The organism is Amycolatopsis rifamycinica (assembly GCF_000695625.1).
Lineage (GTDB): Bacteria > Actinomycetota > Actinomycetes > Mycobacteriales > Pseudonocardiaceae > Amycolatopsis > Amycolatopsis rifamycinica.
Window position 1 is genome coordinate 1 of the sequence record NZ_JMQI01000077.1, and the last position, 57,502, is coordinate 57,502.

The following is a 57,502-nucleotide window of genomic DNA, read 5'->3' on the forward strand; positions in this document are numbered from 1 at the left end:
GAACGCGGCGAGCCGCTCCGGCACGCCGCCGGTCACGACGCGTCCAGGACCTGTTCGAGCTTCAGGCCGGCGCCCGCCTTGGCGATGTCGTCCTGGTGTTTGAGCACGACGCCGAGGCTTTCCCGGACGACCCGCTCGTCGAGGGAGTCCGCGCCGAGCGCGAGCAGGGTGCGCGCCCAGTCGATGGTCTCCGCGACCGACGGCAGCTTGCGCAGGTCCATCGCCCGCAGCGCGGCGATCACCCGGACGACGGAGTCGGCGAGGGCGGCGTCGATCCCGGGGACCTTGAGCCGGACGATGTCACGCTCGAGGTTCTCGTCCGGGAAGTCGATGTGCAGGAACAGGCACCGGCGGCGCAGCGCCTCGGACAGCTCGCGCGTGGCGTTGGACGTCAGCACCGCGAACGGCGCCCGCGTGGCGGTGATCGTGCCGAGCTCGGGCACGGTCACCTGGAAGTCACCGAGCACCTCCAGCAGCAGGCCCTCGACCTCCATGTCGGCCTTGTCGGTTTCGTCGATCAGCAGCACGGTCGGCTCGTCGGAGGAGATCGCCGTCAGCAGCGGGCGGCGCAGCAGGAACTCCTCGCCGAAGATGTCGGTGCGGGCCTGGTCCCACGTCTCGTCGCGGCCGGCGGTGATCCGCAGCAGCTGCTTCGCGTGGTTCCACTCGTACAGGGCGCGGGCCTCGTCGATGCCCTCGTAGCACTGCAGGCGCACCAGCCGCGAGCCGCTGACCTGGGCGACGGCCTTGGCGAGCTCGGTCTTGCCGACGCCGGCGGGGCCTTCCACCAGCAGCGGCTTGCCGAGCCGGTCGGCCAGGAACACGGTGGTCGCCACGGCCGTGGACGCCAGGTAGCCGGCTTCGGCCAGCCGGGCCGACACGTCGTCGACGGAGGTGAAGAATCCGGTGCCCACCACGTGCCTCCTAAGCGGTCGCTCACCCGGAGCGTACCCGAAGACCGGGCTAGCATCGGCCGCGTGACCTACGTTGCCGCTTCCGGCCGATACGACTCGATCCCCTACCGGCGCTGCGGGCGATCCGGGCTCAAACTGCCCGCGATCTCGCTCGGGCTCTGGCACAACTTCGGCCACGACCGGCCCCTGGAGACCCAGCGCGCCATCACCCGCCGCGCCTTCGACCTGGGCATCACCCACTTCGACCTGGCCAACAACTACGGCCCGCCCTACGGCTCGGCGGAGGAGAACTTCGGCCGGCTGCTGGCGGCCGACTTCAAGCCCTACCGTGACGAGCTGGTGATCTCCACCAAGGCCGGCTACGACATGTGGCCCGGCCCGTACGGCGAGTGGGGCTCGCGCAAGTACCTGCTGTCCTCCTTGGACCAGTCCCTCGGCCGGATGGGCCTGGACTACGTCGACATCTTCTACTCCCACCGCTTCGACCCCGAGACGCCGCTGGAGGAGACCGTCGGGGCCCTCGACGCCGCGGTCCGCGCGGGGAAGGCGCTGTACGTCGGGATCTCGTCCTACAGCTCGGAGCGGACGGCCGAGGCCGCGCGGCTGCTGCGGGAGCTCGGCACGCCGCTGCTGATCCACCAGCCGTCGTACTCGATGCTCAACCGCTGGATCGAGGAGGACGGCCTCCTCGACACGCTGGAGCAGGCCGGCGCCGGCTGCATCGCGTTCTCGCCGCTCGCGCAGGGCCTGCTGACCGACAAGTACCTGCACGGCGTCCCGTCGGACTCGCGGGCCGCGCAGGGCAAGTCGCTGGACCCGGACACCCTCGACGAGGACCGGCTGGCCCGGGTGCGCGCGCTCAACGACATCGCCGGGCGCCGCGGGCAGTCGCTGGCGCAGCTCGCGCTGGCCTGGGCGCTGCGCGATCACCGGGTGACGTCGGTGCTGATCGGCGCGAGCAGCGTGAAGCAGCTGGAGGACAACGTCGGCGCGCTGGGCAACCTCGAGTTCTCTTCCGAGGAGCTGACCGAGATCGACGGCCACGCCGTCGACGCGGACATCAACCTCTGGAAGCGTTCGTCGGACGCCTGAGGCTCCTCCGGCGGGGGCGCCCCCCGTTTTCCACGCTACCGGTGAGCACCGACATTTTCGGCGGGGGCGCTTGCCCCCGCCGTTTCTCGGCTCGATGTTTGACCAAAATTCGTATCTGGTCATACGATGACGGAGTGCCTCCTGCCGAAGACCGGGCCGAACGGGCCGAGCGCATCCTCGACGCCGCCGCCGAGCTGCTCCTGCGCGCCGGGTACCGGCGTACGACCGTCGAGGACGTCGCCGAGCGGGCGGATGTCGGCAAAGGCACCGTCTACCTGCACTGGAAGAACCGCGAGGAGCTGTTCCTCGCGGTCCTGCTCCGGGAATCCGTCCGCGCTCTCGAAGACCTCGTCGCGGCGATCGCGGCCGATCCCCTCGCCGTGCGGTTTTCGCGGCTGACGGAGATCCAGTACGCCAACGTCCTGCGCCGTCCGCTGCTGCGGGCCGGCTACGCCGACGACGCCGAGACGCTCGGCAAGCTGCTGCCGAAGCTGCACGGCAAGCTCGACCCGCGGCACGCGGAAGCCTTCGTCGAATACCTGGAGCTGCTGGCGGCGAACGACCTGCTGCGCACCGACCGGCCGGTCCGTGACCTCGTCGTCGCCTTCCAAGCCGTGCTGCACGGGTTCCTCGGCCGCACTCCCCCGCCGGAGCCGGCCCTGATCGCCGACGTCGTCGCGCACGCCTTCGAGCCGCTCGCCGTGTCGACGAGGCAGCTGCGCGCCGTGGCGCCGCGGGCGCTGGAGCTGTTCACCGAAGCCGTCGCGCTCGACCGCAAACAGCTCGAACGCGCGTACTGACCCTGGAGGACCCATGCGCACCGGAATCCTGATCGACGAACTCGGCGTCGGCTTCGACGCCATGACGGCTCAAGCGCGCGAAGCGGCGAAGCTCGGCTACGGCGCACTGTGGGTGGCGCAACGCGGCGGCTGGGACGCGCTCACGGCACTCCCGGCGCTCGGCGCGGCCGCCCCCGGCCTCGAATTGGGCACGTGCGTCGTCCCGACGTACTCGCGGCACCCGATCACCATGGCCGCGCAGGCGCTGACCGCCCAGGCGGCGGCCGGGGTGCCCGTCCACCTCGGCCTCGGGCTGAGCCACCGGTTCATCGTCGAGGGCGAGTTCGGGTATTCGTACGACCGCCCGATCCGCCACCTGCGCGAGTACCTCCAGGCGCTGCACCCGTTGCTGCGCGGCGAAAAGGCGGACGTCCACGGCGAGTCGCTGACGGCCGCGGGCGCGGTGAACGCGCCCGGCGCGCAGCGGCCGGCGGTGCTGATCGGCTCGGTGAGCCCGCAATCGACGCGGCTGGCGGGCGAACTGGCCGACGGCGTGATCACGACGTTCGCGGGCCCGCGCGCGATCGCCGAGGTCGTGGTCCCGGCGCTGGGAGCCGGGTCCCGGGTGGTCTCCGGCCAGCTGATCTGCGTGACGTCCGATGTGGACGAAGCCCGCCGCCGCCTCGAGGAGCGCTACGGCACGGCGGCGAACGTCCCGGCCTACCGCACGATCCTCGACCGGGGCGGCTACGAGCGGGTCTCGGACAGCGCGCTCGTCGGCGACGAGGAAACCGTGCGGCGCCAGGTGAAATCCCTTGAGGACGCGGGCGCGACCGAGCTGCTGGTGATGCCGTTCGGCTCGGCGGCGGAGCAGGCCCGCACCCGCGAGCTGCTGGCGACGTGAACCGCGGCCGGCGGCCGGCCCGGCTGCGCGAACCCACGGCCACGACTCACGGCCGCGAACCCACGGCTGCAAACCCAAGGCCGCAAACCCGAAGCACGAACCTACGGCTGCGACTCACGACCGCCAACCCACGGCCGCAACTCCAGCGCCACGGACCCACGGCCGCGAACCCAGAGCCGCAAACCACGGCCGCGAACCCAAAGCCACGGCCGCGACTCAAGCCCGCGGACTTACGGCCGCAACTCCAGAGCCACAAACCCACGGCCGCGGGGCGCCCCCCGTTTTCCACACTACCGGCGGGCACCGACATTTTCGGCGCCGCCTTGAGCCTCGGCGGACAGTTCCTGCCACTCGTCCCAGGTGGCGAGCCGCTCCGCGTAGGCCTGCTGGATCATCGGGTAGAAGCCCTGGCCGAAGAGCACCCGCAGGGGCGGGTTGGCCGCGTCGACGACCTTGAGCAGGGCCCGGGCGGCGGCCGCCGGGTCGCCGGCGGGCTGCCGGGCGGCGACCTCGGCGATCCGGCGGCGCAGTCCGTCGTAGACCGGGCTGGCCTCCGCGACGTGGCCGTTGGCGAGGGGATCCGGGTTCTTGCCCTCGCGGGTGGCGTAGCCGCCCGGCTCGATGATCGTGACCTTGATGCCGAAGCCCGCGACCTCCTTGGCCAGGGTCTCGCTCAGGGCTTCGATCGCCCACCGCGACGCGTGGTACGCCCCGCCGAGCGGCATCGCGATGAGCCCCGCGGCCGACGACAGCTGGATGAAGTGGCCGGCGCGCTGTTCGCGCAGGAAGGGCAGCGCGGCCTGGACGACCCACAGCGGGCCGAAGACGTTGGTTTCCAGCTGGGCGCGCAGCTCGGCCTCGGTGAGCTCTTCGATGGCGCCGATCTGCGCGTAGCCGGCGTTGTTCACGACGACGTCCAAGCGCCCGAAGTGCCCGGCGGCCCGCTTGACGGTCTCGAAGACCGCGGCCTTGTCGGTCACGTCCAGCTCCAGGGGCAGCACCGCGTCGCCGTAGGTGGCGATGAGCGAGCCGAAGCCCGCGGTGGACCGCGCGGTGGCGGCCACCCGGTCGCCACGGTCGAGGGCGGCCTCGACGAACCGGCGGCCCAAGCCGCGCGACGAACCCGTGACGAACCAGACCTTGCTCATGGTGTTTTCCCCGTTCTTCGTGTGGCATCCGATCGGCCACAGGACACCGGGGGCCGCGAGCCCGTGACAGCGGGCCCACGTGACGCCGGTCACCCGAGGAAGGGTCGCTACGGCCCCAGCCGGACCGATCGCTCCGCTCACCTCCGAGCGTCGTCCGAAGGCCGCGCTCAAGGGTGGTAATCGCAGGTCATGTATGTAACAGCTGTCAACCGACCGACGACTGATGGGAAACACGCACGGCCGAACAACAGCCCGTGGCGCCGAGCAACCTCCGGAGGACCATCGTGAGCGCCTTGGTGGCCGCCCTACCGTGGCTGGGCACGCTACTCGCCGGGTTTCTCGGTGCCGCCGCGAGTTTGTTCTCCAACTTCTTGCTCCGCAAGAACGAATCAAGACGGCGATCCGTCGAAAAGGAGATCGCCGCGACACTCGGCCTTCCACTGAACACCGAGCCGGCAGGAAAATCGGGAGGACGGGACGTCGCCCCGGGTTCGGTTGATGCACCGGACACGACCGGCGAAGAATCTGAATGCTCCGATCCGGACGTCCACCGCAGCCGAGGCGAAATCGACGTCGCCAGTTCGCGAGCAACTTCAGAGATCGCCGACGTCGTGCGGCAACAGTCCGACGGCCACGCCCTGCTGGTGGTCAAGTATTACGCCCAAGGCCTCACCCAGGCTTCCGTCAGTTTCGCGTTGAGCATGACCTTCTCGGTGATCGGATTCGGTTTGATCGCCATCGCCGTCGTTCAGGGCATCGTCCACCCTGACCACGCTCTTCCAGCGGGCATCACCGCGGTCGCCGGCATCGTGAACCAGGGCGTAGCGTCTCTCTTCTTCCGGCGCGCAGACAAGGGCCGGGAACTCATGATGCAACTCATCGACAAGCTGCGGAAAGACCGCGAAAGCGAGATGCGATTCGTGGCCGGATTGACTCAGATCGAGCAGGTCCAAGCCGAAGGCCTCAAAGACGCGTTGCGAGCATCCGCCGCACTCGCGTTCACCGACTCGCCGATGAGTCTCGAGCACCTCGCGAACCTAGTCAACTCCGGTGCTCTCACCAGAAGTCCCGGCAACATCGCACAAGGGGCCGGAGGCAAAGTGCCCGATACCGCCACCCGAACGGTCAACGGGCAGCAGCCCAGCGACGACCACCTGACCACCTCATAGCAGACACCTCACCGCAACCGAGATCGGCTTGGCTGGCCGTTCGCCGGACACCCCTTCGCGCCGGCGGGCGTCAGCGCGGTGCCGGCAGGTGGGTCGCCTCCGGGAAGAGGTTCAGCGCCCGCAGCGCCGCACCCAGCTCCGCGATGTCGGCGGGGTTCGTCAGGGAGCGGCCCAGTTCCTCCGTGATCCGCTTCAGGCGGTGGCGGATCGTGTTGGGGTGGCAGAACATCCGTTCCGACGTGAGCTTCGTCGACCCCTGGCAGTCGAACCACGCGCGCAGCGTCAGCAGCAGCACGTTGCGGTCGTCGCCCGGCAGGTCCAGGACCGGCTGGAGCACGTGGTGGGCCAGCTGCACCGACGCCTCCGGGGCGCTGGCCACCAGGCCGGCCAGGGGCGACTCGGTGAACTGCACCAGCCCCGGCGTCCCCGGCGTCATGCTCGACAACGCCACCCTCGCCAGGTGGAGCGCGCGGGCGGTGTTGCCGAGGCCGGTGAACACCGGGCTCATCCCCACCCGGCCCACCGGGTGCTCGCGGACCAGCTCGACGATCGCCGCGGGCGCGGCCGGGTCGCGCAGGGAGACCACGCCGACCTGCAGGTCCGGCGTCAGCCGCCACGCCGACGCGTGCTGCAGCGCCCGCAGCCGGGCCTCGATCTGCGGCAGCGGTTCCTGGCCCAGCCGCGGGGTTTCCGCCGCGACGACGACGAACGTGCCGTCGAGGGCCAGGTCGAGCACGCGGGCGATGTCCCACAGCGTGCCCTCGGTCGCCGCGCCGCCCGCGAACAGCGCCTCCACCAGCGCCGACCGCCGGTTCTGGTGCGCCACCATGACCTCCGCGGTCGTGTCGCGGTAGGCCGTCGTGAGGGCCTCGGCGAGGTCGTCGATCAGCGCCCAGATGGCCGTCGTCGCGGCGACCAGCGCGGCCAGGTCCTGCGCGACGGCGGTCAGCTCCACGAACCGGTGCCACACCTCGGTGAGCCCGATCCGGTAGGCCCGCAGCAGCTCGGGCAGCGGCGCACCCTGCAGGGCCCGCGCCCGGCCGGTCACGCGGGCCTGGGAGAGGTCGGGGACGTCCGAACCGCGCAGGGTCCGCATCACGTGCTCGAGGTTGGCGCGCACCGAGTTCCGGAGTTCGGCGTGCGAGACGAACCGCGCGTCGGCGTAGACGGGCATCTCGGCGAGGATCTGCCGCACGGTGCTGTCGATCAGCTCCGGCAGCCTCCGCTCGGCCTCGGCGGCCAGCGAGGCGACCAGGGACGCGCGCTCGCCGGACAGAAGCGCCTGGTAGTGCATGGTGGCCTCCGGTCCCGGCCTCCTCGTCGAGGTCCGAGACCGACATCTAACCCGAACGTGGCCACCACGTTCGGGTGAACTTGCTACAAGAACCGCGGATGCGGAGATTCCTATGTAGAACCTCCGCGTCCGCGGGCGGAGCTTTCACGGGGAAGCTCCGGATGGTCAGGCCAGCTTGGCGGCCGCGCTCTTGATCGCCTCCCGGATCCGGAAGTAGGTGCCGCAGCGGCACACGTTCTGGATGGCGTCGATGTCGGCGTCGGTCGGGTTCTTCGTCTTCTTCAGCAGCGCGACCGCCGCCATGATCTGGCCGGGCTGGCAGTAGCCGCACTGGGCGACGTCCTGCTCCAGCCAGGCCTCCTGGACCGGGTGCAGCTCGTCGCCGTCGGCCAGGCCCTCGATCGTGGTGACCTCGCGCCCGGCGCACTCCGAGACCGGCGTGACGCAGGGGTTGAACGCCTCGCCGTCGAGGTGGCTGGTGCAGGCCTTGCAGACGTTGATGCCGCAGCCGTACTTCGGCCCGCGGACCTTGAGCTTGTCGCGCAGCGCCCACAGCATCGGCAGGTCGGCGGGCGCGTCGACGGTGACGGTCTTCCCGTTCACCACGAAGGTGTAGTTCGGCAAGGTGACTCTCCTCAGCGCGGGAACGGGTCGAAGTCGACCGGGAAGGTGATCGGGAAGCTGCGGGGCTTGATCCCGGTCGCCCGGGCGTAGGCGTTGGCGATCGCGCCCACCGGCGCCGGCAGGCCGAGCTCGCCGGCGCCGCCGATGTCGTCGCCGGTCGCCGGCATCACGTGCACGGTGACCTCCGTGGGCGAGTTCTTCTGCCGCGCGTAGTGGAACTGCGAGTAGCTGCCCTCCAGCGGCAGGCCCTTGTCGATGTGCAGGCCCGCGGTGAGCGTCGTCGAGATCGCGTCGGTCAGGCCGCCGAGCATCTGCGCCTCGATCCCGCGCGGGTTCACCGGCTTGCCGACGTCGACCGCGATGGTCGCCTTCGTGACGCGCGGGTGCTTCGGATCGCGCGCGTCCATCTCCACCAGGCAGGCGGTGTAGGACTTGTACTCGCCGTGCACCGCGATGCCCTGCGCGAACCCGGCGGGCAGCTTCTTGCCCCACTCGCCGAGTTCGGCGACCTTGTCGAGCACCGCGCGCTGGCGGTCGGACTTGACGAACTCACGGCGGAACCGGTACGGGTCCTTGCCCAGCTTCGCCGCGATCTCGTCGACCATGATCTCTTCGGCACCGCGGGTGTTCGCCGAGTAGACCGACCGCCACGCCGAGGTGTGGAACTTCAGCGGCACCTCGTTGAGCAGCTGCGTGGTGACGCCGAAGTTGTACGGCGACTTCACCGTCAGCAGGAACACCGTCTGCGCGAAGCTGAGGTTGCCGCCGACGGGCAGCTTCGCCGCGAACGCGGTGAGGATCTCGCCGAGCCCGTGGCTCCAGTCGGTTTCGACGCTCGCGACACGGTGTTCGAAGGTCAGCACCTGGCCGAGGGCGAAGGTGGCCCGGATCCGGTGGTAGCTCGCCGCGCGCCCGCGGCCGTGGCGCATGTCGTCGATCCGGCTCCACATCAGCCGGACGGGCTTCTTCATCGCCTTCGAGATGTGCGCGGCTTCGAGGGCGGCGTCGAAGAACAGCCGCCGCCCGAAGGACCCGCCGCCCTGCTGGACGTGCACGGTGACCCGGTTCTCCGGCAGCCCCAGCTCCTGCGCGATGGTCTGCTTCGCCACGATCGGCGACTTCAGCCCGGCCCAGATGGTCGCGCTGTCCTCGCGGACGTCGGCGACGGCGGAGTTCGACTCCATCGGCGCGTGGCTGGCGAAGGCGAAGTCGAACTCGCCGTCGACGTACTGGGTCAGCAGCGGCGGCACCACGAACGGCAGCGCGGCGGCCCGCAGCTTCGTCTTGATCGTCTCGTCGTCCTCGCCGTCGACCGTGCCCGGGCCCCACGTGACGTCGAGGGCGTTCTTGCCGTCGAGCGCCTGGCCGAACGTCTCGGCCATCACCGCGACGCCGGTCTTCACGACGGCGATGTCGATGATCCCCGGCATGGCGCGGACGGCCGCCTCGTTGTTGACCTTCCGCACCATGCCGTTGATGGTCGGCGGCCGGCGCACCATCACCGGGTTCGCGCCGGGGACGTCGAGGTCGAGCGTGTAGACCTGCTTCCCGGTGACCATCGCGCGGGCGTCCTTGCGCGCGGTCGGCGTCCCGACGAGCGTGTGCGCCGACTCGGCTTTCGGCGCGATGGACCCGGTGGCCAGGCCGGTGCGCGACGCCGGCCCGGCGAGGACGCCGAAGGAGGCGCTGCGCCCGTCGGCTGCCCACACGGCACCGTCGCGAGTGGACAGTCGCGCCGCGTCGGTTCCCCACTGCGCCGCGGCCGCGGCGACCATCCGGGCGCGCGCGGTCGCCGCGGTGGCGCGGACCGGGTCGTACAGCGAGCGCATCGTGTTGGACCCGCCGGTGAGCTGGTTGAACAGCAGCTCGGTGCGGGCGTCGGAGAGCACGACGTCGACGCGGTCGAGCGGCAGGTCGAGCTCTTCGGCGACCAGCATCGCGGTCGCCGTCGTGATGCCCTGGCCGACCTCGGCGCGCGGCAGCTGCAGCCGCGCCCGGCCGTCGGCGGTCATCTCGAGCACGAGCATCCCGGCGGTCGGCACGCAGGACAGCGTCAGGACGTCGCCGAGGTCGAGGATCTCCGCCGGCTGCGGCAAGGTCGGCACGACGGCTTCGGCGCGGGCCGGCGCAACCGCGTCGGCGGTGAGCTTCGTGGCGACGGTGAGGGTCGGCGCGGCGACCAGGTAGGTCAGGAAGCGGCGGCGCCCGACCTGCCCGGGCTCGGCGGGTTCGGTGGTGGGACTGGCCATCGGGGATCCCTTGCTGGGTGGTGGCGGGGTGCGCGCCACGCTAAGGACCCCCGGCAGGTGCGTCAACGCGGAGTAGTCGAGATCGCCCATCTCTGTGACGAGATGACAGCGGAAGCCGCCGAATGTGTGCGCCGCCACAGCGCCGGATGGTCGAGCGGGCTGGTTCAGCCGGCCCCGCGGGCGCGCCGTGCCTGGAGCAGGTCCTCCCGGGCGCGGGCGACGCGGGAGCGCACCGTGCCGACCGGGCAGCCGCAGACGTCGGCCGCCTCGGCGTAGGACAGCCCGAGCACCTGGGTCAGCACGAGCACCTCGCGCCGGTCCGGTTCCAGCCCGTCGAGCAGCAGGCGCAGCTCGACGAGGTCTTCGAAACCGGCCGCGGGGTCGCGGGTGCGCTCGGCGGCGGCTTCCCAGTCGGTGTCGGCGATCTTGGGCCGCGCGCCGGCCGCCCGGATCTGGTCGACGACGACGCGGCGCGCGATGGACAGCAGCCACGTCCGCGAGGACGAGCGTCCCGCGAAGCGGCGAAGGCTGCCGAAGGCGCGAAGGTAGGTCTCCTGCGTCAGGTCGTCGGCGGCGGCGACGTCGGTGAGGTGGGCGAGGAAGCGCCAGACGTCGGCCTGCGTGGCCCGGACCCACGCTTCGAGCGCGCGCCGGTCGCCGCCGCCGGCGGAGAGGGCCAGGGCCGTGACGCGGTCGTCGTCCTCACGGTGGGTCATGATCCGGAACTTAGCAGTGACGAGGAACTTCCCGGATCCGCCGTCCGACTACTGGAACATGAGGTGCGAGGAATGCCGCGAAGCGCTCTCGGCGCGGTTGGACGGCGAAGCGGAGCCGGTCTCGCCCGACGAGCATCTGACGTCCTGCGCGGAGTGCCGGGCGTGGTTCGCCGGCGCGGAACGGCTGCGGCGCGCGATGCTGCTGCGCCCGGCCCCGCCGGTGCCGGACCTGACCGCGGCGATCCTCGAGCGCACGCCGGCCCCGTCCGGCGAGCACTGGGGACGGCGGATCGCGCTGGCGGTGGTGGCGATCGGCCAGCTGGGCCTGGCGTTCGCGCAGCTGCTCGGGACGGCCCACGCCGGCGTCCACCTCGACCACGAAAGCGGCGCATGGAACCTGGCGGTTGGCGTCGGCCTGCTGACGGCGGCGCTCCTCCCCCGGACGGCGGGTGGCCAGCTGCCGCTGCTGACGGGATTCGTGGGCGTGCTGCTGGTGCTGTCGGCGGGCGACCTGACGGCGGGCCGGGTGACGCCGGCCCGGCTGGCCACCCACCTGCTGGTGGTCCTCGGGCTGGCCCTGCTGTACGCGGTGCACCGGGACCACCGCGACCGCGGCGCCCCCCGCCCGGCCGCCACGGCCGGCGACGGCGTGGCGACCTCCGGGTCCACTGTGGACGCCCCGGCGCCGGGCCGGCCGCGGTCCCGCCCGTTCCGCCGGCAGGTCCACGGCCGTCACGCGGCCTGACGTATAGGTCGTTATACGATCCTGAGGCGCGCTGCCGCTCGAAGGTCGCGGGGCTCAGGCGAACTTCGTCTTCGGGCGCTCCTGCCGGACCCCGTCGACGTAGACGTCCACCTTCTCGTCGAGGAAGGCCACCAGCCCGGCGACGCGCGTGCTCTCGGGCAGCGGCGTCGGGTAGCTCCAGGCCAGGTCTTCGTGCCCGGCCACGTCGAAGTGCTCGGCCGCGCCCTTGTACGGGCAGTGCGTCACCACGTCGGTCCGGGAGAGCAGGTCCATCCGGACGTCCACGCGGGGCAGGTAGTAGCGGGTCGGCAGGCCCGTCTCGAACAGCAGGTGCGGCCGCACCGAGTCCGCCACCGTGACGCCGTCGACCTCGATGCGGACGTGGCGGGAGCTCGGCAGGATGTCGACGCGGACGCCGGGGTCGCGCGGGTGCGTGAAGATCTGCTCGTCCTCTTCGAACCAGTCGAACGCGGCGAACTCGAAGCGGACGTGGCCGCGCAGCTCCTCGATCGGCGAATCCGGGTACTCCAGCGCGCCGTCCACCGCCTCGGCTCCGGCACCCTTTATCGTCGACAGAACAGCTTCTCCGCGGCTCGGCGAGTGCGCCGTCCGGCCGGAGGGGGTGAGCACCCCGTTCACGACGTCCGCGCGGGGGAGGTAGTACGTGGGGTAGTACGGAACTTCCCACACCAGGAGGGGGTGCACCGTGTCCGCGACGAGCTGCCCGCCGAGGAACACCCGTACCCGCTTCGCGCCCTGTGCCACGCGGACCCGGCCGCGTCCCGGAGTGCTCATGATCCGGACAACGGGCCGCGGAAGGCGGGTATTCCGGCGGCATCCGGGCCGGGGCGGCTAGCGTGGCAGGCACAACGAGAACGACAGGAGGCGGGCACGGGTGGCCGGCGTAGAAATCCCCACGGTCGGTACCCCCGCCGGGATGCGCAAGATCAACCAGCGGGCGGTGCTCGACCTGCTGCGCCGCGGCGGGCCGGCGACCCGGCCGCAGGTGGCGAAGGACACCGGGCTGTCGAAGCCGACGGTCAGCCAGGCGCTGCTCGCGCTGGAGGCCGCCGGCCTGGCGCGGCCGACCGGGCAGACCTCGACCGGCACCGGGCGCTCGGCCGTGCTGTACGAGGCCGACCCGACCGCGGGGTACGTGCTGGGCGTCGACATCGGCCGCGAGCACCTGCGGGTCGCGGTGTCGGACCTCGGCCGCACGCTGGTGGCGCGCCGCGACGAGCGCAACACGGCGCGCTCGGGCGCGGCGCTGGTCACGGCGGTCGGGAAGATCGCGGCCGCGGCGGTCGCGGAGGCCGGTCTTTCGAGCGGCGACATCGTTGTCCGCGTGGTCGGCTCCCCCGGCGTCGCCGATCCGGAGAAGCGGTGCTTCCGGCACGCGCCGAACCTGCCCGGCTGGGGCCGCCCGGGGCTGATCGACGACCTCGAAGCCGCGCTGGGCCCGGACCTGATGGTGGAGAACGACGCCAACCTCACCGCCGTCGGCGAGTGGGAGAGCGGCGCCGCGCGCGGCGCGTCGGTGTTCGGCTGCATCACGATCGGCACCGGCGTCGGCATGGGCCTGATGGTCGACGGCCGGGTGTTCCGCGGCGCCACCGGCGCGGCGGGCGAGATCGGCTACCTCCCGTACGGCCGCACCCGCGCGGCCGACGAGCCCGCCACCCCGCCGGCGCGCGGCCACCTCGAAGAGGCGACGGCGGCCCAGTCGGTCGTCCAGGGCGCTCGGGAACTCGGCCTGGGCACGGCGAAGTCGGCCCGCGAGGTCTTCCGCCTGGCCCGTGAAGGCGACGACTTGGCCCGGCGTGCGGTGGAAACGGAAGCCGACCGGCTCGCGTACACGGTCGCTTCGGTGGCGGCGGTGATCGACCCCGAACTGATCGTGCTGGGCGGCGGCATGGGCACGGCCGCGGACCTGCTGCTGGAGCCGATCGACCGGGCGTTGCGCGCGTTCACGCCGCTGGTGCCCAAGGTGGTGCAGGGCGAACTGGGCGAGGACGCGGTGCTGACCGGGGCGATCAGCGTCGGGCTGCGGGCGGCCGAAGGCCTGGTCTTCGACCGCCGCGTGGGCGCCGCCTAAGCCGCGCGCCAGGCTTCGCCGCCGGTCGAGAGCCGCCAGGGCGTCAAGCGCAGCACGGTGATCTTCGGGTCGCGGTGGTCCTCGCCGCCGAGGATCTTGGGGTCGTAGCCCAGCGGCTCCGGCGTCGACGCGAAGAGGTCCCACAGATATCTGCGGGTTTCTTCGTCGTCCTCGAACTCCGCCCGGCACTCCGCCACCGCCACCTCGTGCTGCGGGTCCCAGTACGAGCACGACACGTACGGCGTCGCCGCCAGGTGGGCGAGCTTCACCGGCGTCGGCCGGGTGAAGAGCCGGCCGACCAGGCCGTCCGGGGTGTGCTCCCAGATCGGGTGGACGACCCGGGAACGCGGCCTGCCCCGCCGGTCGACCGTCGCCAGCGTGCACCAGACGATCCGGTGCGCCACGCGCACGAACGCCGCGGCCAGTTCGGCCGGCACTCTGCCAGACTCCACAACCATGGTTGTGGATCCTAGCAGGCTCGACCTCTCCCTGACCGCCCTCTTCGCGGGCTGGGCGATGACCGACGAAGTCCAGCGGCGGCTCGCCGATAGGGGTTTCGGTGACCTGCGCTTCACCGACGGCGTGGTGATCCAGCACGTCCTGGCCGCCCCGCTGTCCATCACCGCGCTGGCCGAACGCATGGGCGTGACGCAGCAGGCGGCGTCGAAGGCGGTCGCGGACCTCGAAGGCCGCGGCCTGCTGCGCCGCGAAGCCGACCCGTCCGACGGGCGCACGAAACTGCTGCACCTGACCGGGCACGCGCGGGCCGCGGTCGAAGCGACGCGGGCGCTGCGGCAAGAACTCCAGGAGGAACTGGTCGCGGAGTACGGCGCGGAACGGGTCGAGGACGCGCGCGTCCTGCTGGCGTCGGTCATCGGCCGGTTCGGCGGCGGCGAGGCGATCCGCGCGAGGCGCGTCCGGCCGCCGCGCTGATCACCTGAGCGGACGAAGTACCCGATCGGCCGCACCGCCGGTTCCCGTCGGCGCTCAGCGCGTGATGACGCAGGTTCCCGACGCCGTGGCCAGCAGTTTCCCCTCGGCGTCGCGGACCTCCCCCTCCGCGAAGGCGATCCGGGAGCCTTCCTTCACCACGCGGCCCGTCGCGCGGATTTCACCGCGGCCCGCGTGGATCGCCCGGAGGTAGCTCACCTTCAGCTCCACCGACGCGTAGCCGACACCCGCGGGGAGCGTCGTGTGCACCGCGCAGCCGACGACCGAATCCAGCATCGTGGCCGCCACGCCGCCGTGGACCATGCCGATCGGGTTGTACAGCGACTCGTCCGGCTCGATGACCGCGACGACCTCGCCCGGTTCGACGCTTTCCCAGCGCATGCCGAAGTGCGCGGCGATCGGCGCGCCCGGGAGGCGGCCCTCGGCGATCGCGCGCATGTACTCCAGGCCGGACATCGCGGCGCCCAGCCGAGCCGTCTCCAGCGGGTCCTGCCACGTGATGGTCTTCGAACGGACCGGGGCTTCGACGTCGGTCATGCGGGCTCCTCGATTATGACAGCTGTCTTAATGCCAGCCTCGCTCGCCCAACGGCGAGCGTCAAGCGCGGCGTGACCCAGGCCACCGGTGGTCCGCCCGGACCGCGGGTGGAATCATCCGGGGGTGGACACCGACCGCAAGCTGATCGACCCGGAACGCGTCGCGGCGGCGGTCGACGGGCTGGGCGACCGCGCCGTCATCGACGAATGGGCCCGGCGCTTCTCCGTGGTCGCCGACCCCTCCCGGCTCGCACTGCTGGTCTGCATCCACTACGGCCGCGAGATCAGCGTCACCGACCTCGCCGCGGCGACCGGCATGACCGACACTGCGGTGTCGCAGGCCCTGCGGCTGCTGCGGGCGCACGGGCTGGTCACGCCGCAACGCACCGGCCGGGTGGTGCGGTACCGCCTGGCGGACGCGACGGTCCACGAACTCATCCACCGCGTGCGGCCCCACCCCGAACAAACTGTGACAACCGGGGCTCCGCCCCGAGCCGGGGGCTCCGCCACCCGGACCCCCGAACAAACTGTGGCCGACGCCGAAGACCGGTAGCGTGCGGGCATGACGGGATTGCCCGAGACCATCACCGCCTGCCTGTTCGACCTCGACGGAGTCCTGACCGGCACGGCGATCCTCCACCGCGAGGCCTGGAAGCGGACGTTCGACGAATTCCTCCGCGCCCGCGACGGCGCCGGGTTCGCGGAGTTCACCGACCACGACTACGCGGCCTTTGTGGACGGCCGCCCGCGCGCCGACGGTGTGCGGGAGTTCCTGCGCTCACGGGGGATCGTGCTGCCCGAAGGCGAACCGGACGACCCGGTCGACGCCCCGACCGTCAACGGCGTGGGCAACCGCAAGAACGAACTGGTCCTCAAGATCATCGACGAACGCGGCGTCAACCCGTACCCGGGTTCGGTGCGCTACCTCGAAGCGGCCAAGGCCGCCGGGCTGCGGATCGCCGTCGTGACGTCGTCGGCCAACGGCGCCAAGGTGCTCGACGGCGCCGACCTCAGCAAATACGTCGAGGCGCGCATCGACGGCATCGTGATCCGCGAACGGCACCTGCGCGGCAAGCCGGCGCCGGACTCGTTCCTGGCCGGCGCCGAGGCACTCGGCGTCGAGCCCGCGCACGCGGCCGTCTTCGAGGACGCCCAGTCCGGCGTCCAGGCCGGCAAGGCCGGCGGCTTCGGGTACGTCGTGGGCGTCAACCGCGCCGACCAGGCCGACGCGCTCAAGGCCCACGGCGCCGACATCGTCGTCGACGACCTCGCCGACCTCCTGGAGGACCGATGACCGAGGCGCACGGCTACGAGTGCTCGCCGTGGGCCCTGCGGTGGCGCGGCATGGATGTCGACGCCCTGCAGCGCACCGAATCGGCGTTCGCGGTGTCCAACGGCCACATCGGGCTGCGCGGCACCCTCGAGGAAGCCGAGCCGCGCGGGCTGCCCGGCACCTACCTCAACGGGTTCTACGAGCAGCACGAACTCCCCTACGCCGAGGCCGGCTACGGCTACCCCGAAGAGGGCCAGACCGTCGTCAACGTGACCGACGGCAAGATCATCCGGCTGCTCGTCGAGGACGAACCGCTCGACATGCGCTACGGCGCGGCCACCGCGCACGACCGCGTGCTGGACTTCCGCAAGGGCACGCTGAGCCGGACCACGGAGTGGTCGTCGCCGACCGGGCGGCGGGTCCGCGTGCGCACCGAGCGGCTGGTGTCCTTCACCCAGCGCGCGATCGCCGCGGTCCGCTACGAGGTCGAGCCGCTCGACGAGGACCTGCAGCTGGTCGTCCAGTCCGACCTGCTGGCCAACGAGCCGATCGAGTCCGACACCAGCGACCCGCGGGTGGCCGCGGCGCTGAACGCCCCGCTGGTGAGCGAGTTCCACCGCGCGTCGGAGTACAACGCCGTGCTGGTGCACCGGACCCGCCGGTCGGGGCTGCGGATGGCCGCGGCGATGGACCACAAGATCGAGGTGGACGACGGGATCCGCGCCCGCATCCACGCCGAGGAGGACCTCGCCCGGCTGACCGTCGCGGTCGACGTGCCGAAGGGCGGGCGGCTGCGGATCACCAAGTTCCTCGCCTACGGCTGGTCCGCGCAGCGCTCGGTGCCGGCACTGCGCTCGCAGGTCGAGGCGGCGCTGGCCGGCGCCCGCCAGACGGGCTGGAAGGGCCTGCTCACCGAGCAGCGCGAGTTCCTGGACGACTACTGGGCCACCTCGGACATCGAGATCGAGGGCGACCCCGAACTGCAGCAGGCCGTCCGCTTCGCCCTGTTCCACATCCTCCAGGCCGGGGCCCGCGGCGAAAGCCGCGCCATCGCCGGCAAGGGGCTGACCGGGCCCGGCTACGACGGGCACGCCTTCTGGGACACCGAGTCCTTCGTCCTGCCGGTGCTCACCTACACCGTCCCGGACGCGGCGCGCGACGCCCTGCGCTGGCGGCACTCCACAATGGACAAAGCGCGGGAACGCGCGCACCAGCTGGGGTTGCGCGGTGCCGCCTTCCCGTGGCGGTCGATCAACGGCGCCGAGTGCTCGGCGTACTGGCCGGCGGGCACGGCGGCGTTCCACGTCAGCGCGGACATCGCCGACGCCGTCGTGCGCTACCTCAACGCGACCGGCGACGAGGAGTTCGAGCGCGACTACGGCACCGAGCTGCTGCTGGAAACCGCGCGGCTGTGGGCTTCGCTGGGCCACCACGACCGGCACGGCGCGTTCCGCATCGACGGCGTCACCGGACCGGACGAGTACTCGGCGGTGGCGGACAACAACGTCTACACGAACCTGATGGCGCGGCGGAACCTGCAGGCGGCGGCGGAGTCGTGCGAGCGGCACCCGGACGTGGCGGCGCGGTTCGGCGTCGACACGGTCGAGCTGGACTCCTGGCGCGCGGCCGCGGCGGCGATGTTCCTGCCCTACGACCGGGAACTCGGCGTGCACCCGCAGTCGGAAGGCTTCCTCGAGCACGACGAGTGGGACTACGAGGGCACCGACCCGGCGCAGTACCCGCTGCTGCTGCACTTCCCGTACTTCGACCTCTACCGCAAGCAGGTCGTCAAGCAGGCGGACCTGGTGCTGGCGCTGCACCTGTGCGGCGATTCGTTCAGCCAGGAGGAAAAAGCCCGCAACTTCGCCTACTACGAAGCACGGACCGTGCGCGACTCTTCGCTGTCGGCGGGAACGCAGGCGGTCATCGCGGCGGAGGTGGGTCACCTCGAGCTGGCCTACGACTACCTCGCCGAAGCGGCCCTGACCGACCTGCACGACGTGCACAACAACGTCCGCAACGGCCTGCACATGGCGTCGCTGGCCGGCGCGTGGCAGGGCGCCGTCGCCGGCTTCGGCGGCCTGCGCGACCACGGCGGGACCCTGGCCTTCGCGCCGCGGCTGCCGCCGCAGCTGGGGCGGATCACCTTCCGCCTGATGTTCCGCGGCACCCGGTTCCAGGTCGAGATCGATCCGGACCAGGCCACCTACCACGTGGTCGCCGGGGAGCCACTGGAAGTGCTGCACCACGGCGAGCGCATCACGATCACCGCGGAGCCGCAGCGCTACGCCGTCCCGAAGATCGACGCGGGCGAGCCGCCGAAGCAGCCGCCGGGCCGCGCCCCGATGCGGCGGGACTCGGAATCGGTGCGTCAGTACGCGGAGCCGTCCAACCCGATCACCGAGGAAGGTCGCTAGCGGCGTCGCGTCCGGGTGGGGCCGGGACTTCCTCGGTCCCGCCCGGGCTCACGTCCGGGTCCGGAGCCGTCGGCACGTCGTGCGTCAGCTTGCCGGGGGTCGGGAGCTTCGGGAGCTCTTCGTCTTCGTCGTCGCGGCCGTGGAGGCGCTGCTGCTGCTCGCTCATGCTTTCCGGGATACCCGGTTTTCCCGGCGTCGGCCAGGGGATCAGGCCGCGCGCTTGCCCGCCGCCCGCGCCTTGTCCTGCAGGGTGAGCAGCAGGCCGTCGCGGGTCGACCACGGGCAGATCGTCACCTTGCCCCCGGCGACCGTCAGCAGGGCCTCCGCGACGATCGCGCCGGCCAGGGCCTGGTGGGCGCGGCTGCGGGAGATGCCCGGCAGTTCCGCCCGCTTCGACGGCGGCAGCGCGGCCAGCCGCGGGATCCACGCGCGGAGGTCGTCGAGCCGCAGTTCCTTGCACTTGCCGGGGCGGGCACCGGCCAGCCGGGCGAGCTGCTGCAGCACTTTCGAGCAGCCGACGACCCGCGGGTCTTCGACGTCGGCGGCGCCCAGCGTGGTGGTCACGACGTCGAGGGCGTGCGCGCGCAGCGCCTTGACCTGCTTGTTCGACACGCGCTCGGACGGCAGCCAGTCCCGCGTCATCGAGCGCGCGCCCAGCGGCAGAGAGCGCGCGAAGGTGGCTTTTTTGCCGGAGCCGGCGGCCAGTTCGACCGTGCCGCCGCCGATGTCGAGCACGAGCATCGGCCCGGGCTCGTTCTCGTACCAGCGCCGGGCGGCCACGTAGGTCAGTTCGGCCTCGCACCGGCCGGAGAGGAACCGCAGTTCGACACCGGTTTCCCCGGCGACGTGCCGGACGACGTCGGCCGCGTTGGCCGCGTCCCGGATCGAGGACGTCGCGAGCGGGTAGACGTCGCTGACGCCGTGGCGGTACGCGGTGGTCATGCCGGCCGCGACGGCGGCCGTGACGGCCTCGATGCCGCGGTCGGAGAGGCGGCCGTGGACGTCGAGCTCGCGGTCCAGGCGCAGCCGCGTCTGGTGGTTGACCAGCGGTTCGCGCGGCGAGCCCGACACCGGCACCACGACCAGCCGGGCGCTGAACGAACCGACGTCCAGCACCGCCACCGCGGGCTCTTTTCCGTTTCGCACTGCTCGGCGCACCTCACTTCCGCTGGTGAATATCCCCAGTCCGACGGTTTGAAACCAGCAATGATGTCGGATCTCACCGGCCGGTGCCGGACATTTCCGCGAATGAGGCCCTCCGGAGGTGCGGTCCTGCCGCGAAGGTCACAGTGAGATAACCCGATCGAGTGAACCGACGTGGCACTGGACACGATTCGGTAACGCCAGCTCGCCCGCCGCGACTAACCGGACATCGGAACCGGCGTGGAGCAGGGAAAAGACCGTCAACGGCCCGAGCGGCGAGCCGAGCTCGTGCGGCCGGCCGCCGTCGTGCTCGCGGTCGTGGCCGGGCTCGGCTGCGTCCTGCTCGGCGTCACGTCGGTGCTCGCACCGGCGCCCGCCATCTCCCCGGCGGCGGATCGGCCGGGAACCGCCGGAGCCCCGCCGCCGGTGGCACTGGTGATCCCGGAGCTGGGTGTGACGCAGACCCACCTGGTCGCCCTCGGTCACATCGACGGCCGCCGCGAGCAGCCCGGCACGGCGCAGGGCGTGGGCTGGTTCGCCGACGGTCCGGCACCGGGCGCCCCCGGCGTGGCGGTGCTGTCGGCGCACTCGGGCTTCGGCTACGCACCCGGCGCCTTCGCGCGCTTGGGCAGGCTGAAGCCGGGAGCGACGATCACGGTCCGCGACGCGACGGGCCGCGAGTCCCGGTTCACGGTCCGCAGGACGGCGGTGTTCCCGCCGAACGAGCCGGACAGCACGCTGGTGGCGCCGGAGGGACCGGGCCCGGAGCTGAGGTTGATCACGAGCGACGGAACGTACGACGGAGCGGGCCTGGCCGCGACGCGGGTGGCGGTCTACGCCGGCCCGGCCTGACACGCGGCGGCCCAAGGTCGCGGATAAGTCGCTCGCGACCTTGGGGCCTCTACGGCGAGGTGAGGCGGCCCGGCCTGACACGCGGCGGCCCAAGGTCGCGGATAAGTCGCTCGCGACCTTGGGGCGTCTGCGGCGAGGTGGGGCGGGCCGGCCTGACACGCGGCGGCCCGAGGTCGCGGATAAGTCGCTCGCGACCTTGGGGCGTCTGTGGCGGGGCGGCCGGCCTGCCCCGCGGCGGCCCGAGGTCGCGGACCAGTCACTCGCGGCCTTGGGGCGTCTGCGGCGGAGTGGGGCGGGCCGGCGGCTCGGATCGCGGGCGCGATACCGCCGCCGCACGAGCCGCAGTCCCGGCAGCGGGCGGGGTTGCGGGCCCGGCGGCGGGCGGCCCGGCGGGTCAGCCGATCAGCTCGCGGAGCTGCGACACCGCCGCCACCCGAGCCTCGCGGCCCGGCTGCAGCGGGTTCACCACCAGCGTCGTCGCGCCCGCCTCGGCGAAGGCCGCCACGCGCTCCTTCACGTACCCCGCCGGGCCGACCAGGGAGATCGCGCGCAGCAGCTCGACCGGGACCGCCGCGGCCGCTTCCTCCTTCTTGCCGTCCAGGTACAGGTCCTGGATCTGCTTCGCCTCGGCCTCGTAGCCGTAGCGGCAGGCCAGGTCGTTGTAGAAGTTCTTGCCGCGCGCGCCCATTCCGCCGACGTACAGCGCCAGCACCGGGCGCACGTAGTCGAGCAGCGGCTCGACGTCGTCGCCGATGGCCAGGGGCACCGTCACGAACGTGTCCAGCTCGCCCAGTGCCGCGTCGCGCTTGGCCTTGCCCTCGGCCAGGGACGCGCCCCAGACGTCGGCCGCCTTTTCCGGGTGGAAGAAGATCGGCTGCCAGCCCTCGGCGATCTCGGCCGTCAGTGCCACGTTCTTCGGGCCGATCGAGGCCAGCAGCACCGGGATCCGCTCGCGGACCGGGTGGTTGATCAGCTTGAGCGGCTTGCCGAGCCCGGTGCCCTGCTCGGGCGGCAGCGGGATCGTGTAGTGCTTGCCCTCGTGCACCACGCGCTCGCGGCGCCACACCTGGCGGCACACCTCCACGATTTCGCGGGTGCGGCCCAGCGGCGCGTCGTACTTCACGCCGTGGAACCCCTCGATGACCTGCGGGCCGGACGCCCCGAGCCCGAGGATGAAGCGCCCGTCGGAGACGAAGTCGAGGCCGGCCGCGGTCATCGCGGTCAGCGTCGGCGTGCGGGTGTAGATCTGGAAGATGCCGGAGGCCAGCTGGACGCGCTCGGTCCTCGCGGCCAGGTAGCCGAGCTGGCTGACCGCGTCGAACGAGTACGCCTCCGGCACGAAGACGACGTCGAGGCCGGCCTTCTCCAGTTCGACGACGTCGGCGACGCTTTCGGCGAAGCCGCCGGAGTAGCTGATCGCGGTCCCGATCTTCATGGACGTCCTTCCGTGAGCAAGCGCTTAGTCGCAGGTCATTATGCGCGCTGCCGGGCGTCGTCCGGTGTGGGCACCGCCACTTTCAGCCCGCCACCACCGTCCCCCGCACCTCGCCGAAGCCGATCCGCGTGCCGTCCGGGCCGGGCGCGGTCGCGCTGATCACCACCTCGTCGCCGTCCTCGAGGAACGTCCTCGTCACGCCGCCGGGCAGCTCCAGGGGCTCCTGGCCGCCCCAGGACAGCTCCAGGAACGAGCCGCGCTGGTCACGCTCCGGGCCGGTCACCGTGCCGGAGGCGAACAGGTCGCCCGTGCGCAGGCTCGCGCCGTTGACCGTCATGTGCGCGAGCTGCTGCGGGGCGGTCCAGTACTGGGTCGCGAACGGCGGGCTCGACACGAGGTGGCCGTTGAGCCGGATCTCCAGCGCCAGGTCCAGCCCCCATTTTCCGGTGGTCCGCAGGTACTCGAACGGCTCCGGGTCCTGCCGCGGGCCGTCGACGCGCGCGTGGTCGAGCGCGGCCAGCGGGACGATCCACGGCGACACCGACGTCGCGAACGACTTGCCGAGGAACGGGCCCAGCGGCTGGTACTCCCAGGCCTGGATGTCGCGCGCCGACCAGTCGTTGACGAGGCAGACGCCGAACACGTGGTCGGCGAAGTCCGCTGTGGACACCGGAGTGCCCACAGTGGACGGAGTGCCGACGACGAACCCGACCTCCGCCTCGATGTCCAGCCGCTGCGACGGGCCGAAGGACGGCGCATCGGCGTTGCGCGGCTTGCGCTGCCCGTGCGGCCGGACGACCGGCGTCCCCGACGCGACGACGGTGCCGGCCCGGCCGTGGTAGCCGATCGGCAGGTGCTTCCAGTTGGGCGGCAGCTCGGTCGCGTCCGGGCGGAAGATCCGGCCGGCGTTGAGGGCGTGCTGCTCGCTGGAGTAGAAGTCGACGTAGTCGGAGACCTCGAACGCGAGGTGGGTGGTCACCTCGGCCAGGGGCACCAGGTGCGGCCGCAGCTGATCGGCGTAGCGGGTTTCGGTCAGCCACTCGGTGACGCTTTCGCGCACTTCGCGCCAGGTGGCGGCCCCGGCGGCGAGCAGCGGGTTGAGCACACCGGCGGTGAGCAGCGGCGCGAACGGGGCGGCGGTCCCGGCGGCCGCGGCGGTCAGGTCGAGCACCTGATCGCCGACGGGCACGCCGACCCGCCGTTCGGGCGCCCCACCGACGGAGAAGACGCCGTAGGGCAGGTTGTGCAGGCCGAACGGGGTGTCATCGGCAAGCTCGAGCCAGGTCACGTTCACTCCTCGTCCCGGGCGGCCCACGCCGCCGAGTCATCGGCCACGACGGCCGCGGCCCGCCGGTGGCGGGCCGCGGGGATCGGGTCGGCCGCCGGCGCTGTCACCGGCTGTCCTTCGGGGTGCGGCTTGCCACCCAGGCGGCCACCACGTCCGCCAGCACCGGCAGCGGGAGGGCTCCGCTGCCCAGCACCGTGTCGTGGAACTCGCGGATGTCGAACGCCTCGCCCAGCTCGCGCTCGGCCTCGGCGCGCAGGCGCTCGATCTCCAGGCGGCCCACCATGTAGCTGAGCGCCTGGGCCGGGTGGCCCGCGTACCGGTCGATCTCCGCCTCGATCTCGATGCGGGCCATCGGCGTGTGCTCGACCAGGAAGTCGACCGCCCGGCTGCGGCTCCAGCCCAGTGCGTGCAGGCCCGTGTCGACCACCAGCCGTGCCGCGCGCATCGAATCCTGGGTCAGCAGGCCGAGCCGGGCCGTGTTGTCCGAGTACAGGCCCATCTCGTCCGCCAGGCGCTCGGCGTACAGGCCCCAGCCCTCCACGTACGCGTTGAACTCGGCGATCCGGCGCAGCAACGGCACGTCGGTCAGCTGCTGGGCGAGCACCAGCTGGAAGTGGTGGCCCGGCACGGCTTCGTGGAACGCGACCGACTCGCTCAGCGTCCGCTGCCGCTGGTCCGCCTCGCGCGTGTTCGCGTAGTACGTGCCCGGGCGGGAACCGTCGAACGACGGCTCGATGTAGTAGGCGATCGAACCGCTTTCGGCCTCCGCGTCGGGGACCGCGGCGACCTGGCACCGCTGCTCCGGCACGCGCGAGAACCACTGCGGGGCCACGGCTTCCGCCCGCGCGATCGTCGCGCGGGCGGACTCCAGCAGCTCGTCGCCGTCCCGCCAGCGCAGGGCCGGGTCCGTGCGGATCCGCTCGAAGATCTCCGCGAGGTCGGTCGTGCCGAACACCTCGGCGCCCAGCTCGCGGTACTCCTCCGCCAGCCGCTCGATGATCGCCAGGCCCGTGTCGTGCAGGTCCTGCGCGGTGCGCTCGGTCGTCGTCTCGGCCCGGATCAGCGCCGCGTACCGCTCCGGCCCGCCCGGCAGGTCGCCGATCCCCGGCGACGTCTCGGGCCGCGCCACCGGGACGACCTCGTCGGCCAGGAAGTCCCGGTACCGCCGGTACGCCGGCCACACCACCTCGGCCAGCAACCGGTCGCGCTCGGCCTCCATACCCCGGACCGGCACCTTCAGCGGGTCGTTGTCCGGCGCGGCGAGGTACCGCTCGACGTAGCCGACGCCGATGCGCGCCAGGAACTCCGGCGGCGTCAGGCCGTCGGCGAGCGCGGCCCGCTGCCGCTCGATCAGCTGGTCCAGGTACCTGCCGATCGCGGCGAGCCGGCTCAGGTAGCCCCGCGCCTTCGCGTCGTCGTCGAGAACCGTCTGCGGCAGCAGGATCAGCAGCTCGAGGGCCGGCGCGGCCAGCCCGTCGCTCACCGAGATGTCGGCGCGGCGGGAGTCGAGCACGTCGATCCGGTTGCGCGCCTGCCAGAGCACGACGTCCCGGGTGACGCGCTCGGCCGGCGCTAGCCCGGCCGCGTCGATCGCCTTCGCCCGCTCGATGATGCCGGCGAGCCCGGCGCGGTACCGCGCGGCGGCTTCCGCCGTCTGGTCGGCGAGCTTGTCGTGCGCGCCCGGCAGGCCGTACAGCGACGGGTACAGCGGCTGCGCCTCGAAGATCAGCTCCAGGCACTCGTCGGCGAGCTTGTCGGGGGTGTCCCGGCGCCGGGCCACCCAGTCGGCGACGACGCCGGACAGCACCGGCAGCGGCAGGGTGCCGCTGCCCAGCACGACGTCGTGGAATTCGCGGACGTCGAACGCCTCGCCCAGCGCCTGCTCGGCCTCGGCGCGCAGCCGCTGGATCTCCAGCCGCCCCACCATGTAGCCGAGCGCCTGACCGGGGTCGGCGGCGTACCGGTCGATCTCCGCCTCGATCTCCAGCCGCGCCATCGGCGTGTGCTCGGCGAGGTAGTCGACCGCCTGCTGCCGGCTCCACCCAAGCGCGTGCAGGCCCGTGTCGACGACCAGCCGCCCCGCCCGCATCGAATCCTGCGTCAGCATGCCCAGCCGCGAGACGTCGTCGGAGTACAACCCCATCTCGTCGGCCAGCCGCTCGGCGTAGAGACCCCAGCCCTCGGCGTAGGCGGTGACGCGCAGGACCCGGCGCAGCAGCGGCAGGCCGGTGAGGCTCTGGGCGAGGCACAGCTGGAAGTGGTGCCCCGGCACGGCTTCGTGGAACGCGATCGCCTCGCTGGTGAACCGCGGCCGCTTCTCCGCCTCGTACGTGTTCGCGTAATAGGTACCCGGACGCGTGCCGTCGAGCGACGGCCGCAGGTAGTACGCGATCGTGCCGCTCGCCGCGTCGGCCGCCGGCACCGGCGCGACCTGGCACCGCTGCTCCGGCACCCGCGAGAACCACTGCCCCGCGACGGCTTCCGCGCGGGTGACGGCGGCCCGGGCCCCGGCCAGCAGCTCCTCGCCGTCCCGCCAGCGCAACGCCGGGTCGGTCCGGATCCGGTCGAAGATCGCGGCGAGATCCGTGGTGCCGAACAGCTTTCCGCCCAGCTCGCGGTACTCCTCGGCGAGCTTCTCGATCAGCGCGTGCCCGGTGTCGTGCAGCTCCTGCGCCGTGTGCTCGGTGGTCGTCTCGAGACGGATCAGCGCGGCGTACCGCTCCGGCCCGCCCGGCAGGGCGCCGATGCCCGGCGACGTCTCGGGCCGGGCCACCGGGGCGAGTTCGTCGGCCAGGAAGGCGCGATAGCGCTCGTACGCGGGCCGGACGACCTCGGCGAGCAACCGATCGCGTTCGGCCTCGAACCCCTCGAGCGCGTACGGCGGTGTCACCCGCAGCGGGTCGTTCTCCGGCGCGCCGAGGTAGCGGTCGACGTACTCGACGCCGATGCGCACGAGGAAGTCTGGCGGCACCAGTCCGTCGGCCGCCGCCGCGCGCTGCCGCTCGATCAGCGTGTCGAGGTACTCCCCCAGGCCGGCGAGACGGCTGAGGTAGCCGCGGACCTTCGGCTCGTCGTCCAGCACCGTCTGCGGCAGGTAGAGCAGCAGCTGCAGCGCGGGGGCGGCGAGCCCGTCGCTGACCGAGATGTCGGCGCGGCCGGAGTCGATCTCGTCGATGGCGGACTTCGCCTGGGAGAGCACGACTTCGCGGGTGACACGCTCGTCGGCGGGCAACCCGGTGGGGTCGAGGGCTTCGGCGCGCGCGGCGATCGCGGCGTAGCCGGCACGGAAGCGGGCTTCGGCCTCCGCACCGGGATCGGGCAGCCGGCCGTGGTCGCCGGGCAGGCCGTACAGCGACGGGTACAGCGGCTGCCGCTCGAAGTCCAGCGCGACCAGCTCGTCGGCGAGGCGGCCGGGCGTGTCGAGCCGGCTCGCCACCCAGTCGGTGACCACCTTGGCCAGCGCCGGCAGCGGCAGCATGCCGTGACCGAGTACGACTTCGTGGAACCCGCGGACGTCGAACCGCGCACCGAGCGCCTGCTCGGCCTCGGCGCGCAGCCGCTGGATTTCCAGCCGTCCGACCATGTAGCCCAGCGCCTGCCCCGGCCACCCGATGTACCGGTCGATCTCCGCCTCGATCTCCAGCCGCGCCATCGGCGTGTGCTCGACCAGGAAGTCGATCGCCTGCTGCCGGCTCCAGCCCAGCGCGTGCAGGCCGGTGTCGACGACCAGCCGGCCCGCCCGCATCGAGTCCTGCGTCAGCATGCCGAGCCGCGAGACGTCGTCGGAGTACAGGCCCATCTCGTCCGCGAGCCGCTCGGCGTAGAGACCCCAGCCCTCGGCGTAGGCGTTGAACATGCCGATCCGCCGCAGCAGCGGCAGGTCCCGCAGTTCCTGGGCCAGGCTGAGCTGGAAGTGGTGCCCCGGCACGGCCTCGTGGAACGCGATCGCCTCGCTGGTGAACCGCGGCCGCTTCTCGGCTTCGTGGGTGTTGGCGTAGTACGTGCCCGGACGCGTCCCGTCGAGTGAGGGCTGGAGGTAGTAGGCGATCGTGCCGCTCGCCGCGTCGGCCTCCGGGACCGGTGCGACCTCGCACTTCTCCGCCGGGATGCGCGAGAACCACCGCGGCGCCACGGCTTCGGCGCGGGCGATGGCGTCCCGGGCCGCGGCCAGCAGCTCCTCGCCGTCCCGCCAGCGCAGCGCCGGATCGGTGCGCAGGCGCTCGAAGATTTCGGCGAGGTCGGTGGTGCCGAACACCTTCGCGCCCAGCTCGCGGTACTCCCCCGCGAGCTGCTCGATCAGCGCCAGCCCGGTCTCGTGCAGCTCGGCCGCCGTGCGCTCGGTGGTCGTCTCCGCGCGGATCAGCGCGGCGTACCGCTCGGCCCCGCCGGGCACGTGCGAAATGCCCGGGGCCGTGTCGGGCCGCCCGGCCGGCTCGACCTCCGTGCGCAGGAAGTCCCGGTACCGCGCGTACGCCGGGTGGACGACCTCGGCCAGCAGCCTGTCGCGCTCGGCGTCGAAGCCCTCGACGGCCGCCGTGGTGCCCACCTTCAGCGGGTCGGTGTCCGGCGCGCCGAGGTAGCGGTCGATGTACTCGACGCCGACGCGGGCCAGGTACGCCGGCGGTACCAGCCCTTCGGCCAGGCTTTCGCGCTGCCGCTCGGTCAGCTCGGCGAGGAACGGCTCGATCGCGGCGAGCCGCGCCAGGTAGCCGCGTGCCTTTTTCTCGTCGTCCAGCTTGTAGTAGGGCAGGTACATCAGCAGCCCGAGGGCGGGCGAGGTGAGCCCGTCGCTGACCGCCAGATCGGTGGCCCGCGCGCCGAGCCGGTCGGCCTCGACCTCGGCGGAGGCGATCACCACCTCGCGCGTGACGGCTTCTTCCGGGGTCAGGTCGTCGGTGGCCAGCGCCCGCGCCCGGACGGCGATGGCCGTGTACGCCGCACGGAACCGCTCCTGTGCCGCCCGCGTCTGGTCGGACAGCCGGTCGTGGTCGCCGGGCAGGCCGAACACCGACGGGTACAGCGGTTCCTGCTCGAACGACAGCTCGACCAGCTCGTTCGCCAGGCTGTCGACGGTGTCGCCGTGCCCGGCCACCCACTCGTCGACGACCGTGGCGAGCACCGACAGCGGCAGCGGGCCCCCCGCGAGCACGAGGTCGTGGAACGCGCGGACGTCGAACCGCGAGCCCAGCCGCTGCTCGGCGCCGGCCCGGGCGCGCTGGATCTCCAGCCGCCCCACCATGTACCCGAGCGCCTGGCCCGGCCAGGCGATGTAGCGGTCGATCTCGGACTCGATCTCCAGCGGCGCCATCGGCGTGTGCTCGGCGAGGTAGTCGACCGCCTGCTGCCGGCTCCAGCCCAGCGCGTGCAGGCCCGTGTCGACGACCAGCCGGCCCGCCCGCACCGAGTCCCCGGCCAGCATGCCGAACCGGGCGATGTCGTCGGAGTACAGCCCCATTTCGTCGGCGAGGCGCTCGCTGTAGAGCCCCCAGCCCTCGATGTAGGCGTTGAACATGCCGATGCGGCGCAGCAGCGGCAGCTCCGTGCGCCCCTGCGCGATGCTCAGCTGGAAGTGGTGGCCGGGCACGGCTTCGTGGAACGCGGTCGATTCGGCCATGTGCCGGAACCGCTCGGTGGCTTCGTGGGTGTTCGCGAAGTAGATCCCCGGCCGGGAGCCGTCGGCGGCCGGGCGCAGGTAGTACGCCGCGGGCGCGCCGGGCGCCAGCTCCGGCGGCACCGCTTCGACCGTGCACTGCTGCTCCGGGATCCGGCCGAACCACTTCGGCGCTTCCGCGGCCGCGCGGGCGACGGCCGTGCGGGCGGTTTCCAGCAGCTCGTCCGCACTGCGCCAGCGCAGGTCCTGGTCGGTGCGCAGGCGCGCGAAGATCTCGGCGAGGTCGTCGGTGCCGTACACCTTCCGCCCCAGCTCGCGGTACTCGGCGGCGAGCGCGTCGACGGTGTCGAGGCCGATCCGGTGCAGCTCCTCCGGGGTGAGCTCGGTGGTCGTGTGCTTCCGCGCCAGCCGGGCGTAGGTCCCTTCGCCGTCCGGCAGCCAGGAGAGCCCGGGCCGGTCCGCGGGCCGCCCGTGCGGCTGGACCTCGATGACCAGGAACTCGCGGTACTCGGCGAAGGCCGGCCGCACGACGCCGGCCAGCAGCTCCTCCCGCCGCCGCTCGAACTCCTCGTCCGGCGCGGGCTGGCGGCGCAGCGGGTCGGCGTCCGGGTCCGCGAGGTAGCGGTCGAGGTGCGCGACGGCGGCCTCGACCAGGTGGGCCAGGGGAAGCAGGCCGGCCGCGATGCCTTCGGCGTGCCGCCGCGCGGCCTGGCGGAGGTACGCGGGGATCGCGGCCAGCCTGCCGAGCTGGGCTTCCGCCGTCTCGCCCGCCGTCACCGTGGTCATCGGCAGCGCCATGAGCAGGCCGGCCGCGGGCGCGATGGACAGGTCGGTCACGGTGAACTCGGTCAGCCGGCTGTCGATCGAGGTGATGCGGTCTTCCGCCGTGGTGATCAGGACTTCGCGGGTGACCCGGTCCTCGGCCGGAAGGCCTTCGACCTCCAGCGCGCGGGCGCGCTCGAGGAACGCCACGAGCCGGGCCCGGAACGCCCGCTCGGCTTCGGCGGACAGGTCCGGCAGACCGGGCTCCGCCGGGCGGACGCCCAGCAGCGCCGCCGTCAGCGGATCGGCGGCGAACAGCGCTTCGACGAACTCGTCGGCGAGTTCGGTGACCGCGGTCATGGCAGGACCCCCAGCTTCGGCTGATGTGCTCACGGCCGACCCTAACGGAGATCACCGACAAGAATCGCGGGTCGTTCGCCCGAGGCCGGACGGCCTGCGGCACCGCGGATCGGCCAGGCGGTAGCGTTCTTCGGGTGGCCGTGACCGATCCCGTGGATACCCGCCTGCTCGCCGCGCTCGCCGACCTCGGCAAGGCGGCCGTGCACGAGCTCGCGGCCAAGGTCGGCATGGACCCGCGCGAGGTCGCCTACCGGCTGGTCGCCCTCTCCGGCAGCGGGCTCCCGCTGCTCGTCGGCGTCGAAAGCGACCCGAACGGCCTCCGCGCGGCCATCGCCGGCGCGCCGCCGTCGTGGGCGAACCGGCCGCCGCAGCCGTTCCCGCCGCCTTCGCAGCCCGTGCCGCAGCAGCCGCCCGGCCCGCCGATGCCCCCGCCGGTCCAGGGCACGCCTTCCGGGCCGTACACGGTCCAGGGTGCGCCTTCGGGGCCCTACAACGTCCAGGGCGCCCCCTCCGGCCCGTACACCGTCCAGGGCGCGCCTTCGGGGCCGTACACCGTCCAGGGGACGCCGTCCGGGCGTTACCCGGGCCCGCCGCCCCGGCCGCAGCCGCCGCGCCCGCCGTTCACGCCGCCGCCCGTGCCGCTCGACCCGGCCGTGAGCACCTGGGGCGTGCCGCAGACGGCGTCCTGGGCCCGCGGCGACGAATCCGCCCGGCCGAGCGGGCCCGCCGCCGGCAAGCGGGGCAGGCTCGGCGAGGTCATGGAGACCCAGGGTCTGGAGGGTGAGCAGCTGACGGTGCAGCTCCTGGAGGTCCAGGACCCGGCCGACTACCTGTTCAGCGCGGCCGGTTACCGCCTCGAGGAGGGCGAACGCGCGGTCGTGGTGCACACCGAGATCACCAACCGCGGGTCGGTCCCGTTCGCGTCGCTGCCGGACAACTACCTCGAGCTGATCGCCGCCGACGGCCAGGCGATCGGCAAGGCACCGGTGTCGCTGACGTCCCGGCCGCCGCACAAGATCGGCGTCAAACCGGGCGAGACGCTGGGCGGCCACACGGTGTACGTCCTCCCGGACGCCACCCGCGTGGTCTCGGTCCGCTGGAGCCCGCGGCCGGAGCCGGACGAGCGCACGCTGACCTGGGCGATCGAAGACTGAGGCTTGTTCTGGTCAGCCCGCCGCGCCCCGCGCGGAAACCGCCGGCTACCAGCGATGCCATGCGGCGGGCGACGGCTGAACAAGCCTCACTAGTAGCTTTCGTCGCGCAGGATCTCGAGTGCCTTCGCCAGGTCGTCCGGGTACTCGGACTCGAACTCGACCCAGCGGCCGTCCGCCGGGTGGGCGAAGGCCAGGGTCTTCGCGTGCAGCCACTGCCGGTTCAGGCCCAGGTGGCGGGCCAGGACCGGGTCGGCGCCGTAGGTCAGGTCCCCGACGCAGGGGTGCCGCAGCGCCGAGAAGTGGACGCGGATCTGGTGCGTCCGCCCGGTTTCGAGCTTGATGTGCGCCAGCGACGCCGCCCGGAACGCCTCGACGACTTCGTAGTGCGTCACGCTCGGGCGGCCGCCCTGGACGACGGCGAACTTGTAGTCGTGGCGCGGGTGGCGGTCGATCGGGGCGTCGATCGTGCCGCGCATCGGGTCCGGGTGGCCCTGGACGATCGCGTGGTAGCCCTTGTCGACCGTGCGTTCCTTGAACGCGCGCTTGAGCACGGTGTAGGCGTGCTCGCTCTTGGCCACCACCATCACGCCGGTGGTGCCCGCGTCGAGCCGGTGGACCACGCCCTGGCGCTCGGCCGCGCCCGAGGTGGCGATGCGCAGGCCGGCCGCGGCGAGGCCGCCGACGACGGTCGGGCCGGTCCAGCCCGGGCTCGGGTGCACCGCGACGCCGACCGGCTTCGAGATCACCACGATGTCGTCGTCGTCGTGCAGGATCTGCATGCCTTCGACCGGCCGCGCGACGACCTCGACCGGGTTCGCCGGTTCGGGCAGGGTGATCTCCAGCAGGCCGCCGCCGGAGAGGCGGTCGGACTTGCCCGCGGGACGGCCGTCGAGCAGCACGTCCCCGGACTCGGCGAGCTCGGCGACGACCGTGCGGGACAGCCCCAGCAGCTTGGCGAGGCCGGCGTCGACCCGCATCCCGTCGAGCCCGTCGGGCACCGGGAGCATCCGGGAGCTCACGCCTGCTCCTCCTGCTTCGCTTCCTTCTTGTCCTTGGTCGACGTGCCGTCGTAGTCCTTGCCCAGCAGTGACAGCAGCACGATCAAGGCGCCGCCGACGCAGATCGCGGAGTCGGCGATGTTGAAGATCGCGAAGCCCCGGCCGTTGGGGGCGAACGCCGAAATGAAGTCGACGACGTGACCCTGCAGCCCGCCGGGCGCGCGGAAGATGCGGTCGGTCAGGTTGCCGGTGGCGCCGGCGAGCACGAGACCGAGACCGATCGCCCAGCCGATCGAACGCAGCCGCCGCGACAGCCAGACGATCGCGATGACCACGGCGAGGGCGACCAGGGCCAGCACCCACGTCATGCCGGTGGCCATCGAGAACGCGGCGCCGGGGTTGCGGATCACCTGCAGGTAGATCAGCCCGCCGAGGACCTTGACCGGCTCCTTGCCCTCCAGGTTGGCCACGACCAGGTTCTTCGTCACCAGGTCGATCGCCCAGAACACGACGGCGACCGCGAACACCCAGCCGACCCGCCGCTTCGGCAGCAGCGGCTTCGCCGGGACCTCCGGGTTCTCGGGCGCGTCGGCGGCCGGATCGGGCACCGCATCGGCGGGCGCGGCGGTGTCGGGTTCGGAGTGGCTGGGCTCGGTGCTCACCGGTCCATTGTCCACGGCGCCGGCCAGGCCGCGGCGGGCCCGTCCGGACGCGGGTGCAGGAGCACGGCGAACGCGGCGGCGAACAGCACGCCCGCCGCGACGAGCGCCGCGGCGACCGGGGTCGGGAACACCGTCGTGACCAGGGCGAACACCCCGGCGACGGCCGCCAGGAACCAGCTGCGCTCGTAGCCGGCCAGCAGCAGCAGGCCGAACGTCGCCAGCAGGGCGCCCCGCACGTCGCCGTCCAGCCGGAGCTGGAGGAAACCGATCAGGTCGAGCAGCGGGACGGCGGCCAGCGCCCCCAGCGTGCCGAACAGGAACCGGCCCGGACGCGGCGGCCGCAGCTGCCACCAGTACCAGGCGGCCACCGCGAGCACCACGCTGACGAGCCCGGCGAGCCAGCCGAGCGTGGCCGGCGGGACCACGTCGACGGCGACGGCGGTGACCGCACGCTGCTCGCTCGCCAGGCCGGTGCCGCCGACCCCGCCGGTGCCGAGGCCATGGAGGCCTTGGGTCAGCTGGTATCCCCGCGAAGCTTCGATGTCGTCCGGGACCAGTTCGACGGTCACCATCACGATCAGCGCGAACCCCAGCGCGGCCAGCGGGAACCAGGCCCGGCGGGAACTCCCCATCGGGTCAGGGTAGCGAGCGCGGCTTCTCGCGCAGCACGGCGATGAAGGCGGCGGCGAGCAGGATCACCGCCGAGATCAGCATGCCCGCCATGTCCGCCGAGAGCACCACGGCGACCAGGGCGAACGCGGCCGCCGTCAGCAGGACGAACCGGCTGCGTTCGTACGCGGCGAGAACGAGCAGGCCGAGCGTGGCCAGGAGCGGGCCGCGCAGGCCGTCGCCGAGCCGGAACTGCCAGGACCCGACCAGGTCCAGCAGCGGGATGGCGAGCAGCGCGCCGATCGTGCCGAGGACGAACCACCCTTTGCGCACGGGCCGCAGGGCGAGCGCGTACCAGACGGCCGTGCCGAGGACGACCACGCCGAGCGCGACCAGCCACGCGGTTTCACCGGGCAGGCCCGGCCCCTGTGCGTAAAAGTCGTCCTGGGACAGGAAGTAGCCCCGGCTGTACTCCGTCGCGCCGGGCGGGACAGCCGGGCCGAGCAGGAGGCTCGCGGACTCGGCCTGAGCCTGGCTGCGGCGCGACAGCAGCTGCACCGCGGCCAGGGCGATCTCGGCGAACCCCAGCAGTGCCGGCGGAAACCAGAAACGCGGCCCTCTCCCCATCGGCCCAGGTTAACGGTCAGCAGAACGGCGGCAGCTCCCGCGGGTCGCCCACCGGCGCCCAGCGGCCGGCCACCTTCGCGTACTCCCAGCGAGCACCGCGGGCGACGATCTGCCGCAGGGCCAGGAGCACGCGGTCGACGTGTTCCTCCGTGCTGCCGAGGCCGAGGCTGACGCGGACCGCCTGCTGCCCGTCGCCGCCGGTGACGCCGATCAGCCGCTTGGCCGCGATGTGGGCGCAGAAGGCGCCGTCGCGGACGCCGATGCCGTACTCGGCGGACAGCACCGCGGCGAGCCAGCCCGGGTCGAAGCCGTCGACGACGAAGCTGACCGTGCCGACCCGGTCGACCGGCGCGTCGAACAGCCGCAGCTCGGCGCAGCCCGGGATGCTTCCGAGGCCCTTGCGCAGCCGGGTGAGCAGCGCCTGCTCGTGGTTTTCGATCGCGGCCGAGTTCTGCTCGAGGGTTTCGCACGCGACGCCGAGCGCGTACACGCCGACGGTGTTGGGCGAACCGGCTTCGTGGCGCTCCGGCCCGGTGTTCCAGACGACGGCGTCTTCGGTGACGAGCTTGGTGGCGCCGCCGCCGGCCAGGTACGGACGGGCCGCGCGCAGCCAGTCGGCGCGGCCGATCAGCGCGCCCGCGCCGAAGGGGGCGTACAGCTTGTGGCCGGACAGCGCGACGTAGTCGACGTCCAGTTCCCTCAGCGAGATCCGGCGGTGCGGGGCCAGCTGGGCGGCGTCGAGCGCGACGCGGGCGCCGTGTTTCCGCGCCACCGCGGCGATTTCGGCGACCGGGAGCAGCTCACCGGTCACATTGGACGCTCCGGTGACGACGACCAGCCGCGGTCCCTGCGGGGCGTCCGCGAGGGCTTCGTCCACAGCGGACACCGCGGCGAGGCGGGTGCGCGGGGTCGGGATCCGCCGGACGTTCGGGCCCTGCCACGGCAGCAGCGCGGCGTGGTGCTCGGTGTCGAACACGATCACCGTGGTGTGCCGGGGCAGGCTGCGGGCGAGCAGGTTGAAGGAATCGGTGGTGTTGCGGGTGAAGACGACGGTGTCGGTCCGCCGCGCGTCGACGAAGCGGCGCAGGACGTCGCGGGTGCGCTCGTAGAGCTTGGTGGAGACCTGCGACGCGAAGCCTGCCCCGCGGTGGACGCTGGCGTACCAGGGCAGGAACTCGTCGACCTTGGCCCGGACGGCATCGAGACACGGCGCGCTGGCGGCGTGGTCGAGGTTGGCGTAGCCGACGGTTTCGCCCGTCACCAGCGGCACCCGCAGCGACGCCCCGGCGACGGCGGGGATGCCGTGGGATTCGGTGCTTTCGGCGTTTTCGGGCTGGGTGCGGTCGATGGCGAGAGTCATCGGTGCCTCCTCGGCGATCCGGGGGACCCCGGCGAGGGGCCCGCGCTTGCCCGTCGCACGGCGCGACCGGCCCGGTCTTCACCCGGGGCACCCCACCGCGGTAGGAGGGTTGCCGGCCAGCAAGCCGGGGCTTCGCGCTGGCACTCATGACCTGAGGCAGAAGGTAACCGAGAAGACGGCGGCGGCCAAGTCCCGTCTACATTCTGAGATGCCGCTCACAGACAGTGACGCGGGTTCGGGCGGTTGCGTCAGGGGATCGCGCGGAAGCGGCCTGGCAGCTGGACCACCGTGCCGTCCGCGAGGTGCGTCGCGGTGCCCGAGTACTGCTTCGCCCCCTCCGCGAGTCGCCAGCCGCCCAGGGTCTTGCCGTCGATCGGCTCGCCCAGGGCTGCCGCGACCGTGGTCGAAATCCGCGCGAACGCGACTCCGTCCCAGTCGCCCGCGGCCGCGTCCGGGAGCGTCCAGAGCGTGAAGTGGACGTGCGCGCCGGTGCTGCTGCCGCCGCAGGGCAGGGCGTTGCCGGTCGAACCGAGCACTGCGCCGGCCTCGACGTGCTCACCGTCGGTGACCTGGATGCCCTCCAGGTGGTAGTAGCCCGTCCGCCACCCACCCGGGTGATCGACGGTCACCCAGTCACCGCCCGCGCAGTGCTGCAGGCGGACCGTGCCCGCCAGCGCCGCGCGGGCCGTGCCGTCCGCCGGGCTGAAGTCGACGGCGTTCTTGACGCCCGTGCCGCCGTCGTCGGAATGGACACCCGCCGAGTAGACCTGCTGGCCCGCGTCGAATGGCCACGCCAACGCCGGAAACGCCGCGGCGGACGCCGGGGCGGCGGCGAGTCCCACGGCCGCGGTGACCGCGGCGGCCAGGCCCGCCGCCCGCAGGAACAGGTTCACCACGTGCACTCCTTGGGCGTCAAGTTCACTCGATCGAGCGCACGTTAAGCCAAAAGAGGGACTGTTGGGAAGACTGTTCGTGAATTACCGGCCGGACTCGCCCTTCCAGCGAGCCAGGCGCCCGGCCCGGTCGACGGCGCGCAACCGGCGTTCGACGGCGTCGCGGACGGCGCTCGTCGTGACCACCAGCAGCTGGTCGTGCTCCTGCAGCCGGCTGGTCTTCTGCGGGGTGAAGCCGGCGCCGCCGCGCACGACCAGGCTGATCGTCGCCCCGACGGGCAGCCGCAGCTCCGACAGGTACACGCCGTGCATCTTCGACCCGGGCTGGATGCGCACCTGCAGCAGCTCGGCGCCCAGTTCGTCCAGCGGCGCGGAGTCGACCTCGATCTCGTGCGCCTCGGACTTCTTCGCGAGCCCGAGCAGGCGCGCGAGCGGGCCGAGCGTCGCCCCCTGCACCAGCGTCAGCACGATGACCAGCACGAACACCGCGTCGACCAGCCGCTGGGCGCCCGGCAGGCCCTGCGACAGCGGGATCATCGCGAGCACGATCGGCACGGCGCCGCGCAGCCCGGCCCACGACAGGAACGCCTGTTCCCGCCACGGCAGCCGGAACGGCAGCATCGACAGCACGACCGAGACCGGCCGCGCCAGCAGCAGGACGACGGCGCCGGCGACCAGGCCCGGCACGATCGCGTCGAGCAGCCGGCCCGGCGAGGCGAACAGCCCGAGCAGCACGAACAGGCCGATCTGCGCCAGCCACCCGAGTCCCTCGGCGAACGAGAGCGTGTCCGACCGGTGCGGCAGCCGCGAGTTGCCGAGCACCAGCGCGGCGACGTAGGTGGCGAGCAGCCCGGACGCGTGCAGCAGCTGCCCGGACGAATACGCCACGACGCACACCGCGACCGTCGCGAGCGGGTAGAGACCGGTCGCCGGCAGCGCGGCCCGGCGCAGCGCGAAGCCGCCGAGCCAGCCGAAGGCGAGGCCGATGACCAGGCCCGCCGTCAGCTCGTAGACCACCAGCAGCGGCAGCGTCCAGTCCACAGTGGTGCCTTCGGCCAGCACCACGACGGCGATGTAGGCCGGCGCGTCGTTGATCCCCGACTCGAGTTCGAGCGCGCCGGTGAGCCGTTTGCCGATCCCGGCCGTGCGCAGCACGGAGAACACCGCGGCCGCGTCGGTCGAGGCGAGCACCGCACCCCACAGCAGCGCCAGCCGCCAGTCGAGGCCCAGCAGCCAGTGCAGGGCCGCGCCGGTGGCCGCGACGCTCACCACGACGGCCACTGTGGACAGTGCGATTCCGCGGCCCAGCGCGGGTTTCACCGCCGACCACCGGGTGGTCAGGCCACCTTCGGCGAGGATCATGACGAGCGCGGCGAGACCGAGCGACTGGGTCAGGTCGGGATTGTCGAACCGGATGCCGAAGCCGGCTTCGCCCAGCAGGACGCCGATCCCCAGGTACAGCAGCAGCGAGGGCAGGCCCAGCCGGATCGAGACGCGCACGGCCAGCACGGAGGCGAGGAGCACGACGCCGCCGACGCCGAGCAGCACGGGAAGCTGGTCCATGCCGCCTCCTCCCGAGTGCCGTGGGCCCTCAGAATAGTGAGGCGCGAGGATTAACTCGTTCGTGTACCGCTGCCCGGCGCCGGGCACCCGATGTGTTAAGGCGCAGGCACACCACCGAGCGCGTCGAGATCGACACCGAGCGCGGCGAACGGCTCCCCCGCCGCCGGCAGCACCCGGATCGCGCGGTGGCCGTCCCTGGCCACCCAGCCGGCGTCGACCGCCCGGTCGAGCAGCGCGGCGGGCAGGGCGCCGGCGAGGTGGTCGCGGCGCTCCGTCCAATCCAGACAGTCACGCAGCAGCGGCCGCCGCCCGGCGGCGACCGGCACGCCGAGGTCGGCCAGCACCACGCGGCCGCGCGGGGTGAGCGCCAGCCCGTCGGTGGTCCCGACCAGGCCGGTGGCGAGCATGCCGTCGCGGAGAGCGACGCCGAGCTCGCCGGCGAGGTGGTCGTAGCAGGTCCGCGCGAACCCGAGCCGCCGCGCCCGCACCGACGCCTTCAGGCCGGTCACGGGCCGGTGTTCGGCGTGCTGGGCCAGGTGTTCGATCAGCTCGGCGACGCGCGGGTTCGCGATCCGGACGTAGCTGGCCCGCCCCTGCTTGACCCGGACGACGAAGCCGGCGCCGACCAGCCGGGTGACGTGCTCGCTGGCCGTGGAGAGCGCGATCCCGGCCGCTTTCGCGAGCTCGCCGACGGTCCAGGCCCGCCCGTCCAGCAGCACGAGGCACATGGTGGCCCGGCTCGGGTCGGCGAGCACCGCGGCCACCTCGGCCAGCGCGATCGTCTCCATCCCCCCACGCTACGGCCCCGACCCGTCGGCCACGGCCGAACCGTCGTACCCAGCCGGCCGACACACGTACCCGGCTGGACGACACGCGTACCCAGCTGGACGACACGCGTACCTGGACGGACGACACGACGACCAGCGCGGGCTGCGGCGTGTCGTCCGGCGGTGTACGCGTGTCGTCCGGCGGGGTGCGCGTGTCGGCCGGTCAGAGGGCCTTGAGGAACTTGGCGGCCAGCTGGACGGCCGGGCCCGAGTCGTTGGAGTTCTCCAGGACCACCGCGAAGGCGATGGTCCCGCGGTAGCCGACGAACCAGCCCGTCGCGTTCGATCCGTCGCCGAACTGGGCGGTGCCCGTCTTGCCGAAGACGTTGCCCGCCGACGCGGCCGCGTGGCCGGTGCCGCTGGTCACCACCGCGCGCATCATCTTGCGGACTTCGCCGAGCACCGACGACGGGGGCGGCGAGTAGCCCTTGACCACCGTCGTGTCGAGGTCGTGCCACAGCCGGGGCGTGATCGCCTTGCCGGTGGCGACCGTGGCGGCCATCAGCGTGCCGCCGAGGGCACTGGCCTGGATGCGGCCCTGGCCGAAGCCGTCCTCGACCTGCTCGTCCTTGCTCGCCGCCGGCTCGACCTTGCCCAGCTCGGTGTTGATCCCCGGGATCTCGTAGTCGGCGTTGAGGCCCAGTTCGTCGGCCGCCTTCTTCAGCCCGTCCGCGGGCAGGGCGAGCGCCAGCTGCCCGAACGTCGTGTTGCAGGAGCGCGCGAACGCCGTCTGCAGGTTCGTCGCGCCCAGCTCGAAGCCCTCGTTCTTGACCGTGCGCGTGCCGATCGTCGCGACGCCGGGGCAGTCGACCGGCGACGCCGCGGTCAGCCCGCTCTGCTGGACCGCCGCCACCGACGTCGCGATCTTGAACGACGACCCCGGCTCGTACAGGCCGTTGAGCGCCTTGGGCGTGTTGCCGGCGGCGGCGTTCTGCGCGACGGCGAGGATGTCCCCCGAACCCGTGTCGAGGGCGACGAGCATCGCCGAGCCCCGGTAGCCGTCGACCGCGGCCTGGGCGGCGTTCTGCGCGGCCAGGCTCAGGCTCGCCACGAGCGGCTTCGCCGCGTCGCCGGACACCTTCCCGTAGAGCCGCTCGACGCTCTTGCCACCGGAATCGACGCGTTCGACGGCGAAGCCCCCGCCGGCCGCGGCCGTGACCTGCCCGGCGAGTGCCGAGCGCAGCAGCGGCGCCGGGTTGCCGTCCACCGGCCGCACGCCGCCGGACCCGCTGACGAGCAGCGGCTTGCCGTCGCGGTCGGCGACCGCGGTGGCGTCCTGCGCGGCCGTGCTGATGACCAGCCGCTGGCCCGCCTCGAGCTTCGGGTGCAGCAGCGACGGCGCCCAGTGCACCAGCCACTTCCCGCCGTTCTGCCTCAGCTCGAACGGTACGTCGTAGGTCCAGGCCTCGCCCGGCTTCAGCGTCCACGACAGGCTGAACGTGCCGCCTGTCTGCTTCGCCCCGGCCGGGGTCGGCTGCAGCGTGGTCAGCTTGGCGGCCACCGACTTCGGGTTCAGCGCGTTCCGCGTGGCCCGCAGCGCCACCGCGGCGGCCGCGTTGTCGTCGGTCAGCCGGCCCGCCGCGTCGGGGTTGTTCTCGGAAATGTCCTGCAGGTACTCGGTGATCGCCGAGTTCGGGTCGAGCGCGCCGGGCTTCTCCACGGCCGTTTCCCCGGTGGCCGCTTCCGGCGTCGAACTCCCGCTGTTCAGCAGGAAGAACGCCGCCACCACGACCACGACGACCAGCAGCGCGCCGCCGATCAGGATGCCGCGTCTCTTGCCAGGGCTCATTCCGGTCCCCTCCCCCAAGGAGCCACCCGCGGGTGGCCGGTCGAGTCTGCACCCTACCGGCCACCCGCGACAATTCACGCCTTGGTTACCGAGACCGTGACTTTCGTGCCGTCGCCGACCGTGCCGGCGAAGCCTTCGCCGGCCGGGCCGTGGGTCACCGACGTCGCCAACGTCTCCGAAGCGAGGAACTCCTCGTGCGCCCGGGCCGCTTCCACGACGTCGGCGGGCCCGTCGACGGTGAGGTCGATCCGGTCGGCGACGTCGAGCCCGGCGTCGCGGCGCGCCTGCTGCACGACCCGGACCAGGTCGCGGACCAGGCCCTCGGCCGCCAGCTCCGGCGTCACCTGCGTGTCGATCAGGACCAGCCCGGACCCGCCGGGCAGCTCCGCCGCCGCGCCGCCGCCCTTGGCGACCAGCCGGCGCTCGAACTCGCCTTCCTGCAGCGCGATCCCGGCGGCGACCACGGCCCCGCCCTGGAACGACCAGTCCCCCGCCTTGACGGCCTTGATCACGGTCTGGACGTCCTTGCCCAGGCGCGGCCCGGCGGCGCGGGCGTTCACCGCGACCTCGAACCCGCCGTGCGCGGCGACGTCGGTGGTCAGCTCGACCGCCTTGACGTTCACCTCGTCGCGGAGGATGTCGGCGAACGGCGCCATCGAGTCGGCGTCGGCGGCCGCCACGACCAGCGACGACAGCGGCAGCCGCACGCGCAGCTTGTTCGCCTTCCGCAGCGACAGCGCCGACGACGCCACCTGCCGCACCCGGTCCATCGCCGTGACGAGCGCCGCGTCCGCGGGCAGGTCGTTGGCGTTCGGCCAGTCGGTCAGGTGCACCGAACGGCCGCCGGTGAGCCCGCGCCAGACGACCTCGGTGGTCAGCGGCAGCAGCGGCGCCGCGACCCGCGACGTCACCTCCAGCACGGTGTGCAGCGTGTCGATCGCGTCCTTGTCGCCCGCCCAGAAGCGGTCGCGGGAGCGGCGCACGTACCAGTTCGTCAGGACCTCGAGGAAGTCCCGGACGGTCTGGCACGCGCCCGCGACGTCGTAGTGGTCCATCGCGTACTCGACGTCGGTGACCAGCTCGTGCGTCTTCGCCAGGACGTACCGGTCGAGCACGTTCGGCGAGTCCGTGCGCCACTGGCCTGCCACGCCCTCGGCGTTCGCGTACAGCGCGAGGAAGTAGTAGGAGTTCCACAGCGGCAGCACGGCCTGGCGGACGGCGTCGCGGATGCCCTTGTCGGTGACGACGAGGTTGCCGCCGCGCAGGATCGGGCTCGCCATCAGGTACCAGCGCATGGCGTCGGAGCCGTCGCGCTCGAAGACCTCGTTGACGTCCGGGTAGTTGCGCAGCGACTTCGACATCTTCGCGCCGTCGGAGCCCAGCACGATGCCGTGCGAGACGCAGGTGCGGAACGCCGGCCGGTCGAACAGCGCCGTGGCGAGCACGTGCAGCAGGTAGAACCAGCCGCGGGTCTGCCCGATGTACTCGACGATGAAGTCGCTCGGGTAGTGGTGCTCGAACCACTCGGCGTTCTCGAACGGGTAGTGCACCTGGGCGTAGGGCATCGAGCCCGAGTCGAACCAGACGTCGAGGACGTCCGGGACGCGGCGCATGGTCGACTTCCCGGTCGGGTCGTCGGGGTTCGGCCGGGTCAGCTCGTCGATGTAGGGCCGGTGCAGGTTGTCCAGCCGCACGCCGAAGTCCGCCTCGAGCTCGTCGAGCGAGCCGTAGACGTCCGTGCGCGGGTACTCCGGGTTGTCCGACTGCCACACCGGGATCGGCGTGCCGAAGTACCGGTTGCGGGAGATCGACCAGTCGATGGCGTTTTCCAGCCACTTGCCGAACTGGCCGTCCTTGACGTTCTCCGGGTACCAGGTGATCTGCTGGTTCAGCTCGACCATCCGGTCCTTGAACTGCGTCACCGCGACGAACCACGACGAGACGGCGCGGTAGATCAGCGGGTTCCGGCAGCGCCAGCAGTGCGGGTACGAGTGGTCGTAGGTCTCGTGCCGCAGCAGGACCGCGCCCTGCCGCGCCGCGGATCCCGTGCCGTTCTTGAGGTCCCGCACGATGTTCGGGTTGGCGTCGAAGACCTGCTGGCCCTCGTAGTCGGGCACGGTGGCGTCGAACTTGCCGTGCGCGTCGACCGGGGTGACCGGCGGGATGCCGGCGGCGTCGGTGACGAGCTTGTCGTCGGCGCCGTAGGCGGGGGCGATGTGGACGATCCCGGTGCCGTCGTCGGTGGTGACGTAGTCGGCGGCCAGCACCTGGTGGGCGTTCTCGGTGCCGGTGAAGTACGGGAACGGTGGTGCGTAACGGGTTCCGAGCAGTTGCGTGCCGGTGTAGTGCGCGACGACCGTCGGCTCTTCGCCGAGTTCACGCGCGTACGCGGCAACGCGGGCTTCGGCGAGCAGGAACCGCTTGCCGTCGCTCTCCACGACGACGTACTGGACGTCCGGGTGCACGGCCGTGGCGAGGTTGGACGGCAGCGTCCACGGCGTCGTCGTCCAGATCAGCAGATAGGTGCCGTCGAGGTCGTTGCCGTTGCCCTCCATGCGGAACCCGACCGTGACGGCCGGGTCCTGGCGGTTGCGGTAGACGTCGGAGTCCATGCCCAGCTCGTGGTTGGACAGCGGCGTCGCGTCACGCCAGCAGTACGGCAGGACGCGGTAGCCCTCGTAGACGAGTCCCTTGTCCCACAGGCGTTTGAACGCCCACAGCACCGACTCCATGTAGGTGACGTCGAGGGTCTTGTAGTCGTTGTCGAAGTCGACCCAGCGGGCCTGGCGGGTGACGTACTCGCGCCACTCGTCGGTGTAGCGGAGGACGGACTCCTGCGAAGCCGCGTTGAACTTCGCGATGCCCATCTCTTCGATCTCGGACGTCTCGGTGATGCCGAGCTGGCGCATGGCTTCGAGCTCGGCGGGCAGGCCGTGGGTGTCCCAGCCGAAGCGGCGCTCGACCTTGCGCCCCTTCATGGTCTGGTAGCGCGGCACCAGGTCCTTGACGTACCCGGTGAGCAGGTGGCCGTAGTGCGGCAGGCCGTTGGCGAAGGGCGGGCCGTCGTAGAAGACGTACTCGTTTTCGCCCTTCTCGCCCGCGGGACGCGCGTCGATCGTCGCCTGGAACGTGCGGTCGCTCTCCCAGTAGGCGAGGACCTGCTTCTCCAGCGCGGGGAACGACGGCTGCGACGGAACTCCTGCGCCGTCGCCAAGCTGGGCCTGGGGGTACATCGGGGTGCTCCTCGGTTCGTCGCTCGCGTACGGACGACCGGCTCCCGCACCGGTCACCCACACGGGGACGAGACGCCGTCCGGCGTTCCGCGGTACCACCCCGCTTGCCCGTTCGCACGGGCCACTCGTTCGACGGCTGTCACGGGCCGCACCCGTCCGGTTCTACTGAGAGCGTGCCGCTCGGTTCTTCCGGAGGCTCCCCGGTGATGGCCGGATCGACGCCGTGTTGCCTACCAGGTTAACCGGCCCGCGCAACCGGGTTGTCACGAGGGCCGCTCGTAACCCGCGTGACGGGAGCCGTGACTCGCGTGATCAGGGCCGTAACCGGCGTGATCAGAGCCGTAACTCGCGAGTTCCGGCGGGAATCACGCGAGTTCCGGCGTTGATCACGCGGGTTCCGCCGGGCATCACCCGTGATTGGCGGGCATCACGCGTGATCAGAGGGGCATCACGCGTGATTGGCGGGGCATCACTGTCAGCGGTGGGCTGCTACCAGGGTGGCGTCGGGGTTGCAGCGGTCGCAGGGGGTGAAGCCGAGCTGGCGGGCCTCGCCGACGCCGATCGGGATCGTGTCGCGGGTGCCGAGCCACTCGCACGTGCGCAGGTGGTAGCGGGGGTGCTCGTCGACCACCACGACCTCGTCCTCGAGGTCGGCCAAGACCGCGATGTCGGCTTCCGGGGTGTCTTCGACGCCCGGCTCGGGATCGGCCGTCGTTTCGGTCTCGGCTGAAGCGTCGGCGGGGGCGGGCCCGGGCGTGTCGGCCGGGTCGCCCAGGTCGCCGGATGCCGGGATCAGGGTGGTTTGCTCTTCCTCGACCGGCGCTTCCGGCTCCGGCTCCGACGTGGAGACGGCGGGAGCGGCGGGAGCGGCGGCCGGTGCGGCGGAGCGGCGACGGCGGCGCAGCCAGTCGGCGACCAGGATCAGCCCGGCCAGCACGGACAGGCCGATGGATACCCACGCCCACAGCGATGAAGCCGTGATCAGGGCGGTGACGAGCAACCCCAGAGCCGCCAGTACCAGGACCAGCACGATGTAAAGCACGCTGAATTACAGCACGAACCACCCGGGAGCGGACCGCGACCCGCCCACGGGTGGTACCGGATCGACTCCGAACCGTGGCACACCCCGGAGGCGGGGCGTGCCACGGTGCGAAAAGAACTCAGCCGGCTTCGGCCCGCGGGCCGAAGGAGTAGCCCTGCCCGCCGCTCGACGACCCGGACGACTGCCCGGAGTTCGACGAAGCCGACGCGGGGGCCGCGGACCCGCGGTCGTCGAGCTCACGCAGCTGGGACTCGAGGAACCCGCGCAGCCGCGTGCGGTACTCCCGCTCGATCGTGCGCAGCTCTTCGATCTTTTTGCCCAGCCCGCTCTTCTCGGAGTTCAGGCTGTTCATCGTCTCGGTGTACTTGCGCTGCGACTCGCGCTCCAGCGTCGTCGCCTTGTCTCGCGCCTGACGCTCGAGCGTCTCGGCCCGGGTCCGCGCGTCGTTCAGCATCGTGTCGACGCGCGTGCGCGCCTCGTTCACCATCGAGTCGGACTTCGCCCGGGCGTCCGAAAGGAGCTGCTCGGACTTGGTGCGGGCCTCGGCCAGCATCCCGTCGGACTCGGTCTTCGCCTCGGCGGTGAGCCGGTCGGCCATCTCCTGGGCCAGGCCCAGGACCTTGGCGGCCTGCACGTTCGGCTCGGTGCTGTCGGGCACCATCGAGTGCGCCTGGGTCTGCTCCATGGCGGACTGCGGCGGCGGCACCGGCGCGAGGCGCCGCGAGGGCTCCTCACGCATCGGGGGCGCGCCGACGTTCGCCTTGGCGTTCTCCAGCTCGCTGCGGGTCGACTCGAGTTCCGCGTCGAGCTGTTCCATCTGCTGGCGCAGCTCGTTGTTGTCCTCGATCAACCGGGCCAGCTCGGTCTCCACCAGGTCGAGGAACGCGTCCACCTCGTCCTCGTTGTAGCCCCTCTTGCCGATGGGCGGCTTGCTGAACGCGACGTTATGCACGTCAGCGGGGGTCAACGACATCAGATCACCTCACGCACTCCATGGCCTGCAGGGTCCACCCAAGTTTCCCCGATCAACTTGGAGTCGCCAGTTGCATCGCGAAGAACACAACCAACAGCAGCACCATAATCGACAAGTCCAGTCCGACGCCGCCGATCCGGACCATCGGAATGATCCTTCTGAACAAACGGACCGGCGGGTCCGTCACTGTGTAGATGGTCTCGAGCGTGACCGCAACCCCTCCGGCCGGATGCCACTCACGCGCGAAGGTCCGGACGAGTTCGACCACGATCCGCGCCGTCAGCAGCAGCCAGAAGGCGAACAGCACGTACCAGACGACCAGCCACACAGCTTCCACATACCTACTCTAACCGGGCGTCCTCTCCGAAGACGCAGTTGAGGGGGCCGACCTCACATCCGGTCGGCAAAGTCACGTCTGCTTGCGCTCAGCGGTACCGGCGACTTCAGCCCCGCAAAAACAATCCGCCCTCGGCAATCCGCCGACGGTCTTCCGCGGTGACGTCCACATCGGGCGGTGAGAGAAGGAACACCTTGTTGGTCACCTTGTCCATCGACCCCCGGAGCGCGAACGCCAGCCCGGCGGCGAAGTCGACGAGCCGCTTCGCGTCCGCGTTCTCCATCTCGGTGAGGTTCATGATCACCGGGATGCCCTCGCGGTAGTGCTCCCCGATCGCCCGCGCTTCCGCGTAGCTGGTCGGGTGCAGCGTCGTGATGCGGCTCAACGGGTCACGCACCGGCTGCCGGACGACCGGTTCGGTGACCGGTCGCAGGCGTGCGACCGGCTCCGGCTGACGGTCCATCGCGAGCGCGCCGTGAACGGCCGGCTCGGAGCTGGGCACGGAGCGTGACCGGCTTCGGCTGACGGGCTCGTCGTACGTGTCGTCGACCTCGCGGTACCGTGAACGCGACGAGCGCGGGGCCGGCTCCTCGTAGGAGTCGTAGTCGTCGTCGTAACCACGCCGGTAGTCGTCTTCGTCGTAACCGTCCTCGTCAGCGGGCACCATCCCGAAGTAGGCCTTCAGCTTCTGCAGCGCGCTCATGCCTCTCCCTAGCCCTAGCCGCTCCCGCACTGACTGTTCTCCACGCCGTCAGTGCCCCGTGCGGGCGGATACGAAACGTGACGACCCGCGCGAGCTCCCTACGGCGAGGCTAAACCGCGTCCACCGAGCAACGCGGTTCCGACACGCACACAGGTCGAGCCGTGCGTGATCGCCTGTTCGAGATCATGGCTCATCCCGGCGGAGACGTCTGCGGCATTCGGGTGATCTTTTCGGAGCTCCCCGGCCGCCCGGGCGAGCCGTTCGAAGGCGGCGGCCGGGTCCGCGCCCAGCGGCGCGACGGCCATCAGGCCGCGAAGCCGCAGCTCCTCCGCCTGCGCGACGCGATCGGCGAGCGCGCCGAGCTCGGCCAGCGGGCAGCCGCCGCGCTCCGGGTCGTCGTCGAGACTGGCCTGGAGCAGCACGTCGAGGGGTTCGTCACGTATCTGGGCGTCGCGAGCCGCACGCACCGCCTTGGCGAGCGCGTCGGCGAGCCGGGCCGAATCGACGGACTGCACTTCGTGTGCCCACCCGACCACCGATCGGGCCTTGTTGCGCTGCAGCCGCCCGACCATGTGCCACCGCAGCCCGGGGACTTCGGCGGCTTTCGGGCCGGCCTCCTGGTCGCGGTTCTCGCCGACGTCGGTGACGCCGAGCTCGGCCAGCAGCGCGACGTCGGACGCGGGGAAGGTCTTCGTGATCGCGATCAGCTTGACCTCGTCGCGGGCGCGCCCGGCGGCCCGGCAGGCGGCGGCGATCCGCGCCTCGACCTCGGCGAGGTTCTCGGCCAGCTCGGCCTTGCGGCCGGTCATGCTTCGATCCACGTGATGCCGGCGATCCGCCCGGTGGTCCCGTCGCGGCGGTAGCTGAACAGCGTTTTGTCCTCGTTCGTGCAGCGCGGGTCGACGCCGATCTTGCCGACGCCGAGGTCGGCGAGCTGCCGCCAGAGGCCCGCGCGCAGGTCGAGGCCCGGCGTTCCCTTGCGGGTCTTGCACGCGCTGCCGGGCACGTGTTTCTCGACGTCGGCGGCCATTTCCGCGGGGACCTCGTAGCAGTCGCCGCAGATGGCCGGACCGAGCAGTGCCTCGATGCGCCCCACGTCGGCACCGGCCGACCGCATGGCCTTCACCGCCGCCGGGACGACGCCGACGCGCGTGCCCACCCGGCCGGCGTGCACCGCCGAGACCACCCCGGCCTCGGCGTCGGCCAGCAGGATCGGCACGCAGTCGGCGACCAGCACCACGAGCGCGACGCCCGGGGTCGCGGTCACCAGGGCGTCGGTCGCTTCCGCCGGACGGGTCTCCGAGCCGTCGACGATCGTCGCCGTCCGGCCGTGGACCTGCTCCATCCAGGCCAGCTTGTCCTCGGCCAGGCCGAGCTCGCTCGCCAGCCGCTTGCGGTTGGCGAAGACGTTGCCCTCGTCGTCGCCGACGTGGTCCCCCAGGTTGAACGTGTCGTACGGCGGCCGTGACGCGCCGCCCGCCCTGGTCGTGACCACTCGCCTAACCCGCACAAATCCTCCTGGACGTCAATGAAGGCCGTCACCCACGACTCTAGTTCGCGGGTGACGGCCTTCGGAGGCGGTGACTAGCGCCGCATGAACGGCGGGACGTCGACCTCGTCGTCCGACGGGTCGTCGTGCACCGGCATCGCGCGGCCGGGCAGGCTGCCCTGGGTCGCGTTGGAGCCGAGCGGCGAGTAGCCGCGCGAGCCGCCACCGGGCTGCGGGAGCCCGCCGGACGGCGGGTTGCCGGTGGCCGACGGCAGCGGCGAGTGCGGGCGCGGCGGCGCCACCGGGTAGCCGGAGCTGCCCGCGGACGGCACCGGGGTGGCGCCCGACGGCGGCGACTGCGGGTTCGAGACCTGCCCCGCCGAGGCCGAGGCCGTGGTGGACGACCCCCGCGAACCGGACCCGAAGGTCGACGGGTCCAGCTTCTTGTGCGTCGGCGCGCCGGCGTCGAAGCCGGCCGCGATCACCGTGACGCGGACCTCGTCGCCGAGGGAGTCGTCGATGATCGTGCCGAAGATGATGTTCGCGTCCGGGTGCGCGGACTCCTGCACCAGCGACGCGGCCTCGTTGATCTCGAACAGGCCCAGGTCGGAGCCGCCCGCGATGGACAGCAGCGCGCCGTGGGCGCCGTCCATCGACGCTTCCAGCAGCGGCGAGTTGATCGCCTTCTCCGCGGCCTGGATGGCCCGGCCCTCGCCGCGCGCCGAGCCGATGCCCATCAGCGCGGAGCCCGCGCCGGACATCACGCTCTTGACGTCGGCGAAGTCGAGGTTGATCAGGCCCGGGGTGGTGATCAGGTCGGTGATGCCCTGGACACCGGAGAGCAGCACCTCGTCCGCCGAGCGGAACGCGTCCATCAGCGAGACGCCGATGTCGCCGAGCTGCAGCAGCCGGTCGTTCGGGATCACGATGAGCGTGTCGCACTCGTTGCGCAGCGCCTGGATGCCCTCTTCGGCCTGCTTGCCGCGCCGCTTGCCCTCGAAGGTGAACGGCCGGGTCACGACGCCGATGGTGAGCGCGCCCAGCTTGCGGGCGATCTGCGCGACGACCGGCGCGCCGCCGGTCCCCGTGCCACCACCCTCGCCCGCGGTCACGAACACCATGTCGGCGCCCTTGATGACCTCTTCGATCTCTTCGCGGTGGTCTTCGGCGGCCTTCTGGCCGACCTCGGGGGCGGCGCCCGCGCCGAGGCCGCGGGTCAGCTCGCGGCCGATGTCCAGCTTGACGTCGGCGTCGGACATGAGCAGTGCTTGCGCGTCGGTGTTCACCGCGATGAACTCGACACCCTTGAGGCCGACCTCGATCATGCGGTTCACGGCGTTCACGCCGCCACCGCCGATGCCGACCACCTTGATCACCGCAAGGTAGTTGTGCGGGGGCGTCATCGAAGTCCGCCTTCCTGATCGTTGTGCCCGTACAGCCCGTCGCCGGTGATCAAACCCTCAACCTCAACCCCAGATCGAGAGTTATGTCAACCGCCGACGTTAGGCAGGACGGTAGGCACCAGGCAGGCTCTAATCCAGTAGGCACGCCGTGTGTCGCAAAGGTGTTTTGCCACAACACGTTCGGGCGCGCAAGAGCGACGGGCCGCGAACACCGCCGCAACCCGGTCTGGTATGGCCGCCGGTTCAAGCGGGCACGGGCATGCTCATCAGGACGTCCGTGGGCGTTCCGGTGGCCGATCCGCCCGCCGGCTCGACGCTCACCGCGACCTTGTCGGCGCCGCCGACGCCGTCCGCCACGACCAAGCCGCCCTGGTCCGCCGCCGCGATCACCCCGGCCGAGCGCGGCGCGTCCGCGCCGGTGATCAGCCAGGCTTCGTAGACCTTCCCGCCCGGCTGCGCCGGCAGGCCCGCGTCCATCACCATCACCCGGTTCAGCGACCGCGACAGGACCACCGTGACACCGCCGCCGGTGGGCGCCTCGCCGTGCGCGGTCTTCGCGTCCGGGGCCGCGAGCAGGGCCGCCACCGGCGCGAACTGCTGTTTCGCCTGGTCGAGGCGGCTCTGCGCGGTCTGCAGCTCCTGCCGCTGGTTCAGCGCGATGCCGCCGAACACCCCGCCCGCGGCGAGCCCGACGACGGCGGCCGCGGCCGACACGAGCACTGCCCAGCGGGGCGCCCGCGCCGAGCGGCGGTGCCGCTCGGGTGCGCCGGGCCGGGTGCGCGGCGGCAGCTGGCGGGTGGCGTGCATGGCGGCCAGGACGCGGCCCTTGAACTCCGGCGGCGGCTCCTCGGCCATCGCCGCGCCCAGCCGGGCCGCGGTCGCGCGCAGTTCGGCGACCTCCTGGGCGCACGAGTCGCACTGTTCGAGGTGGCGGGCGAACTCCGCGCGCTCGACGTCGTTGACGGCGTCGAGCGCGAAGGCGCCGGCCAGGGTGTGCATCTCCGGCGTGCTCAAGCGGTCACCCCCAGGCAGTCACGCAGGCGGATCAGCCCGTCCCGCAGCCGCGTCTTGACGGTTCCTTGCGGCGTCGACAGCACTTCGGCCACCTCACGATACGTATAGCCCTGGTAGTAGGCGAGCAGCACGGACTCGCGCTGCAGTTCGGTCAGGAAGGACAGGCACCGGCGCACCTGGGAGCGTTCGAGCCGCGCGGTGACGGACTCGGCGACCTCGTCGAACGGGCGGCCGCGGGCGGCTTCGAAGGTCGCCTTCTGCTCCCGTTCGGTGCTCGCGCGCGCCGAGCGGACGCGGTCGACCGCGCGGCGGTGCGCCAGCGTCATCGCCCAGTTCAGCGCCGAGCCCTTGTCCGGGGCATACCGCGTCGCGGTGCGCCACAGCTCGACGAGGACCTCCTGGGCGACCTCTTCGGACTGGGCCGCGTCGCGCACGATCCGCCGGACGAGCCCGTAGATCGGCCCGGCGAGCTGGTCGTAGAGCAGCTCGAAGGCGCGCTCGTCGCCCTTGGCGACGCGCACCATGAGTTCTTCCGCCGTCGGACCGGCCGGGGTCTCGGAGGGCACCGGCGCCATGTGGCGCGGGCGGGCCGGCTCATCCATGCAGCTGTCCTCCGGCGGTCTGCGGGGTGCGTGGCGCGACCGCGGCCTTCCGCAGCCACAGGGCGACGCCGTGGCGGCGGATCAGCGCGGCCACCCGCTGCGGGAGCAGCGGCCGGGCCAGCACGAGCCGGGCCAGCCACCGCGGGTTCACCGGGCGGCGAACTCCCCGCAGCGTAGCGACCAGCGGCGTGGCCGTCCCGCGCCGCAGCGCCACGGTGAGGTCGAGCAGCGCTTCCGGGCGCGGCAGGCGCATCCGGTACTCGCCGTCCATCTCCTGGAACGGCGAGACGTAGAACTCCTTGGCCACGCGGGCGAGCCCGGCCTCGTCGGGGTGCAGCAGGTAGGCGTGGCGGCCGCCGTAGGTGTTGTGCACCTCGGCGACGACGCAGGCGAGCCTGCCGTCCGGGCCGTGGCACCAGTAGACGCTGATCGGGTTGAACACGTACCCGAGCACGCGGGCGGCGGCCAGCATGACGACCTGCCCGCCGCGCAGGTCGACCCCGCGCTCGGCGAGCCAGGCGTCCAGCTTCTCCCGGATGCCGCGCGGATCCGCGGCCGCGAAGTGGTCCCGGCGGTCGAACCGCGCGAACGGCCGCAGCCACCACGGCAGCCGCGGGAGGTCGGCCAGGTCCACCCGCCACAGGTACACGCGGTGGGCGAAGGCGTGCGGCGGGTCGATCCGCCGCACGTGCGCGACCGTGGCGTCGTAGAGGGCGTTCGTCACCACGTCACCCCGAGGCTTTCCGCGGCGCGGGCGCCCGCGGCGCAGCCGTCTTCGTGGAAGCCCCAGCCGTGGTAGGCGCCCGCGTACGCGACGACGCCGTCGTTGAGCTCGGGCAGCCGCCGTTGCGCGGCAACGGATTCCGGCGTGTAGACCGGGTGCTCGTACCGCATCCGCGCGACGACGTGCTCCGGGCCGGGGCCGTCGCCGGGGTTGAGCGTGACGACGTAGCCGGTCGGCTCGTCGAGCCGCATCAGGCGGGTCATGTCGTAGCTGACCTGGACCGCGCCGGTGGGCGCGCCGCAGGCGGGCGCGCGGTAGTTCCAGCCGGCCCGGGCGCCGGGCGCCGCCGGGAGCACGCTCGTGTCGGTGTGCAGCCACGCCTCGTTCGCGGAGTACCGGAACGCGCCGAGCACCTCGCGCTCGGCGGCGGTCGGGTGGGCCAGCAGGGCGAGGGCCTGGTCGGCGTGGGTGGCGACGACGACCCGGTCGACGCGGTGCGGAGTGTCGGCGTCGTCGCGGATCTCCACGCCGCCGCCGGTCCGCAGCACCGACCGCACGGGGGTCGACAGGTGCACCGCCGTCAGCTGCTTCGCCGCGAGCTCGACGTACTCGCGCGAGCCGCCCACGACGGTCCGCCAGGCCGGCGAGTCCTGCACCGACAGCATGCCGTGGTTGCGGAGGAACTCGAACAGGTACCGCGCCGGGTACCGCAGGGTGTCGGTGCGGTCGGCCGACCAGACCGTCGACACCAGCGGCAGCATGAAGTGGTCGACGAAGTAGCGGGTGTAGCCGCCGATGGCGAGGAACGCGCCGAGCGTGACGTCGCCGGCGTCCTTCGCCGCCAGCAACCGTTTCGCGTGTCGGTGGAACCGCTTCACCTCGGCCAGCATCCGCAGGTAGCGGCCGCGGACGACGTTGCCGCGCTGGGCGAACAGCCCGCCAACGCCCTTGGCGCCGGCGTACTGCAGGCCGCAGCCGTCGCAGCGGATGCTCATCGACATCTCGGTGTCGCGGGTGTGCACCCCCAGCTCGCCGAACAGCTTGAGCAGGGTCGGGTAGGTGCGTTCGTTGTGGACGATGAAGCCGGAGTCCACGCCGACCGTGCCGCCGTGGGTGCTCGGCACGTCGTGCGTGTGCGCGTGCCCGCCCAGGCGGTCGTCGGCCTCGAACAGCAGCACTTCGTACTTGCGTTGCAGCAGGTAGGCCGCGGTCAGGCCGGCCACCCCGCTGCCGATGACGCCGATGCGTTCTCCCGTGATCTCCACACCGGTCCTTCGGGACCGCGGCCCGGCCGGATTGCCGGAGGTTTCGTGGGCGCTCCGCCCCGGCTGGTCGTGGCCGACCAATCCACCGGGGCGGGGAGAGCGAATCCCGGGCATGCCGCACACCACCGCGCACCGCCTTGCCTCCTTCGCCGGGAAACTCCTCGGCGGGCCCCTCCCCGTGGGCCTGCGGACCTGGGACGGCACCCGGGCCGGCGCCCGGGACGCCCCGATGGTCGTGCTCCGCAACCGCCGTGCCCTGCGCCGCCTGCTCTACGCGCCCGGCGAGCTGGGGCTCGCCCGCGCCTACGTCACCGGCGACCTCGACGTCGAAGGCGATCTCGCGGACGGCTTCCGCCGGATCTGGGCCCTCACCCGCTCAGGGGAGCTGAACCGGGTGAAACCGGGGCCGCGCGAGTGGGCCGAAGCCGTCCGGCTGGCCGCCCGGCTCGGCGTCGCCGGGCTGCCGCCGAAGCCGCCCGCCGAGGAGGCCCGGCTGTCCGGGAAGCTGCACAGCCTGCTGCGCGACCGCTCGGCCATCGCCCACCACTACGACCTGAGCAACGCCTTCTACCAGCTGCTGCTGGACGAGTCGATGGCGTACTCCTGCGCGTACTTCACCACCGAGTCGGCGAGCCTCGAGCAGGCGCAGCACGACAAGCTGGAGCTGATCTGCCGCAAGCTGGGACTGCGCCCGGGCATGCGGCTGCTGGACGTCGGCTGCGGCTGGGGCTCCCTGCTCGTCCACGCGGCCAAGCACCACGGCGTCGAGGCCGTCGGCATCACGCTCTCGGCCGAGCAGCTGCAGCACATCCGCGGCCGGCTCGCCCAGCACGACCTGGCCGACCGCGTCGAGGTGCGGCGCCAGGACTACCGGGAGCTGCCGGACGCGCCGTTCGACGCGGTCGCGTCGATCGAGATGGGCGAGCACGTCGGCGAAGTGAACTACCCGGCGTACGCGGCGACGCTGCACCGCATGGTGAAGCCGGGCGGGCGGGTGCTGCTCCAGCAGATGTCCCGCGGCGACGTGGCCCCGGGCGGTGGCGCGTTCATCGAGCGGTACATCGCCCCCGACATGACGATGCGCCCGGTGGGGCGGACCATCGGCCACCTGGAGACCGCGGGGCTGGAGGTGCGGGACGTGCACGCGCTGCGCGAGCACTACGTCCGGACGGTCCGGGCCTGGGCCGCCACCCTGGAGCGGAACTGGGCCGACGTCGTCGCGCTCATCGGCGAGACGGGCGCGCGGGTCTGGCGGCTGTACCTGGTGGGCGGAGCGCTGGCGTTCGAGGAGAACCGGATGGGCGTGGACCAGATCCTGGCCGTGCGGCCCGACCGGCACGGTGGCTCCGGCATGCCCGCGACGCGGGAGTGGTGACGGTGCCGCAGCTGCTCGTCACGGCCGCCGTCACGCTCGTGGCGGTCGCCGTGACCTTCGGGATCGCGCGGGCGCGCCGGCGGTACGACACGATCGACACGTTCTGGGGCCTCGGCTTCGCGCTCGTCGCGGTCACCGCGTTCCCCTTCGGCGACGGGCCGCTTCCGCTGCGGCTGGTGGTGGTCCTCCTGACGGTCGTCTGGGGCGTGCGCCTGGCGGTGCACCTGCACCTGCGCAACCACCGGCTGCCGGAGGACCCGCGGTACGCGCGGATGGGGCACGGGCCGCTGAAGATGTTCCTGCGCGTGTACCTGGTCCAAGCGCTGGTGCTGTACTTCGTGTCGCTGCCCGTGCAGTTCGCGGTGGACGGCACGGGGTTCGGCGTACTGGGCTGGCTCGGTGTGGTGGTCTGGCTGGTCGGGTTCGCGTTCGAGGCGATCGGCGACGAGCAACTGCGCCGGTTCAAGGCCGACCCGGCCCACCGCGGCCGCGTGCTGGACACCGGGCTGTGGCGGTACACGCGGCACCCGAACTACTTCGGCGACGCGTGCGTGTGGTGGGGCCTCTACCTGCTGGCCTGTTCGACGTGGCCGGGCGCGGCGACCGTCCTCTCCCCCGTGGCGATGACGTTCACCCTGGTCCGCGGGACGGGGAAACCCATGCTGGAGAAGGGAATGGCCCGCACGCGCCCGGCGTACGCGCACTACGTCGAGCGGACCAGCGGCTTCTTCCCGCTGCCGCCGCGGCGCGTCACTCCCCGGTGAGGCCGTCGGTCAGCTCGCGCAGCACGTCGAGGTGGCCGACGTGCCGGGCGGTCTCCTCGATCATGTGCGTGACGACCCAGCGGACGTTGAAGGTTTCGCCCTTGTGCGTCACCTGATCGTCGAGCCCGCGAGCGGCAGTGATCTCCCGGCTGCGGGCGCACTGCTTCTCGTAGTCCGCGAGAAGCCGCTCCACCGACGTCCCGGGCGGGACGCGGAATTCGGCGTCCGGATCCTGCTCGAGCTTCCGCTCCCAGGTGTCCTCTTCGCCGTCGACGACCACGCCGAACCAGAACCACTCGTTGAGCGTCAGGTGCGCGATCAGCCCGGCGACGGTCGTCAGCTCGCTCGGCAGGTGCACTCGGCGAGCCTGCTCGTCGGTGAGGCCGCCGGCCTTCCACGCGACGGTGGCGCGGTGGTAGTCGAGCAGGCTGGTGAGGATTTCGCGCTCGCCGCCGGTGAGCGGGACCTTCGGGCGCCGCGGTCGTTCGGTCATGACCGGGACTGTGCCAGAGGGGTCCGAGAAGTCGCCAGTGTCCGAGCCGGAGTACGGGTCGCCGACGACGATGGACTCGGCTCCGTGCCGCGCGGCACTCACGATGCCGGCCTGCGGTGCTCGGTGAACTCCTGAGACACTCAGTTCGCGGAGCGAGCCGAAAACGATGCCCTCCGAGACGGCGGGCAACGAGAACGTCGACCGCTCGAGGCCCGCACTCTTCTTGGCACGCAACCGACTCCGGAGTTCGGCGATCCGCGCCGGGACACCTTCGAACAGCGCCGTCTCCACCTGCGAGGCGACCCAGATCGGCCTTTTGACGTAGGGGACTTCGGGGAGCTCGGCAAGCAGTTCGCGCCGACGATCGTGCCCGCGCGGGTAACCGAGCAGGATGATCCGGAGGCAGAATCCAGGTGCGAAGCCGAACAACAAGATCGTCCCGAGAAGCTCCGGCCAGATCCGTGCGAGGTCGATGAGTTCGGACATCAAGCGAACCGTCCGATCATCCCCGTGAACCGGGCGTCTCGCCGCGCGGCCTCGAGTACGGCGCCGAGCTCCGCGCAGCCTTTCTCGGTCAGCTCGTAGTACCTCCTCGGAGGACGCTTCTTCCCGCGGACGGCAGCGGAGTCCTCCCAGCCGTCGGTCAGCCAACCTTCGTCGAGCATTCGCGCGAGCGTGGGGTACAGGACCCCGGAACGAACACCTGCGCGCTGCGACAAGTCGTATCCCCACTGCCGCGCCGTTGGCTGTTCCATCAGCGCGGCCGCCACTTGCACGAGCGAGTGCGTCTTCCGCATGAGTCTTACCTACCTAGGTAGATTTAACCCCGCACGGCGCCCGGTCACCCTGAACGGCATCGATACCTTGCGCACGATGTAATCGTGGGCTAGGTTTGTCGACGTGCCCAACGAGTTCCTCCTTGACGAGCAAGCCTGCTTCGCGCTGTACGCGGCGTCTCGCGCCGTGACGGATGCGTACCGGCCCCTGCTCGGCGAACTGGATCTCACCTACCCGCAGTACCTGGTGCTGCTGGTGCTGTGGGAGTCCGACGCCCGGCCGGTCAAGGAGATCGGCGAGGCGCTGCACCTGGACTACGGCACGCTTTCCCCGCTGCTCAAGCGGCTCGAGACCAACGGGCTGGTGACGCGGACGCGACTGCCCGCGGACGAACGCACGGTGGTGGTCAGCCTGACCGAGCAGGGCCGGGCGGTGCGCACGCGCGCCGCCGGCGTCCCCTCGGCGATCG

Annotated in this window: 51 protein-coding genes, 1 pseudogene and 1 riboswitch (1 of these 53 cut by a window edge); of the genes and pseudogenes, 15 read left to right on the forward strand and 37 right to left on the reverse strand. The window is 72.2% G+C overall.

Annotated features, from left to right (window positions below):
* Positions 1–32 precede the first annotated feature (32 nt).
* The gene (locus tag DV20_RS37175) at positions 33–914 is read right to left on the reverse strand and encodes an AAA family ATPase (protein WP_043788102.1); all 882 of its coding nucleotides are present in this window, start codon (positions 912–914) and stop codon (positions 33–35) included.
* 63 nt (positions 915–977) lie between these two features.
* Here DV20_RS37175 and mgrA point away from each other — a divergent pair, with 63 nt between their 5' ends.
* The 3 genes from mgrA (at position 978) to DV20_RS37190 (ending at position 3,689) form a co-directional block, all read left to right on the forward strand.
* Positions 978–2,006, forward strand: a complete 1,029-nt coding sequence (gene mgrA, locus DV20_RS37180; protein WP_043788104.1) for an L-glyceraldehyde 3-phosphate reductase — start codon at positions 978–980, stop codon at positions 2,004–2,006.
* A gap of 134 nt (positions 2,007–2,140) precedes the next feature.
* Positions 2,141–2,806, forward strand: a complete 666-nt coding sequence (locus tag DV20_RS37185) for a TetR/AcrR family transcriptional regulator (RefSeq protein ID WP_043788105.1) — start codon at positions 2,141–2,143, stop codon at positions 2,804–2,806.
* Positions 2,807–2,819: 13 nt separating this feature from the next.
* On the forward strand, positions 2,820–3,689 hold the full coding sequence (locus DV20_RS37190) for a TIGR03564 family F420-dependent LLM class oxidoreductase (protein ID WP_043788107.1): 870 nt from the start codon (positions 2,820–2,822) through the stop codon (positions 3,687–3,689).
* A 290-nt stretch (positions 3,690–3,979) separates the two neighbouring features.
* Here the strand turns inward: DV20_RS37190 and DV20_RS37195 are convergent, their stop codons facing one another.
* Complete coding sequence (locus DV20_RS37195) at positions 3,980–4,837, reverse strand: SDR family NAD(P)-dependent oxidoreductase (protein ID WP_043788108.1); 858 nt, start codon at positions 4,835–4,837, stop codon at positions 3,980–3,982.
* A 284-nt stretch (positions 4,838–5,121) separates the two neighbouring features.
* Here DV20_RS37195 and DV20_RS45245 point away from each other — a divergent pair, with 284 nt between their 5' ends.
* Positions 5,122–6,006 (forward strand): TRADD-N-associated membrane domain-containing protein, encoded by an 885-nt coding sequence (locus tag DV20_RS45245; RefSeq protein WP_152603808.1) that lies wholly within the window; start codon positions 5,122–5,124, stop codon positions 6,004–6,006.
* 70 nt (positions 6,007–6,076) lie between these two features.
* Here the strand turns inward: DV20_RS45245 and DV20_RS37205 are convergent, their stop codons facing one another.
* From DV20_RS37205 to sigC, 4 genes are all read right to left on the reverse strand, one after another.
* Positions 6,077–7,300, reverse strand: coding sequence for a PucR family transcriptional regulator (locus DV20_RS37205; protein ID WP_043788112.1), 1,224 nt, complete (start codon positions 7,298–7,300; stop codon positions 6,077–6,079).
* Positions 7,301–7,465: 165 nt separating this feature from the next.
* Positions 7,466–7,924 carry a (2Fe-2S)-binding protein gene (locus DV20_RS37210; RefSeq protein ID WP_013224858.1) on the reverse strand — a complete coding sequence of 153 codons (459 nt, stop codon included), beginning with the start codon at positions 7,922–7,924 and terminating at the stop codon, positions 7,466–7,468.
* A gap of 11 nt (positions 7,925–7,935) precedes the next feature.
* Entirely contained in the window at positions 7,936–10,173 is a 2,238-nt protein-coding gene (locus DV20_RS37215) for a xanthine dehydrogenase family protein molybdopterin-binding subunit (protein WP_043788115.1), read from the reverse strand.
* Positions 10,174–10,337: 164 nt separating this feature from the next.
* Positions 10,338–10,889, reverse strand: coding sequence for an RNA polymerase sigma factor SigC (sigC, locus tag DV20_RS37220; RefSeq protein WP_043788116.1), 552 nt, complete (start codon positions 10,887–10,889; stop codon positions 10,338–10,340).
* A 16-nt stretch (positions 10,890–10,905) separates the two neighbouring features.
* Between sigC and DV20_RS37225 the strand changes: the two genes are divergently transcribed.
* A complete protein-coding gene (locus DV20_RS37225; RefSeq protein WP_200876578.1) occupies positions 10,906–11,634 on the forward strand; it encodes a hypothetical protein in 729 nt (242 codons plus the stop codon).
* Between the two features lie 54 nt (positions 11,635–11,688).
* Here the strand turns inward: DV20_RS37225 and DV20_RS37230 are convergent, their stop codons facing one another.
* Complete coding sequence (locus DV20_RS37230; RefSeq protein WP_051736290.1) at positions 11,689–12,429, reverse strand: DUF427 domain-containing protein; 741 nt, start codon at positions 12,427–12,429, stop codon at positions 11,689–11,691.
* 100 nt (positions 12,430–12,529) lie between these two features.
* On the opposite strand from DV20_RS37230, the gene DV20_RS37235 reads away from it, so the two are divergent.
* Positions 12,530–13,729, forward strand: a complete 1,200-nt coding sequence (locus tag DV20_RS37235; RefSeq protein ID WP_043788118.1) for an ROK family transcriptional regulator — start codon at positions 12,530–12,532, stop codon at positions 13,727–13,729.
* Here the strand turns inward: DV20_RS37235 and DV20_RS37240 are convergent.
* Entirely contained in the window at positions 13,726–14,187 is a 462-nt protein-coding gene (locus DV20_RS37240; protein ID WP_043788119.1) for a pyridoxamine 5'-phosphate oxidase family protein, read from the reverse strand. The genes DV20_RS37235 and DV20_RS37240 overlap by 4 nt on opposite strands.
* Here DV20_RS37240 and DV20_RS37245 point away from each other — a divergent pair.
* The gene (locus DV20_RS37245) at positions 14,186–14,662 is read left to right on the forward strand and encodes a MarR family winged helix-turn-helix transcriptional regulator (protein ID WP_043788120.1); all 477 of its coding nucleotides are present in this window, start codon (positions 14,186–14,188) and stop codon (positions 14,660–14,662) included. The genes DV20_RS37240 and DV20_RS37245 overlap by 2 nt on opposite strands.
* A 54-nt stretch (positions 14,663–14,716) precedes the next feature.
* Here DV20_RS37245 and DV20_RS37250 read toward each other — a convergent pair whose 3' ends face one another.
* Positions 14,717–15,217 carry a PaaI family thioesterase gene (locus tag DV20_RS37250; protein WP_043788121.1) on the reverse strand — a complete coding sequence of 167 codons (501 nt, stop codon included), beginning with the start codon at positions 15,215–15,217 and terminating at the stop codon, positions 14,717–14,719.
* A gap of 123 nt (positions 15,218–15,340) precedes the next feature.
* Here DV20_RS37250 and DV20_RS37255 point away from each other — a divergent pair.
* The 3 genes and pseudogenes from DV20_RS37255 to DV20_RS37265 all read left to right on the forward strand — a co-directional run.
* Positions 15,341–15,673: pseudogene (locus tag DV20_RS37255) on the forward strand (ArsR/SmtB family transcription factor); the annotation flags it as partial.
* 105 nt (positions 15,674–15,778) lie between these two features.
* On the forward strand, positions 15,779–16,510 hold the full coding sequence (locus DV20_RS37260; RefSeq protein WP_043788122.1) for an HAD family hydrolase: 732 nt from the start codon (positions 15,779–15,781) through the stop codon (positions 16,508–16,510).
* Entirely contained in the window at positions 16,507–18,906 is a 2,400-nt protein-coding gene (locus DV20_RS37265) for a glycoside hydrolase family 65 protein (protein ID WP_043788123.1), read from the forward strand. The genes DV20_RS37260 and DV20_RS37265 overlap by 4 nt, the downstream gene beginning before the upstream one ends.
* Here the strand turns inward: DV20_RS37265 and DV20_RS37270 are convergent.
* Complete coding sequence (locus DV20_RS37270; protein ID WP_043788124.1) at positions 18,887–19,072, reverse strand: hypothetical protein; 186 nt, start codon at positions 19,070–19,072, stop codon at positions 18,887–18,889. The genes DV20_RS37265 and DV20_RS37270 overlap by 20 nt on opposite strands.
* Positions 19,073–19,113: 41 nt before the next feature.
* Positions 19,114–20,052 (reverse strand): Ppx/GppA phosphatase family protein, encoded by a 939-nt coding sequence (locus DV20_RS37275; RefSeq protein ID WP_235191110.1) that lies wholly within the window; start codon positions 20,050–20,052, stop codon positions 19,114–19,116.
* Positions 20,053–20,289: 237 nt separating this feature from the next.
* On the opposite strand from DV20_RS37275, the gene DV20_RS37280 reads away from it, so the two are divergent.
* Positions 20,290–20,901 carry a class F sortase gene (locus DV20_RS37280; protein WP_051736292.1) on the forward strand — a complete coding sequence of 204 codons (612 nt, stop codon included), beginning with the start codon at positions 20,290–20,292 and terminating at the stop codon, positions 20,899–20,901.
* A gap of 394 nt (positions 20,902–21,295) precedes the next feature.
* On the opposite strand, the gene DV20_RS37285 is transcribed toward DV20_RS37280, so the two are convergent.
* From DV20_RS37285 to DV20_RS37295, 3 genes are all read right to left on the reverse strand, one after another.
* Entirely contained in the window at positions 21,296–22,336 is a 1,041-nt protein-coding gene (locus tag DV20_RS37285; protein WP_043788127.1) for an LLM class F420-dependent oxidoreductase, read from the reverse strand.
* An 82-nt stretch (positions 22,337–22,418) separates the two neighbouring features.
* Positions 22,419–23,630 (reverse strand): fumarylacetoacetase, encoded by a 1,212-nt coding sequence (gene fahA, locus DV20_RS37290; protein ID WP_043788128.1) that lies wholly within the window; start codon positions 23,628–23,630, stop codon positions 22,419–22,421.
* Positions 23,631–23,727: 97 nt separating this feature from the next.
* Entirely contained in the window at positions 23,728–30,357 is a 6,630-nt protein-coding gene (locus DV20_RS37295) for a DUF885 domain-containing protein (RefSeq protein WP_043788129.1), read from the reverse strand.
* Positions 30,358–30,491: 134 nt separating this feature from the next.
* On the opposite strand from DV20_RS37295, the gene DV20_RS37300 reads away from it, so the two are divergent.
* Positions 30,492–31,511, forward strand: a complete 1,020-nt coding sequence (locus DV20_RS37300) for an AsnC family protein (protein WP_043788130.1) — start codon at positions 30,492–30,494, stop codon at positions 31,509–31,511.
* Positions 31,512–31,600: 89 nt separating this feature from the next.
* On the opposite strand, the gene DV20_RS37305 is transcribed toward DV20_RS37300, so the two are convergent.
* From DV20_RS37305 to DV20_RS37405, 21 genes are all read right to left on the reverse strand, one after another.
* Positions 31,601–32,530, reverse strand: a complete 930-nt coding sequence (locus tag DV20_RS37305) for an RluA family pseudouridine synthase (protein ID WP_084093862.1) — start codon at positions 32,528–32,530, stop codon at positions 31,601–31,603.
* Positions 32,527–33,117, reverse strand: a complete 591-nt coding sequence (gene lspA, locus DV20_RS37310) for a signal peptidase II (protein ID WP_051736304.1) — start codon at positions 33,115–33,117, stop codon at positions 32,527–32,529. Before lspA ends, DV20_RS37305 begins: the two co-directional genes overlap by 4 nt.
* A 50-nt stretch (positions 33,118–33,167) precedes the next feature.
* Positions 33,168–33,803 (reverse strand): hypothetical protein, encoded by a 636-nt coding sequence (locus DV20_RS46280; RefSeq protein WP_043788132.1) that lies wholly within the window; start codon positions 33,801–33,803, stop codon positions 33,168–33,170.
* Between the two features lie 4 nt (positions 33,804–33,807).
* Complete coding sequence (locus DV20_RS46285; RefSeq protein WP_200876579.1) at positions 33,808–34,407, reverse strand: hypothetical protein; 600 nt, start codon at positions 34,405–34,407, stop codon at positions 33,808–33,810.
* Positions 34,408–34,423: 16 nt separating this feature from the next.
* The gene (locus DV20_RS37325; RefSeq protein WP_043788133.1) at positions 34,424–35,767 is read right to left on the reverse strand and encodes an aminotransferase class V-fold PLP-dependent enzyme; all 1,344 of its coding nucleotides are present in this window, start codon (positions 35,765–35,767) and stop codon (positions 34,424–34,426) included.
* 37 nt (positions 35,768–35,804) lie between these two features.
* A riboswitch (SAM riboswitch) is annotated at positions 35,805–35,919 on the reverse strand.
* A gap of 96 nt (positions 35,920–36,015) precedes the next feature.
* Positions 36,016–36,663 carry a M23 family metallopeptidase gene (locus tag DV20_RS37330; protein WP_051736293.1) on the reverse strand — a complete coding sequence of 216 codons (648 nt, stop codon included), beginning with the start codon at positions 36,661–36,663 and terminating at the stop codon, positions 36,016–36,018.
* Between the two features lie 81 nt (positions 36,664–36,744).
* Positions 36,745–38,223: a potassium/proton antiporter gene (locus tag DV20_RS37335; RefSeq protein ID WP_043788134.1), complete on the reverse strand. Its 1,479-nt coding sequence runs from the start codon at positions 38,221–38,223 to the stop codon at positions 36,745–36,747.
* Positions 38,224–38,318: 95 nt separating this feature from the next.
* Positions 38,319–39,011, reverse strand: coding sequence for an ArsR/SmtB family transcription factor (locus tag DV20_RS37340; protein ID WP_043788135.1), 693 nt, complete (start codon positions 39,009–39,011; stop codon positions 38,319–38,321).
* Positions 39,012–39,213: 202 nt separating this feature from the next.
* Complete coding sequence (locus DV20_RS37345) at positions 39,214–40,839, reverse strand: penicillin-binding transpeptidase domain-containing protein (RefSeq protein WP_043788136.1); 1,626 nt, start codon at positions 40,837–40,839, stop codon at positions 39,214–39,216.
* Positions 40,840–40,913: 74 nt separating this feature from the next.
* Positions 40,914–44,072, reverse strand: a complete 3,159-nt coding sequence (gene ileS / locus DV20_RS37350) for an isoleucine--tRNA ligase (RefSeq protein WP_043788137.1) — start codon at positions 44,070–44,072, stop codon at positions 40,914–40,916.
* A gap of 475 nt (positions 44,073–44,547) precedes the next feature.
* Positions 44,548–45,114, reverse strand: coding sequence for a hypothetical protein (locus DV20_RS37355; protein ID WP_043788138.1), 567 nt, complete (start codon positions 45,112–45,114; stop codon positions 44,548–44,550).
* A gap of 118 nt (positions 45,115–45,232) precedes the next feature.
* Complete coding sequence (gene wag31 / locus DV20_RS37360; protein WP_043788139.1) at positions 45,233–46,087, reverse strand: DivIVA-like cell division protein Wag31; 855 nt, start codon at positions 46,085–46,087, stop codon at positions 45,233–45,235.
* Positions 46,088–46,139: 52 nt separating this feature from the next.
* The gene (locus DV20_RS37365; protein ID WP_013224824.1) at positions 46,140–46,415 is read right to left on the reverse strand and encodes a YggT family protein; all 276 of its coding nucleotides are present in this window, start codon (positions 46,413–46,415) and stop codon (positions 46,140–46,142) included.
* A 115-nt stretch (positions 46,416–46,530) separates the two neighbouring features.
* Entirely contained in the window at positions 46,531–47,127 is a 597-nt protein-coding gene (locus DV20_RS37370) for a cell division protein SepF (RefSeq protein WP_043788140.1), read from the reverse strand.
* A 98-nt stretch (positions 47,128–47,225) separates the two neighbouring features.
* On the reverse strand, positions 47,226–47,936 hold the full coding sequence (locus tag DV20_RS37375) for a YggS family pyridoxal phosphate-dependent enzyme (protein WP_043788141.1): 711 nt from the start codon (positions 47,934–47,936) through the stop codon (positions 47,226–47,228).
* Positions 47,933–48,637, reverse strand: a complete 705-nt coding sequence (pgeF, locus tag DV20_RS37380) for a peptidoglycan editing factor PgeF (RefSeq protein ID WP_043788142.1) — start codon at positions 48,635–48,637, stop codon at positions 47,933–47,935. Before pgeF ends, DV20_RS37375 begins: the two co-directional genes overlap by 4 nt.
* A gap of 74 nt (positions 48,638–48,711) precedes the next feature.
* Positions 48,712–50,019, reverse strand: a complete 1,308-nt coding sequence (ftsZ, locus tag DV20_RS37385) for a cell division protein FtsZ (RefSeq protein ID WP_043788143.1) — start codon at positions 50,017–50,019, stop codon at positions 48,712–48,714.
* Positions 50,020–50,262: 243 nt separating this feature from the next.
* Positions 50,263–51,018 (reverse strand): anti-sigma factor, encoded by a 756-nt coding sequence (locus DV20_RS37390; protein WP_043788322.1) that lies wholly within the window; start codon positions 51,016–51,018, stop codon positions 50,263–50,265.
* Between the two features lie 11 nt (positions 51,019–51,029).
* Positions 51,030–51,635, reverse strand: coding sequence for an ECF RNA polymerase sigma factor SigK (gene sigK / locus DV20_RS37395; protein WP_043788144.1), 606 nt, complete (start codon positions 51,633–51,635; stop codon positions 51,030–51,032).
* Positions 51,628–52,362 carry a DUF1365 domain-containing protein gene (locus DV20_RS37400; protein WP_043788145.1) on the reverse strand — a complete coding sequence of 245 codons (735 nt, stop codon included), beginning with the start codon at positions 52,360–52,362 and terminating at the stop codon, positions 51,628–51,630. The genes sigK and DV20_RS37400 overlap by 8 nt, the downstream gene beginning before the upstream one ends.
* Positions 52,356–53,624 (reverse strand): NAD(P)/FAD-dependent oxidoreductase, encoded by a 1,269-nt coding sequence (locus DV20_RS37405; protein ID WP_043788146.1) that lies wholly within the window; start codon positions 53,622–53,624, stop codon positions 52,356–52,358. The genes DV20_RS37400 and DV20_RS37405 overlap by 7 nt, the downstream gene beginning before the upstream one ends.
* A 112-nt stretch (positions 53,625–53,736) precedes the next feature.
* On the opposite strand from DV20_RS37405, the gene DV20_RS37410 reads away from it, so the two are divergent.
* Both DV20_RS37410 and DV20_RS37415 read left to right on the forward strand, forming a co-directional pair.
* The gene (locus DV20_RS37410) at positions 53,737–54,999 is read left to right on the forward strand and encodes an SAM-dependent methyltransferase (RefSeq protein WP_043788148.1); all 1,263 of its coding nucleotides are present in this window, start codon (positions 53,737–53,739) and stop codon (positions 54,997–54,999) included.
* Complete coding sequence (locus tag DV20_RS37415; RefSeq protein ID WP_043788149.1) at positions 54,993–55,763, forward strand: DUF1295 domain-containing protein; 771 nt, start codon at positions 54,993–54,995, stop codon at positions 55,761–55,763. Before DV20_RS37410 ends, DV20_RS37415 begins: the two co-directional genes overlap by 7 nt.
* Here DV20_RS37415 and DV20_RS37420 read toward each other — a convergent pair.
* Positions 55,750–56,256 carry a DinB family protein gene (locus tag DV20_RS37420; RefSeq protein ID WP_043788323.1) on the reverse strand — a complete coding sequence of 169 codons (507 nt, stop codon included), beginning with the start codon at positions 56,254–56,256 and terminating at the stop codon, positions 55,750–55,752. The two genes, DV20_RS37415 and DV20_RS37420, sit on opposite strands and share 14 nt — an antisense overlap.
* A gap of 485 nt (positions 56,257–56,741) precedes the next feature.
* Positions 56,742–57,053, reverse strand: a complete 312-nt coding sequence (locus tag DV20_RS37425; protein WP_043788150.1) for a PadR family transcriptional regulator — start codon at positions 57,051–57,053, stop codon at positions 56,742–56,744.
* A gap of 103 nt (positions 57,054–57,156) precedes the next feature.
* On the opposite strand from DV20_RS37425, the gene DV20_RS37430 reads away from it, so the two are divergent.
* Positions 57,157–57,502 carry the 5' portion of a MarR family winged helix-turn-helix transcriptional regulator gene (locus DV20_RS37430; RefSeq protein ID WP_043788151.1) on the forward strand. 98 nt of this gene lie beyond the right edge of the window, so the window shows 346 of its 444 coding nt (coding positions 1–346); it begins with the start codon at positions 57,157–57,159; its stop codon lies off the right edge, out of view.

Coding starts and splice junctions, on each gene's coding strand:
- DV20_RS46285 (WP_200876579.1), bottom strand. CDS start 34,407: ATGGGGAGAGGGCCGCGTTTCTGGTTTCCGCCGGCACTGCTGGGGTTC.
- DV20_RS37325 (WP_043788133.1), bottom strand. CDS start 35,767: ATGACTCTCGCCATCGACCGCACCCAGCCCGAAAACGCCGAAAGCACC.
- DV20_RS37215 (WP_043788115.1), bottom strand. CDS start 10,173: ATGGCCAGTCCCACCACCGAACCCGCCGAGCCCGGGCAGGTCGGGCGC.
- sigK (WP_043788144.1), bottom strand. CDS start 51,635: ATGGATGAGCCGGCCCGCCCGCGCCACATGGCGCCGGTGCCCTCCGAG.
- DV20_RS46280 (WP_043788132.1), bottom strand. CDS start 33,803: ATGGGGAGTTCCCGCCGGGCCTGGTTCCCGCTGGCCGCGCTGGGGTTC.
- sigC (WP_043788116.1), bottom strand. CDS start 10,889: ATGACCCACCGTGAGGACGACGACCGCGTCACGGCCCTGGCCCTCTCC.
- DV20_RS37195 (WP_043788108.1), bottom strand. CDS start 4,837: ATGAGCAAGGTCTGGTTCGTCACGGGTTCGTCGCGCGGCTTGGGCCGC.
- DV20_RS37335 (WP_043788134.1), bottom strand. CDS start 38,223: ATGGACCAGCTTCCCGTGCTGCTCGGCGTCGGCGGCGTCGTGCTCCTC.
- ileS (WP_043788137.1), bottom strand. CDS start 44,072: ATGTACCCCCAGGCCCAGCTTGGCGACGGCGCAGGAGTTCCGTCGCAG.
- DV20_RS37345 (WP_043788136.1), bottom strand. CDS start 40,839: ATGAGCCCTGGCAAGAGACGCGGCATCCTGATCGGCGGCGCGCTGCTG.
- wag31 (WP_043788139.1), bottom strand. CDS start 46,087: ATGTCGTTGACCCCCGCTGACGTGCATAACGTCGCGTTCAGCAAGCCG.
- DV20_RS37420 (WP_043788323.1), bottom strand. CDS start 56,256: ATGACCGAACGACCGCGGCGCCCGAAGGTCCCGCTCACCGGCGGCGAG.
- DV20_RS37410 (WP_043788148.1), top strand. CDS start 53,737: ATGCCGCACACCACCGCGCACCGCCTTGCCTCCTTCGCCGGGAAACTC.
- DV20_RS37295 (WP_043788129.1), bottom strand. CDS start 30,357: ATGACCGCGGTCACCGAACTCGCCGACGAGTTCGTCGAAGCGCTGTTC.
- DV20_RS37240 (WP_043788119.1), bottom strand. CDS start 14,187: ATGGTTGTGGAGTCTGGCAGAGTGCCGGCCGAACTGGCCGCGGCGTTC.
- DV20_RS37390 (WP_043788322.1), bottom strand. CDS start 51,018: ATGCACACCCTGGCCGGCGCCTTCGCGCTCGACGCCGTCAACGACGTC.
- DV20_RS37250 (WP_043788121.1), bottom strand. CDS start 15,217: ATGACCGACGTCGAAGCCCCGGTCCGTTCGAAGACCATCACGTGGCAG.
- ftsZ (WP_043788143.1), bottom strand. CDS start 50,019: ATGACGCCCCCGCACAACTACCTTGCGGTGATCAAGGTGGTCGGCATC.
- DV20_RS37260 (WP_043788122.1), top strand. CDS start 15,779: ATGACGGGATTGCCCGAGACCATCACCGCCTGCCTGTTCGACCTCGAC.
- DV20_RS37285 (WP_043788127.1), bottom strand. CDS start 22,336: ATGAAGATCGGGACCGCGATCAGCTACTCCGGCGGCTTCGCCGAAAGC.
- DV20_RS37230 (WP_051736290.1), bottom strand. CDS start 12,429: ATGAGCACTCCGGGACGCGGCCGGGTCCGCGTGGCACAGGGCGCGAAG.
- DV20_RS37265 (WP_043788123.1), top strand. CDS start 16,507: ATGACCGAGGCGCACGGCTACGAGTGCTCGCCGTGGGCCCTGCGGTGG.
- DV20_RS37370 (WP_043788140.1), bottom strand. CDS start 47,127: ATGAGCGCGCTGCAGAAGCTGAAGGCCTACTTCGGGATGGTGCCCGCT.
- DV20_RS37245 (WP_043788120.1), top strand. CDS start 14,186: ATGGTTGTGGATCCTAGCAGGCTCGACCTCTCCCTGACCGCCCTCTTC.
- DV20_RS37340 (WP_043788135.1), bottom strand. CDS start 39,011: ATGGAGACGATCGCGCTGGCCGAGGTGGCCGCGGTGCTCGCCGACCCG.
- DV20_RS37375 (WP_043788141.1), bottom strand. CDS start 47,936: ATGACCGGCCGCAAGGCCGAGCTGGCCGAGAACCTCGCCGAGGTCGAG.
- DV20_RS37270 (WP_043788124.1), bottom strand. CDS start 19,072: ATGAGCGAGCAGCAGCAGCGCCTCCACGGCCGCGACGACGAAGACGAA.
- DV20_RS37205 (WP_043788112.1), bottom strand. CDS start 7,300: ATGCACTACCAGGCGCTTCTGTCCGGCGAGCGCGCGTCCCTGGTCGCC.
- DV20_RS37425 (WP_043788150.1), bottom strand. CDS start 57,053: ATGCGGAAGACGCACTCGCTCGTGCAAGTGGCGGCCGCGCTGATGGAA.
- DV20_RS37190 (WP_043788107.1), top strand. CDS start 2,820: ATGCGCACCGGAATCCTGATCGACGAACTCGGCGTCGGCTTCGACGCC.